Origin of the sequence: Streptomyces sp. NPDC052016 (assembly GCF_044548445.1) — a bacterium.
In the GTDB taxonomy this organism is placed as follows: Bacteria; Actinomycetota; Actinomycetes; order Streptomycetales; family Streptomycetaceae; genus Streptomyces.
This window is the reverse complement of sequence record NZ_JBIUBX010000011.1, coordinates 40,220-85,180: the sequence shown is the minus strand read 5'-3', so window position 1 is coordinate 85,180 and position 44,961 is coordinate 40,220. Positions and strand designations below refer to the sequence as shown.

55 protein-coding genes are annotated in these 44,961 nt (G+C 69.1%); 9 read left to right on the top strand and 46 right to left on the bottom strand.

The window, feature by feature from the left end; translation table 11 throughout:
• Nucleotides 1–213 precede the first annotated feature (213 nt).
• The 3 genes from ACIHAR_RS15760 to glmS form a co-directional block, all read right to left on the bottom strand.
• Nucleotides 214–1,650: an NAD(P)H-hydrate dehydratase gene (locus ACIHAR_RS15760; protein ID WP_365469953.1), complete on the bottom strand. Its 1,437-nt coding sequence runs from the start codon at nucleotides 1,648–1,650 to the stop codon at nucleotides 214–216.
• Between the two features lie 22 nt (nucleotides 1,651–1,672).
• Complete coding sequence (locus ACIHAR_RS15755; protein WP_365469956.1) at nucleotides 1,673–2,044, bottom strand: holo-ACP synthase; 372 nt, start codon at nucleotides 2,042–2,044, stop codon at nucleotides 1,673–1,675.
• A gap of 202 nt (nucleotides 2,045–2,246) precedes the next feature.
• A complete protein-coding gene (gene glmS, locus ACIHAR_RS15750; protein ID WP_388756555.1) occupies nucleotides 2,247–4,094 on the bottom strand; it encodes a glutamine--fructose-6-phosphate transaminase (isomerizing) in 1,848 nt (615 codons plus the stop codon).
• A 579-nt stretch (nucleotides 4,095–4,673) separates the two neighbouring features.
• Here glmS and coaA point away from each other — a divergent pair.
• Nucleotides 4,674–5,642, top strand: coding sequence for a type I pantothenate kinase (gene coaA, locus ACIHAR_RS15745; protein ID WP_365469994.1), 969 nt, complete (start codon nucleotides 4,674–4,676; stop codon nucleotides 5,640–5,642).
• A gap of 20 nt (nucleotides 5,643–5,662) precedes the next feature.
• On the top strand, nucleotides 5,663–6,601 hold the full coding sequence (locus ACIHAR_RS15740) for a DUF389 domain-containing protein (RefSeq protein ID WP_400019757.1): 939 nt from the start codon (nucleotides 5,663–5,665) through the stop codon (nucleotides 6,599–6,601).
• A 108-nt stretch (nucleotides 6,602–6,709) separates the two neighbouring features.
• Here the strand turns inward: ACIHAR_RS15740 and glmM are convergent, their stop codons facing one another.
• The 3 genes from glmM to rplM all read right to left on the bottom strand — a co-directional run bounded on the left by glmM (nucleotide 6,710) and on the right by rplM (nucleotide 9,318).
• A complete protein-coding gene (gene glmM / locus ACIHAR_RS15735; protein WP_365469965.1) occupies nucleotides 6,710–8,068 on the bottom strand; it encodes a phosphoglucosamine mutase in 1,359 nt (452 codons plus the stop codon).
• Between the two features lie 251 nt (nucleotides 8,069–8,319).
• Nucleotides 8,320–8,832 (bottom strand): 30S ribosomal protein S9, encoded by a 513-nt coding sequence (rpsI, locus tag ACIHAR_RS15730; RefSeq protein ID WP_146463584.1) that lies wholly within the window; start codon nucleotides 8,830–8,832, stop codon nucleotides 8,320–8,322.
• Nucleotides 8,833–8,874: 42 nt separating this feature from the next.
• Nucleotides 8,875–9,318: a 50S ribosomal protein L13 gene (gene rplM / locus ACIHAR_RS15725; RefSeq protein ID WP_019329618.1), complete on the bottom strand. Its 444-nt coding sequence runs from the start codon at nucleotides 9,316–9,318 to the stop codon at nucleotides 8,875–8,877.
• Nucleotides 9,319–9,917: 599 nt separating this feature from the next.
• On the opposite strand from rplM, the gene ACIHAR_RS15720 reads away from it, so the two are divergent.
• Nucleotides 9,918–10,793, top strand: a complete 876-nt coding sequence (locus tag ACIHAR_RS15720; protein WP_365469969.1) for a hypothetical protein — start codon at nucleotides 9,918–9,920, stop codon at nucleotides 10,791–10,793.
• A gap of 316 nt (nucleotides 10,794–11,109) precedes the next feature.
• Here the strand turns inward: ACIHAR_RS15720 and truA are convergent, their stop codons facing one another.
• From truA to rpsJ, 31 genes are all read right to left on the bottom strand, one after another.
• Nucleotides 11,110–11,964 carry a tRNA pseudouridine(38-40) synthase TruA gene (gene truA / locus ACIHAR_RS15715; RefSeq protein ID WP_365469972.1) on the bottom strand — a complete coding sequence of 285 codons (855 nt, stop codon included), beginning with the start codon at nucleotides 11,962–11,964 and terminating at the stop codon, nucleotides 11,110–11,112.
• A 72-nt stretch (nucleotides 11,965–12,036) separates the two neighbouring features.
• Nucleotides 12,037–12,567, bottom strand: a complete 531-nt coding sequence (rplQ, locus tag ACIHAR_RS15710; RefSeq protein WP_365469975.1) for a 50S ribosomal protein L17 — start codon at nucleotides 12,565–12,567, stop codon at nucleotides 12,037–12,039.
• A 179-nt stretch (nucleotides 12,568–12,746) separates the two neighbouring features.
• Nucleotides 12,747–13,769 carry a DNA-directed RNA polymerase subunit alpha gene (locus ACIHAR_RS15705; RefSeq protein ID WP_003966937.1) on the bottom strand — a complete coding sequence of 341 codons (1,023 nt, stop codon included), beginning with the start codon at nucleotides 13,767–13,769 and terminating at the stop codon, nucleotides 12,747–12,749.
• A gap of 267 nt (nucleotides 13,770–14,036) precedes the next feature.
• Nucleotides 14,037–14,441, bottom strand: coding sequence for a 30S ribosomal protein S11 (rpsK, locus tag ACIHAR_RS15700; RefSeq protein ID WP_010354218.1), 405 nt, complete (start codon nucleotides 14,439–14,441; stop codon nucleotides 14,037–14,039).
• Between the two features lie 65 nt (nucleotides 14,442–14,506).
• A complete protein-coding gene (rpsM, locus tag ACIHAR_RS15695; protein ID WP_006130767.1) occupies nucleotides 14,507–14,887 on the bottom strand; it encodes a 30S ribosomal protein S13 in 381 nt (126 codons plus the stop codon).
• A gap of 203 nt (nucleotides 14,888–15,090) precedes the next feature.
• A complete protein-coding gene (gene rpmJ / locus ACIHAR_RS15690) occupies nucleotides 15,091–15,204 on the bottom strand; it encodes a 50S ribosomal protein L36 (protein WP_004984509.1) in 114 nt (37 codons plus the stop codon).
• 71 nt (nucleotides 15,205–15,275) lie between these two features.
• Complete coding sequence (gene infA, locus ACIHAR_RS15685; RefSeq protein WP_003948620.1) at nucleotides 15,276–15,497, bottom strand: translation initiation factor IF-1; 222 nt, start codon at nucleotides 15,495–15,497, stop codon at nucleotides 15,276–15,278.
• Nucleotides 15,498–15,850: 353 nt separating this feature from the next.
• Nucleotides 15,851–16,687 carry a type I methionyl aminopeptidase gene (map, locus tag ACIHAR_RS15680; protein WP_365469980.1) on the bottom strand — a complete coding sequence of 279 codons (837 nt, stop codon included), beginning with the start codon at nucleotides 16,685–16,687 and terminating at the stop codon, nucleotides 15,851–15,853.
• Between the two features lie 130 nt (nucleotides 16,688–16,817).
• Nucleotides 16,818–17,480, bottom strand: a complete 663-nt coding sequence (locus ACIHAR_RS15675; protein ID WP_365469982.1) for an adenylate kinase — start codon at nucleotides 17,478–17,480, stop codon at nucleotides 16,818–16,820.
• Nucleotides 17,480–18,793: a preprotein translocase subunit SecY gene (gene secY / locus ACIHAR_RS15670; RefSeq protein ID WP_365469985.1), complete on the bottom strand. Its 1,314-nt coding sequence runs from the start codon at nucleotides 18,791–18,793 to the stop codon at nucleotides 17,480–17,482. The genes ACIHAR_RS15675 and secY overlap by 1 nt, the downstream gene beginning before the upstream one ends.
• A gap of 241 nt (nucleotides 18,794–19,034) precedes the next feature.
• A complete protein-coding gene (gene rplO / locus ACIHAR_RS15665; protein WP_067018996.1) occupies nucleotides 19,035–19,490 on the bottom strand; it encodes a 50S ribosomal protein L15 in 456 nt (151 codons plus the stop codon).
• Between the two features lie 2 nt (nucleotides 19,491–19,492).
• Nucleotides 19,493–19,675 carry a 50S ribosomal protein L30 gene (rpmD, locus tag ACIHAR_RS15660; protein WP_009190145.1) on the bottom strand — a complete coding sequence of 61 codons (183 nt, stop codon included), beginning with the start codon at nucleotides 19,673–19,675 and terminating at the stop codon, nucleotides 19,493–19,495.
• Nucleotides 19,676–19,677: 2 nt separating this feature from the next.
• Entirely contained in the window at nucleotides 19,678–20,283 is a 606-nt protein-coding gene (gene rpsE / locus ACIHAR_RS15655; protein WP_014674381.1) for a 30S ribosomal protein S5, read from the bottom strand.
• Nucleotides 20,284–20,319: 36 nt separating this feature from the next.
• Nucleotides 20,320–20,703: a 50S ribosomal protein L18 gene (gene rplR, locus ACIHAR_RS15650; RefSeq protein WP_031118787.1), complete on the bottom strand. Its 384-nt coding sequence runs from the start codon at nucleotides 20,701–20,703 to the stop codon at nucleotides 20,320–20,322.
• Nucleotides 20,704–20,706: 3 nt separating this feature from the next.
• On the bottom strand, nucleotides 20,707–21,246 hold the full coding sequence (gene rplF, locus ACIHAR_RS15645) for a 50S ribosomal protein L6 (RefSeq protein ID WP_365467804.1): 540 nt from the start codon (nucleotides 21,244–21,246) through the stop codon (nucleotides 20,707–20,709).
• Nucleotides 21,247–21,270: 24 nt separating this feature from the next.
• Nucleotides 21,271–21,669, bottom strand: coding sequence for a 30S ribosomal protein S8 (rpsH, locus tag ACIHAR_RS15640; RefSeq protein WP_055706474.1), 399 nt, complete (start codon nucleotides 21,667–21,669; stop codon nucleotides 21,271–21,273).
• 209 nt (nucleotides 21,670–21,878) lie between these two features.
• The gene (locus ACIHAR_RS15635) at nucleotides 21,879–22,064 is read right to left on the bottom strand and encodes a type Z 30S ribosomal protein S14 (RefSeq protein WP_003956452.1); all 186 of its coding nucleotides are present in this window, start codon (nucleotides 22,062–22,064) and stop codon (nucleotides 21,879–21,881) included.
• Between the two features lie 5 nt (nucleotides 22,065–22,069).
• Nucleotides 22,070–22,627, bottom strand: coding sequence for a 50S ribosomal protein L5 (rplE, locus tag ACIHAR_RS15630; RefSeq protein ID WP_016434630.1), 558 nt, complete (start codon nucleotides 22,625–22,627; stop codon nucleotides 22,070–22,072).
• On the bottom strand, nucleotides 22,627–22,950 hold the full coding sequence (gene rplX / locus ACIHAR_RS15625; protein ID WP_010036713.1) for a 50S ribosomal protein L24: 324 nt from the start codon (nucleotides 22,948–22,950) through the stop codon (nucleotides 22,627–22,629). The genes rplE and rplX overlap by 1 nt, the downstream gene beginning before the upstream one ends.
• A 2-nt stretch (nucleotides 22,951–22,952) precedes the next feature.
• Nucleotides 22,953–23,321, bottom strand: a complete 369-nt coding sequence (gene rplN, locus ACIHAR_RS15620) for a 50S ribosomal protein L14 (RefSeq protein WP_003998823.1) — start codon at nucleotides 23,319–23,321, stop codon at nucleotides 22,953–22,955.
• 130 nt (nucleotides 23,322–23,451) lie between these two features.
• A complete protein-coding gene (gene rpsQ / locus ACIHAR_RS15615) occupies nucleotides 23,452–23,739 on the bottom strand; it encodes a 30S ribosomal protein S17 (RefSeq protein ID WP_365467799.1) in 288 nt (95 codons plus the stop codon).
• Entirely contained in the window at nucleotides 23,739–23,963 is a 225-nt protein-coding gene (gene rpmC / locus ACIHAR_RS15610; RefSeq protein ID WP_007494763.1) for a 50S ribosomal protein L29, read from the bottom strand. The genes rpsQ and rpmC overlap by 1 nt, the downstream gene beginning before the upstream one ends.
• A complete protein-coding gene (gene rplP / locus ACIHAR_RS15605; protein WP_258779471.1) occupies nucleotides 23,963–24,382 on the bottom strand; it encodes a 50S ribosomal protein L16 in 420 nt (139 codons plus the stop codon). Before rplP ends, rpmC begins: the two co-directional genes overlap by 1 nt.
• Before the next feature lie 5 nt (nucleotides 24,383–24,387).
• Nucleotides 24,388–25,212 (bottom strand): 30S ribosomal protein S3, encoded by an 825-nt coding sequence (rpsC, locus tag ACIHAR_RS15600; RefSeq protein WP_365467796.1) that lies wholly within the window; start codon nucleotides 25,210–25,212, stop codon nucleotides 24,388–24,390.
• On the bottom strand, nucleotides 25,212–25,559 hold the full coding sequence (rplV, locus tag ACIHAR_RS15595; RefSeq protein WP_037858419.1) for a 50S ribosomal protein L22: 348 nt from the start codon (nucleotides 25,557–25,559) through the stop codon (nucleotides 25,212–25,214). The genes rpsC and rplV overlap by 1 nt, the downstream gene beginning before the upstream one ends.
• A 43-nt stretch (nucleotides 25,560–25,602) precedes the next feature.
• Nucleotides 25,603–25,884, bottom strand: a complete 282-nt coding sequence (gene rpsS / locus ACIHAR_RS15590) for a 30S ribosomal protein S19 (RefSeq protein WP_365467793.1) — start codon at nucleotides 25,882–25,884, stop codon at nucleotides 25,603–25,605.
• Nucleotides 25,885–25,896: 12 nt separating this feature from the next.
• Complete coding sequence (rplB, locus tag ACIHAR_RS15585; protein WP_365467790.1) at nucleotides 25,897–26,733, bottom strand: 50S ribosomal protein L2; 837 nt, start codon at nucleotides 26,731–26,733, stop codon at nucleotides 25,897–25,899.
• A gap of 40 nt (nucleotides 26,734–26,773) precedes the next feature.
• Nucleotides 26,774–27,193: a 50S ribosomal protein L23 gene (gene rplW, locus ACIHAR_RS15580; protein ID WP_264924822.1), complete on the bottom strand. Its 420-nt coding sequence runs from the start codon at nucleotides 27,191–27,193 to the stop codon at nucleotides 26,774–26,776.
• Nucleotides 27,193–27,849 carry a 50S ribosomal protein L4 gene (rplD, locus tag ACIHAR_RS15575; protein WP_365467787.1) on the bottom strand — a complete coding sequence of 219 codons (657 nt, stop codon included), beginning with the start codon at nucleotides 27,847–27,849 and terminating at the stop codon, nucleotides 27,193–27,195. Before rplD ends, rplW begins: the two co-directional genes overlap by 1 nt.
• 8 nt (nucleotides 27,850–27,857) lie before the next feature.
• Complete coding sequence (rplC, locus tag ACIHAR_RS15570) at nucleotides 27,858–28,502, bottom strand: 50S ribosomal protein L3 (RefSeq protein ID WP_365467784.1); 645 nt, start codon at nucleotides 28,500–28,502, stop codon at nucleotides 27,858–27,860.
• Nucleotides 28,503–28,520: 18 nt separating this feature from the next.
• Nucleotides 28,521–28,829, bottom strand: a complete 309-nt coding sequence (gene rpsJ, locus ACIHAR_RS15565) for a 30S ribosomal protein S10 (RefSeq protein WP_003948644.1) — start codon at nucleotides 28,827–28,829, stop codon at nucleotides 28,521–28,523.
• Between the two features lie 569 nt (nucleotides 28,830–29,398).
• Between rpsJ and ACIHAR_RS15560 the strand changes: the two genes are divergently transcribed.
• The 5 genes from ACIHAR_RS15560 to ACIHAR_RS15540 are packed head-to-tail and all read left to right on the top strand — an operon-like array spanning nucleotide 29,399 to nucleotide 34,005.
• Nucleotides 29,399–29,959, top strand: coding sequence for a hypothetical protein (locus ACIHAR_RS15560; protein ID WP_365467781.1), 561 nt, complete (start codon nucleotides 29,399–29,401; stop codon nucleotides 29,957–29,959).
• Nucleotides 29,956–30,687 carry a hypothetical protein gene (locus ACIHAR_RS15555; RefSeq protein WP_365467778.1) on the top strand — a complete coding sequence of 244 codons (732 nt, stop codon included), beginning with the start codon at nucleotides 29,956–29,958 and terminating at the stop codon, nucleotides 30,685–30,687. Before ACIHAR_RS15560 ends, ACIHAR_RS15555 begins: the two co-directional genes overlap by 4 nt.
• The gene (locus tag ACIHAR_RS15550; RefSeq protein WP_365467775.1) at nucleotides 30,687–32,396 is read left to right on the top strand and encodes a putative T7SS-secreted protein; all 1,710 of its coding nucleotides are present in this window, start codon (nucleotides 30,687–30,689) and stop codon (nucleotides 32,394–32,396) included. The genes ACIHAR_RS15555 and ACIHAR_RS15550 overlap by 1 nt, the downstream gene beginning before the upstream one ends.
• Nucleotides 32,397–32,699, top strand: a complete 303-nt coding sequence (locus ACIHAR_RS15545; RefSeq protein WP_365467772.1) for a YrhB domain-containing protein — start codon at nucleotides 32,397–32,399, stop codon at nucleotides 32,697–32,699. It abuts the gene before it with no gap.
• A gap of 4 nt (nucleotides 32,700–32,703) precedes the next feature.
• Nucleotides 32,704–34,005, top strand: a complete 1,302-nt coding sequence (locus ACIHAR_RS15540; protein WP_365467769.1) for a YrhB domain-containing protein — start codon at nucleotides 32,704–32,706, stop codon at nucleotides 34,003–34,005.
• Nucleotides 34,006–34,079: 74 nt separating this feature from the next.
• Here ACIHAR_RS15540 and ACIHAR_RS15535 read toward each other — a convergent pair whose 3' ends face one another.
• From ACIHAR_RS15535 to ACIHAR_RS15495, 9 genes are all read right to left on the bottom strand, one after another.
• On the bottom strand, nucleotides 34,080–34,619 hold the full coding sequence (locus ACIHAR_RS15535) for a hypothetical protein (RefSeq protein ID WP_365467766.1): 540 nt from the start codon (nucleotides 34,617–34,619) through the stop codon (nucleotides 34,080–34,082).
• Between the two features lie 2 nt (nucleotides 34,620–34,621).
• Nucleotides 34,622–35,137, bottom strand: coding sequence for a hypothetical protein (locus ACIHAR_RS15530; RefSeq protein ID WP_365467763.1), 516 nt, complete (start codon nucleotides 35,135–35,137; stop codon nucleotides 34,622–34,624).
• 26 nt (nucleotides 35,138–35,163) lie between these two features.
• Nucleotides 35,164–36,483: a hypothetical protein gene (locus ACIHAR_RS15525; protein WP_400019739.1), complete on the bottom strand. Its 1,320-nt coding sequence runs from the start codon at nucleotides 36,481–36,483 to the stop codon at nucleotides 35,164–35,166.
• A gap of 115 nt (nucleotides 36,484–36,598) precedes the next feature.
• Entirely contained in the window at nucleotides 36,599–37,045 is a 447-nt protein-coding gene (locus ACIHAR_RS15520; RefSeq protein WP_400019736.1) for a hypothetical protein, read from the bottom strand.
• A gap of 258 nt (nucleotides 37,046–37,303) precedes the next feature.
• Nucleotides 37,304–38,497 (bottom strand): elongation factor Tu, encoded by a 1,194-nt coding sequence (gene tuf, locus ACIHAR_RS15515; RefSeq protein ID WP_365467754.1) that lies wholly within the window; start codon nucleotides 38,495–38,497, stop codon nucleotides 37,304–37,306.
• Between the two features lie 156 nt (nucleotides 38,498–38,653).
• Nucleotides 38,654–40,780: an elongation factor G gene (gene fusA / locus ACIHAR_RS15510; protein ID WP_365467751.1), complete on the bottom strand. Its 2,127-nt coding sequence runs from the start codon at nucleotides 40,778–40,780 to the stop codon at nucleotides 38,654–38,656.
• Nucleotides 40,781–40,819: 39 nt separating this feature from the next.
• Complete coding sequence (gene rpsG / locus ACIHAR_RS15505; protein ID WP_168371942.1) at nucleotides 40,820–41,290, bottom strand: 30S ribosomal protein S7; 471 nt, start codon at nucleotides 41,288–41,290, stop codon at nucleotides 40,820–40,822.
• A gap of 2 nt (nucleotides 41,291–41,292) precedes the next feature.
• On the bottom strand, nucleotides 41,293–41,664 hold the full coding sequence (gene rpsL / locus ACIHAR_RS15500; protein ID WP_003948652.1) for a 30S ribosomal protein S12: 372 nt from the start codon (nucleotides 41,662–41,664) through the stop codon (nucleotides 41,293–41,295).
• 385 nt (nucleotides 41,665–42,049) lie between these two features.
• Complete coding sequence (locus ACIHAR_RS15495; protein WP_365467748.1) at nucleotides 42,050–43,042, bottom strand: glycosyltransferase family 2 protein; 993 nt, start codon at nucleotides 43,040–43,042, stop codon at nucleotides 42,050–42,052.
• A 139-nt stretch (nucleotides 43,043–43,181) separates the two neighbouring features.
• Between ACIHAR_RS15495 and ACIHAR_RS15490 the strand changes: the two genes are divergently transcribed.
• On the top strand, nucleotides 43,182–44,459 hold the full coding sequence (locus ACIHAR_RS15490) for a hypothetical protein (protein WP_400019732.1): 1,278 nt from the start codon (nucleotides 43,182–43,184) through the stop codon (nucleotides 44,457–44,459).
• The last annotated feature ends 502 nt before the right edge of the window (nucleotides 44,460–44,961 follow it).

The following is a 44,961-nucleotide window of genomic DNA, read 5'->3' as shown; positions in this document are numbered from 1 at the left end:
CCCGGCGCGGCGGGGGCGGGGGGGGGGGGGGGCGGGGGGGCGGGGCGCGGCGGCCCCGCCCCCCCCCCCCCCCCCCCCCCCCCCCCCCCCCCCCGGGACGGGACGGGAAAGGGCGGCGGGGGCGAAACCCCTCAAGGGCAACCCCGTCCGACCCCAGCCCGGAGGCTCCCTCACCCAACCCCGAGGACACCTCGCCCCGCCCGGAGGGCCCCCTCACCCCCGTACGACGTCCCGCCACGCCCCCGCCACAGCCGCGGCCACGTCGTGCGCCCCCACCGGCGCCCCGTCCGCCGCGAACCGCCCCGCCAGCCCGTGCAGATACGCCCCCACGCTCCCCGCGTCCACCGCCGAGAGCCCCGCCGCCAGCAACGACCCCGCCAGCCCCGACAGCACGTCCCCGCTTCCGGCCGTGGCCAGCCACGACGTCCCCGTCGGGTTCACCCGCACCGGGCCACCGCCCGCGTCCGCGACCAGCGTCGTCGACCCCTTCAGCAACACCGTCGCCCGGTACCGCGTCGCCAGCTCCCGCACCGCCGCCAACCGCCCCGCCTCGACCTCCTCCCGCGACACCCCCAGCAACGCGGCCGCCTCCCCCGCGTGCGGGGTCATCAACGTCGGCGCCGTACGCCCCCGTACGGCCCCGGCCTCCGCCAGCCGCAACGCGTCCGCGTCGATCAGCACGGGCACGTCCGCGGCCACCACCTCCGCAACGGTCCCGGCGTCGTCCCCGACCCCGGGCCCGACGACCCAGGACTGAACCCTCCCCGCGTGCCGGGGCCCCTGATCGGACACGAGCGTCTCGGGGAACCGGGCGATGACCGCCTCCCCGGCGGGCCCGACGTACCGCACGGCCCCCGCTCCGCCCCGCAACGCACCCGCGACGGCCAGCACGGCCGCTCCCGGGTAACGGGCGGACCCGGCGGCCACGCCGACGACGCCCCGCCGGTACTTGTCGCTCTCCGCCGCCGGCACCGGCAGCAACGCCGCCACCTCGGTGTGCTGCAGGGCTTCCAGCTCGGCCTGGTCGGCCGGCAACTCCAGCCCGATGTCGACGAGTCGGACCGACCCGGCGTACTCCCGCGCCGGGTCGATCAGCAGCCCCGGCTTGTGCGTGCCGAAGGTGACGGTGAGGTCGGCCCGGACCGCGTCGCCGTGCACCTCGCCGGTGTCGGCGTCGACCCCGCTGGGCAGGTCGACGGCGACGACGAGCGCCCTCGACTCGGCGGCGAGCGCCGCGAGCGGAGCGGCGTCCTCCCGCAGTCCGCCCCGGCCGCCGATCCCCACGATGCCGTCGAGCACGAGATCGGCCCGCCGCAGCACCTCCCCGGCGGCCGCCGGGACGACCGTCCGGCCCCCCGCCCGCCGCAAGGCCGCCAGCCCTCCGGCATGGGCCCGCTCGGCCGAGAGCAGCACGGCGGTGACCCCGGCCCCGCGGCGGGCCAGCCGAGCCCCGGCGTACAGGGCGTCACCGCCGTTGTCCCCACTGCCGACCAGCAGCACCACCCGGCGCCCGTACACCCGCCCCAGCAACTCCGCACAGGCGGCGGCGAGCCCGGCGGCGGCCCGCTGCATGAGCGTCCCTTCCGGGAGCCGCGCCATCAGCTCCCGCTCGGCGGCCCTGACCGTGTCCACGCAGTAGGCAGTACGCATGGCTCTACCCCTACCCCCACACCTACCCCTCCGCCACCACCACCGCCGAAGCCACGCCCGCGTCATGACTCAGCGACACGTGCCAGGCCTGCACCCCCAGTTCCGCGGCCCGCGCGGCGACACTCCCCCGCACCCGCAACCGAGGCTGCCCGCTGTCCTCCACGTACACCTCCGCATCGGTCCACAGCAGCCCCGCCGGCGCCCCCAACGCCTTGGCCACCGCCTCCTTCGCCGCGAACCGCGCCGCCAGCGAGGCGACCCCCCTGCGCTCGCCGCTCGGCAGCAGCAACTCGCTCTCGACGAACAACCGTCGCGCCAGCCCAGGCGTCCGCTCCAGCGACGCCGCGAACCGCTCGATCTCGGCCACGTCGATGCCGACCCCGATGATGCTCATGCGAACACCTTACGGAGCGGGGCCACCACGGACGCCGGCGTGCCGTCGCGCCCCCGATCACCGCAGACGACCAGGGACGCGGGGAACTGCCCGACCAGCCCCACCACACGGGAAACCGCCCGAACCAGCCCCACCACGCCCGCACCCCGCGAGCGCCCAGGCACTGCGCCCCCTCAGGCGCCCCGCCCACTCCTCTCTCCGCCTACTCCACCGTCACCGACTTCGCCAAGTTACGAGGCTGGTCCACCTCGTTGCCCCGTGCCGTGGCCAGCTCACAGGCGAACACCTGCAACGGCACCGTCGCCACCAGCGGCTGGAGCAGGGTCGGCGTCGCCGGAATCCGCACCAGGTGGTCGGCGTACGGCACGACCGCCTCGTCCCCCTCCTCCGCGATCACGATCGTCCGCGCACCCCGCGCCCGGATCTCCTGGATGTTGGACACGATCTTGTCGTGCAGGACGGACCGCCCCCGCGGGGACGGCACGACCACGACCACCGGCAGGTCCTCCTCGATGAGCGCGATCGGCCCGTGCTTCAGCTCGCCCGCCGCGAAGCCCTCGGCGTGCATGTACGCCAGCTCCTTCAGCTTCAGCGCGCCCTCCAGCGCCACGGGGTACCCCACGTGCCGCCCGAGGAACAGCACCGTGTTCTTCCCGGCGAGCGACCGCGCCAGCTCCCGCACCGGCTCCATGGTCTCCAGCACCCGCTCGACCTCACCCGAGATCTGGGCGAGGTCCCGGATGACGGCCCGGATCTCGTCCCCCCACTTGGTGCCCCGTACCTGGCCGAGGTACAGCGCCACGAGGTAGCAGGCCACCAGCTGGGTCAGGAACGCCTTCGTCGAGGCGACCGCGACCTCCGGCCCGGCGTGCGTGTACAGCACCGCGTCCGACTCACGGGGAATCGTCGACCCGTTGGTGTTGCAGATGGCGAGCACCTTGGAGCCCTGCTCCCGCGCGTGCCGCAGGGCCATCAGCGTGTCCATCGTCTCGCCGGACTGCGAGATGGCGATGACCAGTGACCGCGAGTCGAGGATCGGGTCCCGGTACCGGAACTCGCTGGCCAGCTCGACCTCGCACGGGATGCGCGTCCAGTGCTCGATGGCGTACTTGGCGATGAGGCCCGCGTGGAAGGCCGTACCGCACGCGACGATGACGACCTTGTCGACCTCCCGCAGCTCGGAGGGCGGGATCCGCACCTCGTCAAGAGTCAGCGCCCCGGAGACGTCGATGCGGCCCAGCAGGGTATCGGCGACAGCCTTCGGCTGCTCGGCGATCTCCTTGAGCATGAAGTAGTCGTAACCCCCCTTTTCCGCGGCCGACGCGTCCCAGTCGACGTGGTACGACCGCACGTCGGCCGGCCGCCCGTCGAAGCCGGTGACCGTGACCCCGTCCCGGCGCAGCTCCACCACCTGGTCCTGCCCCAGCTCGATCGCCGACCGCGTGTGGGCGATGAACGCGGCGACGTCCGAGGCGAGGAAGACCTCACCCTCCCCAACGCCCACCACGAGCGGCGAGTTCCGCCGCGCCCCGACCACCACGTCCGGCTCGTCGGCGTGCACCGCGACCAGCGTGAACGCGCCCTCCAGCCGCCGGCACACCAGCCGCATGGCCTCGGCGAGGTCGGCCGTCACCGAGAACTCCTCGGCGAGCAGGTGGGCGACGACCTCGGTGTCGGTCTCGGAGGACAACTCGTGCCCGCGCTCGGCCAGTTCGGCGCGCAGCACCGCGAAGTTCTCGATGATCCCGTTGTGCACGACGGCGACGCGCCCGGCGTTGTCGAGGTGAGGATGCGCGTTGGCGTCCGTCGGCCCGCCGTGCGTGGCCCACCGCGTGTGCCCGATACCCGTCGTCCCGGTCGGCAGCGGCCGCTCGTCGAGCTCCTTCTCCAGGTTGACGAGTTTGCCCGCCCTCTTCGCGGCGGCGAGTCCCCCGTCCGCCAGGACGGCGACACCCGCCGAGTCGTATCCCCGGTACTCCAGTCGCTTCAGCCCGGCCATCACGACCTCGAGCGCCGACTGCGACCCCACGTATCCCACGATTCCGCACATGAGCGGCAGCGTACGGCGAAAACGCGGCCCGAAAGGGCCTCCACGTGCCCGAATTCGGAAATTCCCACCGGGGTACGCACGCGTGACGCGCCCACATGAGGCACTCAACCGTCCTCCGTCAGCCACCTGGCGGTCACATGACAGCCACTCAGACACCCCCTGTTCGCATCGAACACGCGTGCATAGACCGGCGCCCCCTTCGAGCCCGCCGCTGTAGCACGGTGACGTAAGCCGAAGCCCGCGTCCCTGCGATCGAGGGCGCGGGCATCGGCACCGCCACGTCACGGAACAGACGGCCCAGGGCAAACAGACGACCCAGGGGAACAGACGGCGCAGACCGGGCCAGGACCGTCCGCCGGCGCGCCGCCCCGCGCCCACTCCCCGGCCCGCCGCCCCCGCGTCCGCCTCCCGGCCCGCCGCCCGGCGTCCGCCTCCCGCCCTCCCCGGCAACCACGGACAGTGACGCACAACACACCCACCCGCCCTCCGGCGACCACGGAGAGTGATGCGTGACGGACCCCACCCGCCATCCCCGTCAAACTCCGTTAACAATGGACTGTGATCTCTCCGGTCTCCTCGATGCCCCGGAGCGCCCACCGGCCCAAGCCGGAGGCGACTCCCTACGTCGACCTCACCCGCACCGAGTGGAGCGCGCTGCGTGACAAGACGCCGCTGCCCCTCACCGCCGAGGAGGTCGAGAAGCTGCGCGGCCTCGGCGACGTCATCGACCTCGACGAGGTGCGGGACATCTACCTCCCGCTGTCCCGGCTCCTCAACCTCTACGTCGGCGCCACGGACGGCCTGCGCGGCGCGCTGAACACCTTCCTCGGCGAGCAGGGCTCCCAGTCCGGCACCCCGTTCGTCATAGGCGTCGCAGGTTCCGTCGCCGTCGGCAAGTCGACCGTCGCCCGTCTCCTGCAGGCCCTGCTCTCCCGCTGGCCCGAGCACCCACGCGTGGAACTGGTGACCACCGACGGCTTCCTGCTCCCCACCAAGGAGCTGGAAGCCCGCGGCCTGATGTCGCGGAAAGGTTTCCCCGAGTCCTACGACCGCCGCGCCCTCACCCGCTTCGTGGCCGACATCAAGGCCGGCAAGGACGAGGTCACGGCCCCGGTCTACTCGCACCTCATCTACGACATCGTCCCCGACCGGCGGCTCACGGTCCGCCGCCCGGACATCCTGATCGTCGAGGGCCTGAACGTCCTCCAGCCCGCCCTCCCCGGCAAGGACGGCCGCACCCGAGTCGGCCTCGCCGACTACTTCGACTTCAGCGTCTACGTCGACGCGAGCGCCGAGGACATCGAGCGCTGGTACCTCAACCGGTTCAAGAAGCTGCGCCAGACCGCCTTCCAGAACCCGGACTCGTACTTCCGCAAGTACACCCAGGTGTCCGAGGAGGAGGCCCTCGACTACGCCCGCACCCTCTGGCGCACCATCAACAAGCCGAATCTGGTGGAGAACATCGCCCCCACCCGGGGCCGCGCCACCCTCGTCGTCCGCAAGGGCCCGGACCACAAGGTGCGGCGACTCAGCCTCCGCAAGTTGTAGGGGCCTGTTAGAAAGGCGTCATGCTGCACCTGCGCCTGATCACGCCGGCCGGGCAGACCGACGACGTGGTCCGCCTGATCGAGAACACCGTCGGCACCGCCCACCTGGTGGTGGTGCCGGGTGCCGCCCGCGATCCGGCCGGCGATGTCGTCCTGTGTGACGTCGCGCGCGAGGCCGGCGACGAACTCCTCAGCGCCCTGCAGGAGTTGGGGCTGGACAAGAGCGGTTCGATCGCCGTCGAGAACGTCGACCTGTCGCTGTCCCTGCGCGCCGACGAGGCCCAGGAAGAGGCACCGGGCGAGGGTGCCGACGCGGTCCTGTGGGAGCACCTGACGGACGCGTCGCACGAGGAGTCGACGCTCTCCGTCACCTACCTCGCGTTCATCACGCTGGCGACGATGATCGCGGCCTGTGGTGTGGTGCTCGACAACGCGATCCTGATCGTGGGCGCGATGGCGGTCGGCCCGGAGTTCGGCCCGCTGACCGGCGTCTGCACGTCGATCGTTCGCCGCGCCCCCCGGCTGGCCCTGCGCTCCCTGATCGCGCTGCTCACCGGCTTCGCGGTGGCCATGGCGGTGACCGTGGGCTTCAGCCTCTTCATGGACGCGATCGGCCTGTTCAGCGAGGAGCAACTGGAGGGCGACCGGCCGCAGACGGGTTTCGTCTACGCCCCCGACGCGTTCTCCTTCATCGTGGCCGTCCTGGCCGGCGTGGCGGGCACCCTCTCCCTGACCTCCGCCAAGTCGGGCGCCATGGTGGGGGTGGCCATCTCGGTGACCACGGTTCCCGCCGCCGCCAATGCCGCCGTGGCCCTCAGCTACGGCGACACCCGGCAGACCTGGGGCTCAACGGAACAACTCCTGCTGAACCTCCTGGGCATCATGCTGGCCGGCACCCTGACCCTGCTGGCCCAGAAGTGGTTCTGGGCGAGGCAGCGCCGGTCGGTGCCACGTGCCTGAAGCCCCGGAGTGGGGCGGGGCCCTGTCGCCTCGCGGCTCCGCCGCGGGCGTCACCGGCCACGGCGTACCCGCGGCCCGGACAGCACGGAATCCCCCGCCCCGAACCCGCTAACCCAGCGCGGACTTCACAGCGTCGGCGAGCCGCCCGGCGACCGTGCGCGCCTGGTCGATGTCGGCCGCCTCGACCATGACCCGCACCAACGGCTCCGTGCCGGAAGGCCGCAGCAGAACACGCCCCGTGGCTCCGAGCTCCCGCTCCGCCTCACCCACGGCGGCAGCGAGCTCGGCCGACTCGCCGACACGGGACTTGTCCACGTCCGGCACGTTGATCAGCACCTGCGGCAGCCGCTCCATCACGGACGCCAGCTCGCGCAGCGACTTCCCGCTCTCCGCGACCCGGGCCGCCAGCATGAGCCCGGTCAGCGTGCCGTCCCCCGTGGTCGCGTGATCGAGGATGATCACGTGGCCGGACTGCTCACCGCCGAGGGCGTAGCCGTGCTGCTTCATCTCCTCCAGCACGTACCGGTCGCCGACGGCGGCCTGGACGAGCTGGATCCCCTCGCGCTCCATGGCCAGCTTGAAGCCGAGGTTGGACATGACGGTGGCGACAACGGTGTCCGAGCGCAGCACTCCCCGCTCCCGCATCGCCAGCGCGAGCACGCAGAGGATCTGGTCCCCGTCCACTTCCTCGCCGGTGTGGTCCACCGCGAGGCATCGGTCGGCGTCGCCGTCGTGCGCGATGCCGAAGTCGGCGCCGTGCTCGACGACGGCCGCCTTCAGCTTCTCCAGGTGCGTGGAGCCGCAGCCGTCGTTGATGTTGAGCCCGTCCGGCGACGCGCCGATCGTGATGATCTCCGCACCGGCTCGGGTGAACGCCTCCGGCGAGACCCGCGCCGCCGCGCCGTGCGCCTCGTCGAGGACGATCTTCAGTCCGTCGAGCCGGTTCGGCAGGACGGCGATGAGGTGGGCGACGTACCGGTCGAACCCTTCGTCGTACGACCGCACCCGGCCGACGGCCGCGCCGGTCGGCCGCTCCCAGGGCTCACCGTGCCTGTGCTCGTCGTAGACGGTCTCGATCTTGTCCTCGAGTTCGTCGGCGAGCTTGTGGCCGCCGCGGGCGAAGAACTTGATGCCGTTGTCCGGCATGGCGTTGTGGCTCGCGGACAGCATCACACCGAGGTCGGCGCCGAGCGCGCCGGTCAGGTAGGCGACGGCCGGCGTCGGCAGCACACCGACCCGCAGCACGTCGACGCCGGCGCTGGCCAGGCCCGCGACGACCGCGGCCTCCAGGAACTCCCCGGACGCGCGCGGGTCCCGTCCGACCACCGCCACCGGCCGATGGCCCTCGAAGGTGCCCGCCTCGGCCAGCACATGTGCCGCCGCGACGGACAGACCGAGCGCCATCTCGGCCGTGAGATCCGCGTTGGCGACACCGCGCACGCCGTCCGTGCCGAAGAGTCGTCCCACTTGTCCTCCTGAGGAAGCATCATTTTCGGTAGCCGTGCGGGCGTCCCGGATGGTCGGCGCGGCTCCCGCATCCAGGCATTTCATGCCTCGAACATCCGATCACACAAGCCTTTGAGCACCTTGTGCCGTTATACGCCCACGGCTGCGAGAAAACGAACGCCCCGACGGCACAGTGGCGTGCCGCCGGGGCGTTCGAGGTACGTAGGAGCGGGCCGATCCGGCCCGTGATACGTACGAGCAGGCAGCGAAGCTTAGCGCTTGCTGTACTGCGGAGCCTTGCGGGCCTTCTTGAGACCGGCCTTCTTCCGCTCGACCGCACGGTCGTCGCGGCGGAGGAAGCCGGCCTTCTTCAGCGGGCCGCGGTTGTTGTCGACGTCCGCCTCGTTCAGCGCGCGGGCGACACCGAGACGGAGCGCACCGGCCTGACCGGAGACACCGCCACCGGCGATGCGGGCGACGACGTCGTAACGACCCTCGAGCTCGAGGACCTTGAACGGCTCGTTGACTTCCTGCTGGTGCACCTTGTTCGGGAAGTAGTCCTCGAGGGTGCGACCGTTGATCTTCCACTTGCCGGTGCCCGGGACGATCCGGACGCGGGCGATGGCGTTCTTGCGGCGGCCCAGGCCGGCGGCCGGCTGGGGCTCGCCGAAGCGGGAGGCCAGGGACTCCGAGGTGTACTCGCCCTCGACGGGGACCTCGGACTCGGTGGTGTAGCTGTCGATGTCAAGCTCTTCGAGCGGCTGCTCGGCAGTGGTCTCGGCCACGGTTCTCCTCAGATTCTCTTGGCTTGGGGTGGGTGGCCGGACTTACTGCGCGACCTGGGTGATCTCGAACGGCTGCGGCTGCTGCGCGCCGTGCGGGTGCTGGTCACCCTTGTAGACCTTCAGCTTCGAGAGCATCTGACGGCCCAGCGAGTTCTTCGGGAGCATGCCCTTGACGGCCTTCTCGATGGCCTTCTCGGGGTTCTTGTCCAGCAGCTCGTCGTAGCGGACGGAGCGCAGACCACCCGGGTAGCCGGAGTGGCGGTACGCCATCTTCTGGGTCCGCTTGTTGCCGGAGAGGTGCACCTTGTCGGCGTTGATGATGATGACGAAGTCACCAGCGTCGACGTGCGGCGCGTAGATCGGCTTGTGCTTGCCACGGAGCAGGGTGGCGGCAGTGGTGGCGAGACGGCCCAGGACAACGTCCTGAGCGTCGATGACGTGCCACTGGCGCGTCACATCGCCGGGCTTGGGGCTGTACGTACGCACGGTTCGTAGCCTTCGCTTCTTCAGTGAATGGTCCTGACAGGTCACCGAAGACGATCACGACAGCCCTGACCGCACTGCGGTGACGCAAACCGCGTGCTGGTCGCTGGTCATCGGCCCGGTGGACCGGTGTAAGGGCCCGTCCCGTGAGAATGAGCAAGCCAATACACAACGAAGATGCAGGATACCTGTGGCGCCTCAGCCGGGTCAAAACGAGGCCGGCCGACACCGGGGTTTCCTGCTCTTCTCACCCAGTGTAGGCGGTGCCGCCACCGGAGGCCGCACCCCGGACCTCGCTCCGGTCCCGCACGGACTCAGGCCTCGCACGGACTCCGACCCCGCACGGACCCGGTCCGCCGGCCAGGCCCGCTCCGCCCGCACGGCGATCGCGACGCCCGTCCCGCCGTCCGGGGTGTCCCGCGCCACATGCCCGGCCGTCCCTCCGACCACCGCGACGAGCCCTCACCACGGCGGCCAGGGAGAACGCCGTACCAACCACCCGGAGATGTCGCGTTTGCCCTCACTCGTTCCTGGAACGCCAGGTGCTGCGGAGCCTGTTGAGGCGGAACAGCACACCCCGCGCCACGTCTAAGATGCGGCCCATGAGCTATGGGCAGGGGGGACCTCAGTCCCAGTGGGATCCGTGGAAACCGAACTCCCAGCAGCCGTGGAGCAGCGGCGCCACGGACCAGAGCCCGGACTGGGCCGCGCTGGCCGAGGCGTCCGAGACGCGCAACAAGCGCCGTCGGCTGCTGTTCATAGGCGGGGGCGCGCTCGCGACGATCGGGATCGGCGCCGCCGTGGCCATGGCCATGGTGTCGGCGAACGGTGAGGACGAGTCGAACCGCCCGGCCTCCTCGCTGCCCGCGACCGCCGACCTGCCGAGTGCGTCCGCCACCCCGTCCTTCGCGCCGACCAGCGCTCCGCCGCCGCTGGACCCGAAGGAGTTCGTCTCCAGCAAGGCCAAGGACACGGCCCCCAACGGCCCGGACCTCATGTTCCCGGGCAGGCAGCTGACGATGGGTTCGGCCGTCTACCAGAAGGCCGCCAAGGCCGACAGCACCAACTGCTCCACCGGCGTCCAGGGTTCTCTGCCCAAGGTCCTGACCGCCAACGACTGCACCCGCCTGATGCGCGTCACGTACGTCAAGGACGGCATCGCGGTCACGGTCGGCGTGGCCGTCTTCGACACCGAGGCGCAGGCCCTCAAGGCCAAGCAGCAGGCCGACAAGAGCAGCTTCGTGAAGGCCCTCGCCGGCACCGGCGTCAAGACCTTCTGCAACGGCGCCGTCTGCCGCTCGACGACCAACTCCTACGGCCGCTACGCCTACTTCACGATCACCGGCTTCACCGACGGCAAGGACGTGACGACCAAGGACACGCAGGTCTTCACCACCGGTGACGACCTCGCGGAGTTCACGTTCCAGCAGATCCGCCGCCGCGGCGAGGCCCAGGCGTCCCAGGCGGCGAACGGGTAGCGGGCGGCCAGGCGCCCGAGGACCCGCGCTCGCCACGACCGTCGCCGCCGCGGGCGAGGCCGCGGACACCGGCGTCGGCCGGCTGTACGTGCGGGGCGCCGCCTACGGCGCCCTCGGCGACGATCCGCGGTGACGGTACCGACCACGGCGGTCACCGCGACGAGCCGCGTCCCGCTGACGGCCCAGACCCCGGCGGCCACCCGTCCGGCGTGGCCCACGTCTCGGCCCGCACCCGCGCTCGTCGTTCGGCGTGAAGGGCATGGCCGGGGGCACCCGGCAGTGGCCCGGCTGATCGTCGAACCCGCGTCGCCGCAGGTCAGCAGCATCCGGCTGACGGCAGCGTCCGCTTGTTCCGCGCCTCCAGGCTGCGGGCGGCGAGCAGCTCGTCGGCCGGGTAGCCGACCTCCTCCAACGTCAGCCCGTGCGGCCGGACCACGTGCACGGCCGAGTCGCGCACGCCGGCGGCGAGCACCTTCCCCGGCCACTCCGGCCCCCGGTGGCCGTCCCCCACGAACAGCAGCGCCCCGATGAGCGAGCGCACCATGTTGTGGCAGAAGGCGTCGGCCCGGACCGTTGCGGTGACGATCCCGTCGTCCCCCCGCACGAGGCTCAGCTCCTGCAGGGTCCGGATGGTGGTCGCGCCCTCGCGCCGCTTGCAGTAGGCGGCGAAGTCGTGCTCGCCGAGCAGCCGCCGCGCCGCCTCGTTCATGGCGTCGACGTCCAGCGGCCAGTCGTGCCACAGGACGTGGTTGCGCAGCAGGGGATCCACGCCCCCGGGGTTGTCGGTGACCCGGTACGCGTACCGCCGCCAGATCGCCGAGAAACGGGCGTTGAAGCCACTGGGCGCCTCCCTCAGCGCCCACACCCGCACGTCTCGGGACAGCCGCCCGGCGAGCCGCTTCAGCAGCTTTCCGTGATGCTCGACCCACACCTCGCGCGGCAGGTCGACGTGTGCGACCTGTCCCCGGGCGTGCACACCGGCGTCGGTACGCCCGGCCACGGTCAGCTCGTACGTCTCCCTGGACCGCGTGACCGTCCGCAGAGCGTCCTCGATCTCCCCCTGCACGGTTCGGCGCCCGCCGGCCTGCTTCGCCCACCCGGAGAACTCGGTGCCGTCATAGGAAAGGTCCAGCCGCACCCGTACGAACCCGGGCTGTACTTCGTCACTCACCCCTAGATCCTCTCAGCAACGCCAGAGCGGGCCCGCCCCGAAGGGCGGACCCGCTCAACGCAAGGCAGAGCCTCAGGCGTTCTTGACGTCGCCCTCAGCCGCTTCCGCGGCGGGGGCCTCGTCGGCCTTGGCGTCCTCGGCCGGGGTCTCCTCGGCCTTGGTGTCCTCGGCCTTGGCCTCCTCGGCCTCCTTGACCGCACGCTTGGTGGCGGCCTCGGCCTCACCGGTCGCCTGCTGCGCCACCGTCAGCGCCTCGACCAGCTCGATGACGGCCATGGGCGCGTTGTCGCCACGGCGGTTACCGATCTTGGTGATGCGGGTGTAGCCACCCGGACGGTTCTCGTAGCGCGGGCCGATCTCGGTGAAGAGCGTGTGGACGACGCCCTTGTCCGTGATGACCTGGAGCACCTGGCGGCGGTTGTGAAGGTCGCCCTTCTTCGCCTTGGTGATCAGACGCTCGGCGTACGGCCGCAGACGGCGGGCCTTCGCCTCGGTGGTGGTGATCTTGCCGTGCTCGAACAGCGCCTTCGCGAGGTTCGCGAGGAGCAGCTTCTCGTGCGCGGCGCTGCCGCCCAGACGGGCACCCTTGGTGGGCTTCGGCATGGTTCTTCTCCTGTGTGTCTGCCCCGGCCGTATCAGGTACCGGGGTCAGTATCCGAGCGGGCGGTTGCCCGTCGGAGATCCGGGGCGTCCCCGAAGGGGCGCCCCGGAAGGTGTGCGGGGAGTTGCGCGGCCGGCCACAGCGGGCCCGCACTCGCGGTAGGGCCTCCCCGTCGGAGCACTCAGTACTGCTCGGTCTCCACGAACCCGGCGTCCGCGTCGTCGTCGGCGCCGAAGGCGTCCGCGGCGGCGGTCGGGTCGAATCCGGGCGGGCTGTCCTTCAGGGCCAGGCCCATGCCGGCCAGCTTCGCCTTGACCTCGTCGATCGACTTCGCACCGAAGTTGCGGATGTCGAGGAGGTCGGCCTCGGAGCGGGCGACGAGCTCACCCACGGAGTGGATGCCCTCGCGCTTGAGGCAGTTGTACGACCGAACGGTGAGCTCCAGCTCCTCGATCGGCAGCGCCAGGTCGGCGGCGAGCGCGGCGTCCGTCGGGGACGGACCCATGTCGATGCCCTCGGCGTCGATGTTCAGCTCGCGGGCGAGACCGAACAGCTCGACCAGCGTCTTACCGGCGGAGGCCATGGCGTCACGGGGACGCATCGCCTGCTTGGTCTCGACGTCGACGATCAGCTTGTCGAAGTCGGTGCGCTGCTCGACACGCGTGGCCTCAACCTTGTACGTGACCTTCAGAACCGGCGAGTAGATCGAGTCGACCGGGATGCGGCCGATCTCCTGACCGACCTGCTTGTTCTGCACGGCGGAGACGTAGCCGCGACCGCGCTCGACGGTCAGCTCCATCTCCAGCTTGCCCTTGCCGTTGAGCGTGGCGAGGACGAGGTCGGGGTTGTGCACCTCGACACCGGCCGGGGGCGCGATGTCGGCGGCGGTGACCAGACCCGGGCCCTGCTTGCGCAGGTACATCACGACCGGCTCGTCGTGCTCCGAGGAGACGACCAGCTGCTTGATGTTGAGGATCAGGTCGGTGACGTCCTCCTTGACGCCCGGCACGGTGGTGAACTCGTGCAGGACACCGTCGATGCGGATGGACGTGACCGCCGCACCCGGGATCGAGGAGAGGAGGGTCCGACGCAGGGAGTTGCCGAGGGTGTAGCCGAAGCCCGGCTCCAGCGGCTCGATGACGAACCGGGAGCGGAACTCGTCGACGACCTCTTCGGTCAACGAGGGACGCTGAGCGATCAGCATGTGTGGATCAGATCCTTCATTCGTGGACGCCCGCTATTTGACGCCCGACGGAAACCGCACCCTGAGAGGTACGGGTACTGCAAGGGTACGGGCGGCACGACTCGAAGGAGCCGTACCGCCCGGACCGAAAACCGGTCGAACCGAAGCCGGTCGAAGCGACCGAACGTCAGACGCGACGACGCTTCGGCGGACGGCAGCCGTACTGCGACCTGTGGGGGGTAACCCCCACACCCCCAGCCGGAAGCCGAGCCGCCGTGAGCCGGCGTGTCAGACGCGACGACGCTTCGGCGGACGGCAGCCGTTGTGCGGGGTCGGGGTGACGTCCTGGATGGAGCCGACCTCGAGGCCCGTGGCCTGCAGGGAACGGATGGCGGTCTCACGACCGGCGCCCGGGCCCTTGACGAAGACGTCGACCTTGCGCATGCCGTGCTCCTGGGCGCGGCGGGCAGCCGACTCGGCGGCCATCTGCGCGGCGAACGGCGTGGACTTACGGGAGCCCTTGAAGCCGACGTGGCCGGCGGAGGCCCAGGAGATCACGTTGCCGGCCGGGTCCGTGATGGACACGATCGTGTTGTTGAACGTGCTCTTGATGTGCGCCTGGCCGTGCGCGACGTTCTTCTTTTCCTTGCGGCGCACCTTCTTGGCAGCGCCCTGACGACCCTTGGGGGGCATCTATTACTCCTACGGGAGGTGGTCGGTCCTACAGCGAAGACCGCTGGCGGCGTGTCCGCTGAGGACTACTTCTTGCCCGGCTTCTTCTTGCCGGCGATGGCGCGACGCGGGCCCTTGCGGGTACGGGCGTTCGTGCTGGTGCGCTGACCGCGGACGGGCAGACCACGACGGTGACGGAGACCCTGGTAGGTGCCGATCTCGACCTTGCGGCGGATGTCGGCCTGGATCTCGCGACGGAGGTCACCCTCGGTCTTGATGTTGTTGTCGACGTACTCGCGGATCGCGACGAGCTGCTCTTCGGTGAGGTCGCGAACACGGGTGTTCGGGTCCACGCCGGTGGCAGCGAGCGTCTGCTGCGAGAGGGTCCGGCCGATGCCGAACACGTAGGTGAGGGCGATCTCCACGCGCTTTTCGCGCGGGATGTCAACACCGGAAACGCGTGCCATTCAATGGCTCCTGGTGATCTTCGGAGGTCTTCCACAGAACCGGCTCCCAGCCGCCGTACGAGGTACGAACTGGGTCCCCGGCCTCCGAACCGGGGGTGTCAGGCAAGAAAAAGCCCCCGCCTGGGTCCTGCGTATGAACATATTCAGCTCGCGTCGCGCGAAGTCTCTGCGATATCGATGCAGAGGGTGTGATCCGTGTGCGATCAGCCCTGGCGCTGCTTGTGGCGCGGGTTCTCGCAGATGATCATGACCCGACCGTGACGGCGGATCACCCTGCACTTGTCGCAGATCTTCTTGACGCTCGGCTTGACCTTCATGGGATGTGAGGTTCTCCGGGTCAGTTGCCGGCCACCCCGTGCACAGGGAGGGCACGGGGCATGGGCAAGATCTACTTGTACCGGTAGACGATCCGGCCACGCGTCAGGTCGTACGGAGACAGCTCCACCACGACCCGGTCGTCAGGGAGGATGCGGATGTAGTGCATACGCATCTTGCCGCTGATGTGTGCCAGGACCTGGTGGCCGTTCTGGAGCTCGACCTTGAACATGGCGTTCGGCAGAGACTCGACGACAGTGCCCTCGATCTCGATGGCACCTTGCTTCTTGGCCACGCTTCGCCCTTCGAATCGACTACCTTGATCGACTCCTGGGCTTTCCCTTACGGGCGCATGCAGACATGCGGGTGCACAAGAGCCGACGAGTCAGTCTACGTCAGCGCACCCGGGAAGGCGAATCGGGGAAGTCTGCCCCACGCCGGAGATTTTTAAGCGAGGAACTCGAAGCCCGGCCCGACGGCGCTCACAGCGCCCGCGCGGCTTGAAAGCGGCATGACAGCCCGTCCGGCGTTCGCGGACGAGGCCCGTCCGGGGCCGAAGCGGGGTCCGGGGGCGGCAGCCTCCGGGAGCGGGACGGAGGAGGCGGCGGGGCGACGACGACCGCCGGCCCGCACCCCCTGCGGGTCACCTCAGGCCAGCGGATCCGGCGCCGCGGTGATCCCGTGCTCCGCGAGCTTCGCCCGGCCCCCGTCAGGAGCCGTCAGCACCAGCGGGCCCTCCTCGGTCAGCGCCACGGAGTGCTCCCAGTGAGAGGACCAGGTGCCGTCCGTGGTGATGACCGTCCAGTCGTCCTCGAGCACCTCGGTCTTGGGGGTGCCGAGCGACACCATCGGCTCGATGGCGAGGCAGAAACCGGGAACCAGCTTCGGCCCCTTGCCCCTCCTGCGGTCGACGTAGTTCAGGAGGTGGGGGTCCATGTGCATCTCGGTGCCGATGCCGTGGCCGCCGTAGTCCTCGATGATGCCGTAGCGGCCGCCGCCGGGCTTCGGCTGGCGGCGAATGTACGTCTCGATGGCGCGGGAGACGTCCACGAGCCGGTTGCCCTGCTTCATGGCCGCGATACCGGCCCACATCGACTCCTCGGTCACCCGGGAGAGCTCGATCAGCTCCGGGGCGTGACCGGACCCCACGAAGGCCGTGTAGGCGGCGTCACCGTGCCAGCCGTCGACGATCGCGCCGCAGTCGATGGAGATGATGTCCCCGTCCTTGAGGACGACCTCGTCGGAGGGGATGCCGTGGACGACGACGTCGTTCACGGACGTGCAGATCGTCGCGGGGAAACCGCCGTAGCCCAGGAAGTTCGACTTGGCTCCGTGCTCGGCGAGCACCTTCCGCGCGACCTCGTCCAGGTCCTTCGTCGTCGCCCCCGGCACGGCCGCTTCCCGCGTGGCCGCGTGGATGGCGGCGACGACCAGCCCCGCCGCGCGCATCTTGGCGATCTGCTCGGGGCTCTTGATCTGCACCATGGGGACTACGGCCTTTCTTGGACCCGATGACACGACGGAAGGAACGCTTCAACGATACGGGGGAACCAACCGCCCCCACACAGCAGCCGCGGCCCCCCGAGAGGAACCGCGGCTACGGAGTCGTACCCGACTACTGGTCGTCGCCCTCGCGCTTCAGGGCAGCGAGCGCGCGGTGCGTGACCTCGTCCACCGGGCCCATGGCCTCGATGGTCACGACCAGGCCCTGCGCCTTGTAGTAGTCGATGATCGGCTCGGTCTGCGTGTGGTAGACCTCCAGCCGCGTGCGGACCGTGTCCTCGGTGTCGTCGTCGCGCTGGTACAGCTCACCGCCGCAGACGTCGCAGACGCCCTCCTTGGCCGGCGGCTTGTACGACACGTGGAAGACGTGCGCGGAGTCGTTCCGGCAGATGCGCCGACCGGCGATCCGCTTGACGACCTCCTCCTCGGGGGCCTCCAGGTCCAGTACCGCGTCCAGCTTGATGCCCTCGGTGGTGAGGAGCTCGTCCAGCGCCTGGGCCTGCGAGACGTTGCGCGGGAAACCGTCCAGCAGGAAGCCGCGCTCGGCGTCCGGCTGCTCCATGCGGTCCTTGGCCATGGCGATGGTGACCTCGTCCGGCACCAGTTCGCCCTTGTCCATGTAGGACTTCGCGAGTTTCCCGAGCTCCGTCTGCTGGCTGATGTTGGCGCGGAACAGGTCGCCCGTGGAGATGTGAGGCACGCGCAGTTTCTCGGCCAGGCGAGTGGCCTGCGTACCCTTTCCGGCACCCGGCGGCCCGACGAGGACGATTCGCATCAGCGGAGGAACCCTTCGTAATTGCGCTGCTGGAGCTGGCTCTCGATCTGCTTCACCGTCTCGAGACCCACACCCACGATGATCAGGATGCTGGTGCCTCCGAACGGGAAGTTCTGGTTTGCCCCGAAACCAGCCAACGCCATCGTCGGGACGAGAGCGATCAGGCCCAGATACAGCGAACCCGGCCAGGTGATCCGGTTGAGTACGTAGCTGAGGTACTCAGCGGTCGGTCGGCCAGCCCGGATGCCCGGGATGAAGCCACCATACTTCTTCATGTTGTCGGCCACTTCCTCGGGGTTGAAGGAGATGGCCACGTAGAAGAACGCGAAGAACACGATCAGGAAGAAGTAGAGCGTGATGTGCGCCGGAGCCGCCGTGTCGGCCAGGTTCTGCGTGATCCACGTCGCCCAGCCGGCCTGGGAGTTCGAGAACTGGACGATCAGCGCCGGGATGTAGAGCAGCGACGAAGCGAAGATGACGGGGATCACACCCGCCTGGTTCACCTTCAGCGGGATGTACGTGGACGTACCACCGTAGGAACGGCGGCCGATCATCCGCTTGGCGTACTGGACCGGGATGCGGCGCTGGGCCTGCTCGACGAAGACCACCAGGCCGACCATCACCAGGCCGACGAGGATGACCGTGCCGAACTCGATCCAGCCGCCGGCCAGGGAGCCCTGCTTCTTGATGGCCCACAGGGCCGACGGGAAGGTGGCGGCGATCGAGATGAACATCAGGATCGACATGCCGTTGCCGATGCCGCGGTCGGTGATGAGCTCACCGAGCCACATGACGACGGCCGTACCGGCGGTCATGACGACGACCATGGTGATGGTCGTGAAGATCGCGCGGTCGGGCACGATGTTCGACGCGACGGTGCAGCCGGAAAAGAGGGCGCCGCTGCGGGCGGTGGCCACCAGGCCGGTGCCCTGCAGGATGGCGAGCGCCACCGTGAGATAACGCGTGTACTGCGTGATCTTCGCGGTGCCGGACTGGCCCTCCTTCTTCAGGGCTTCCAGGCGCGGGATGACCACGGTCAGCAGCTGAAGGATGATGCTCGCCGTGATGTACGGCATGATGCCCAGCGCGAAGACCGTGATCTGCAGCAGCGCGCCGCCGCTGAACATGTTGACCAGCCCGAAGAGGCCCTGGTTGCCGGACGCCTCGTCCACGCACTGCTGGACGGACTTGTAGTCGACACCCGGGATCGGGATGTGGGTGCCGACCCGGTAGACCACGATGATGCCGAGCGTGAAGAGCAGCTTCTTGCGCAGGTCGGGCGTCTTGAACGCCCGGGCGAACGCGGTGAGCACGGTGCCTCCTGCGACCCCCGCGCATCTGCGTCAAGGGTGACGGTCTTGAGGAATAAGAACAACGACATGTGTAACGGTCGACTGCCGCTCAAGGTGCCCCATGAGGAGCCCTTGTGAAAAGTGGGCAGTGCAGGCCACCTTACCGGCGACACCGCCGCCCTAGGAACGACCAACCGGGGATACCCCATTTGTGGGGTATCCCCGGTCGGGATCGCTCAAGTCATCGAGACGCCTGATGGGATCAGACGAGCTCGGTGACGGTACCGCCGGCGGCGGTGATCTTCTCCTTGGCGGAGCCGGAGACGGCGTCGACCGTCACCTGCAGCGCCACGGAGATCTCGCCCTGGCCGAGGACCTTGACGAGGCTGTTCTTGCGAACGGCGCCCTTGGCCACCAGACCCTCGACCGTGACCTCGCCACCCTCGGGGTAGAGCGCGGCCAGCTTGTCGAGGTTCACGACCTGGTACTCGGTCTTGAACGGGTTCTTGAAGCCCTTCAGCTTCGGGAGGCGCATGTGCAGCGGCATCTGGCCGCCCTCGAAGCGCTCCGGAACCTGGTAGCGGGCCTTCGTGCCCTTGGTACCACGACCGGCCGTCTTACCCTTCGACGCCTCACCACGACCGACACGGGTCTTGGCGGTCTTGGCGCCCGGGGCGGGACGGAGGTTGTGGATCTTGAGCGGGTTGTTCTCCGCCATGATCAGTCGACCTCCTCGACCGTCACGAGGTGGCGGACGGTGTGCACCATGCCGCGGAACTCGGGGCGGTCCTCCTTGACGACCACGTCACCCAGGCGCTTGAGGCCCAGGGAACGCAGGGTGTCGCGGTGGTTCTGCTTGCTGCCGATGTAGGACTTCGTCTGCGTGATCTTGAGCTGCGCCATGATTACGCACCCACCCCGGCACGCGCACGCAGCAGAGCCGCAGGGGCGACGTCCTCGAGCGGCAGACCACGGCGGGCCGCGATCTCCTCGGGACGCTGCAGGCCCTTCAGGGCCTCCACGGTCGCGTGCACGATGTTGATGGCGTTGTCGGAGCCGAGCGACTTCGACAGCACGTCGTGGATACCGGCGCACTCGAGCACGGCGCGCACCGGACCACCGGCGATCACACCGGTACCGGGGGACGCGGGCTTGAGCAGCACGACGCCGGCGGCCTTCTCACCCTGGATGGGGTGCGGGATGGTGCCCTGGATACGGGGGACCTTGAAGAAGTGCTTCTTGGCCTCCTCAACGCCCTTGGCGATGGCGGCCGGCACCTCCTTGGCCTTGCCGTAGCCGACACCCACGGTGCCGTCACCGTCGCCCACCACGACCAGCGCGGTGAAGCTGAAGCGACGACCACCCTTCACAACCTTGGCGACGCGGTTGATCGCGACAACGCGCTCAACGTACGCGGTCTTCTCGGCGGCAGCAGCGCCGCCGTCACGGCCCTTCCGGTCCCGCCGCTCGCCGCCACCGGCACCGCTTCCGCGGCGCTGGGGTCCAGCCATTGGATTACCTCTCTCTTTCCGCTAGCTACAAGCGGCTCAGAACTTGAGCCCGGCTTCGCGGGCGGCGTCCGCCAGGGCGGCGATGCGCCCGGCGTACTGGTTGCCACCACGGTCGAACACGACGGCCTCGACACCGGCGGCCTTGGCACGCTCGGCGACCAGGGCGCCGACCTGCTTGGCCTGCGCGGACTTGTCGCCCTCGCCACCGCGGATCGAAGCGTCCAGGGTGGACGCCGACGCCAGGGTGTGGCCCTTCAGGTCGTCGATCACCTGCGCCACGATGTGACGGTTGGAGCGGGTCACGACCAGACGGGGACGCTCCGCCGTACCGTTGATCCGCTTGCGGATCCGGATGTGACGGCGCTTGATCGCGGCGCGCTTGTAGGCGTCGCCCTTCAGGATCTTCTGCCCGTATGCCATGGCTTACTTACCCGCCTTTCCGACCTTGCGGCGGATGACTTCGCCCTCGTACTTGACGCCCTTGGCCTTGTACGGGTCGGGCTTGCGCAGCTTGCGGATGTTGGCCGCAACCTCGCCGACCTTCTGCTTGTCGATGCCCTCGACCTGGAAGCGGGTCGGGGTCTCCACCTTGAAGGTGATGCCCTCGGGGGCCTCGACCAGGATCGGGTGGCTGTAACCGAGCGCGAACTCGAGGTTCGAGCCCTTGGCGGTCACGCGGTAACCGACACCACTGATCTCGAGCTTCTTCACGTAACCCTGGGTCACGCCGGTGATCATGTTCGCCACCAGCGTGCGGGACAGGCCGTGCAGGGCCTTGCTCTGACGCTCGTCGTTGGGGCGGGTCACCTGCAGGGTGCCGTCCTCGCCCTTGGCGATGTCGATCGGAGCAGCAACGGTGTGGGTCAGCTCGCCCTTGGGGCCCTTGACCTTGACCGTGCGGCCGTCGATGGTGACGTCCACGCCGGCGGGAACCGCGATGGGGAGCTTGCCGATGCGCGACATAGCTGTTTCCTCCGTTCCCTTCTGCTACCAGACGTAGGCGAGGACTTCCCCACCCACGCCCTTCTTGCCGGCCTGCTTGTCGGTGAGGAGCCCGTGCGACGTGGAGATGATCGCCACGCCGAGGCCGCCCAGCACCTTCGGCAGGTTGGTGGACTTCGCGTACACCCGGAGACCGGGCTTGGAGATCCGCTTGATGCCCGCGATGGAGCGCTCACGGTTCGGGCCGAACTTCAGCTCGAGGACGAGGTTCTTGCCGACCTCGGCGTCCTCGACGCGCCAGCCCGTGATGAAGCCCTCCTGCTGGAGGATCTCCGCGATGTGAGACTTGATCTTGGAGTGCGGCATCGACACCGAGTCGTGGTACGCCGAGTTCGCGTTCCGCAGACGCGTCAGCATGTCTGCGATCGGATCAGTCATGGTCATGAATTGGCCTGTGGCCTCTCTCGCCGGGGTTTCCTGATGCGCCATCCCTCTCCCCGATCCGAGACGGGACGGGTGCGGCGCGGTGGACCTACGGCGTAGTAAGTCGTACGGGCGGCAGACGCCCAACCCCACAAGCCTAAGGCATGCGGAGGTGGGCCCCTGCCGACCCAGTTGCTTACCGAGAGCCTGAGCAGTCCCTAAATGCGGGACTACCAGGAGCTCTTGGTCACGCCCGGCAGCTCGCCACGGTGAGCCATCTCACGAAGGCACACGCGGCAGAGGCCGAACTTGCGGTACACGGAGTGCGGGCGGCCGCAGCGCTGGCAGCGGGTGTACGCGCGCACACCGAACTTGGGCTTGCGAGCAGCCTTGGCAATCAGAGCCTTCTTCGCCATCTCGCTCACGCCTCCTTGAACGGGAAGCCGAGGTGACGAAGGAGCGCGCGGCCCTCAGCGTCGTTGGTCGCCGTGGTCACCACGGTGATGTCCATACCCCGGACGCGGTCGATCTTGTCCTGGTCGATCTCGTGGAACATGACCTGCTCCGTGAGACCGAAGGTGTAGTTGCCACGGCCGTCGAACTGCTTGGGGGACAGGCCGCGGAAGTCGCGGATGCGCGGCAGCGCGAGCGACAGGGTGCGGTCCAGGAACTCCCACATGCGGTCGCCACGGAGCGTGACGTGGGCACCGATCGGCTGGCCCTCACGCAGCTTGAACTGCGCGATGGACTTGCGGGCCTTGGTGACGGCCGGCTTCTGACCGGTGATCGTGGTGAGGTCGCGGATGGCGCCCTCGATCAGCTTGGAGTCGCGGGCGGCGTCGCCCACACCCATGTTGACCACGATCTTGACGAGGCCGGGGATCTGCATGACGTTCTCGTACTTGAACTCGTCACGCAGCTTGCCCGCGATCTCCTCGCGGTACTTCTGCTTCAGACGCGGGGTCGTGGTGGTAGCCATCAGATGTCCTCACCCGTCCGCTTGGCAACGCGGATCTTGTTGCCCTCGTCGTCGAAGCGGTAACCGACACGCGTGACGACCTTCTTGCCGTCCTTCTCCACGACCAGCTGGACGTTGGAGACGTGGATCGGCGCCTCGGTGGTCACGATGCCGCCGGCCTGGGAACCGCGAGCGGTCGGGCCGGCCTTCGTGTGCTTCTTGACCCGGTTGACACCCTCGACCAGGACACGGTCCTCGCGGGGGAAGGCCGCGATGACCTTGCCCTGCTTGCCCTTGTCCTTACCGGTGATGACCTGGACCAGGTCGCCCTTCTTGATCTTCATGCTTACAGCACCTCCGGCGCGAGCGAGATGATCTTCATGAACTTCTTCTCGCGCAGCTCACGGCCGACCGGGCCGAAGATGCGGGTGCCGCGAGGGTCGCCGTCGTTCTTCAGAATGACGGCGGCGTTCTCGTCGAAGCGGATGTACGAGCCGTCCGGACGGCGGCGCTCCTTGACGGTGCGAACGATGACCGCCTTGACGACGTCACCCTTCTTCACGTTGCCACCGGGGATCGCGTCCTTGACGGTGGCGACGATGACGTCACCGATGCCCGCGTAGCGGCGACCGGAGCCACCGAGCACACGGATGCAAAGGATCTCCTTCGCACCAGTGTTGTCGGCGACACGCAGTCGCGACTCCTGCTGGATCACGTCTATCTCCTGTTTGTCTGCCGGTTCCCCGGGGGCCGTTCGTCGAACGGCCCCCGGAGCCTGGCGGAACTGTCCTGCGAGGGATGCCCCGCAGGAACGTACTTTTTGGGAATTCCCTTGCGGGAATTACCTACTTGGCCTTCTCGAGGATCTCGACGACGCGCCAGCGCTTCGTCGCGGACAGCGGCCGGGTCTCCGCGAGGAGGACACGGTCGCCGACGCCCGCGGCGTTCTGCTCGTCGTGCGCCTTGAGCTTGTTGGTACGGCGGATGACCTTGCCGTACAGCGCGTGCTTGACGCGGTCCTCGACGGCGACGACGACGGTCTTGTCCATCTTGTCGCTGACGACGAGGCCCTCACGGGTCTTGCGGAAACCGCGCGCCTCAGTGTTCTGCTCAGTCACGTTCTTCTCGCTCATCAGGCGTTCTCCACCGTCTCGATGCCGAGCTCACGCTCACGCATGAGGGTGTAGATCCGGGCGATGTCCTTGCGGACCGCCTTGAGACGGCCGTGGTTCTCGAGCTGACCGGTCGCCGCCTGGAAGCGGAGGTTGAACAGCTCTTCCTTGGCCTCGCGGAGCTTCGCCAGAAGCTCCTCGTTGCCCAGCTCGCGCAGCTCGGACGCCTTGGTACCGGCCGACATCACGCTTCACCTGCCTCGCGCTTGACGATCCGGCACTTCATCGGCAGCTTGTGGGCCGCACGGGTCAGCGCCTCACGGGCGATCTTCTCGTTGGGGTACGACAGCTCGAACATCACGCGTCCGGGCTTGACGTTGGCGATCCACCACTCCGGAGAACCCTTACCGGAACCCATGCGGGTCTCGGCGGGCTTCTTGGTGAGCGGACGGTCCGGGTAGATGTTGATCCAGACCTTGCCACCACGCTTGATGTGACGCGTCATGGCGATACGAGCGGCCTCGATCTGACGGTTCGTCACGTACGCCGGGGTGAGCGCCTGGATGCCGTACTCGCCGAACGCAACCTGCGTTCCACCCTTGGCCATACCGTTGCGCTTCGGGTGGTGCTGCTTGCGGTGCTTGACCCTACGGGGGATCAGCATGTCGGTCAGGCCTCCGTTCCGGTGCTCTCAGCCGGAGCGGCGGCTGCGGCCTCGGCCTGGGGGGCCTCGGCGGCGGGAGCCTGCTGCTGCGGCTTGCGACCGCGCCGCTCGCCACCACGGCCACCACGGGCCGGGCGGTCGGCACCGCCACGGGCCGGGCGGTTACCCGCACGGGCCGCAGCGTTCTCGGCGCGGACCTCGGCGATGTTCTTGACGTCGCCCTTGTAGATCCAGACCTTCACGCCGATGCGGCCGAAGGTCGTCTTGGCCTCGAAGAAGCCGTAGTCCACGTTCGCGCGGAGCGTGTGCAGGGGCACGCGGCCCTCGCGGTAGAACTCCGAGCGGGACATCTCGGCGCCGCCGAGGCGGCCACCGCACTGGATCTTGATGCCCTTGGCGCCGGCCTTCATCGCCGACTGCATGCTCTTGCGCATGGCACGGCGGAAGGAGACGCGGGAGGAGAGCTGCTCGGCAACGGCCTGGGCCACGAGCTGAGCGTCCGTCTCGGGGTTCTTGACCTCGAGGATGTTCAGCTGGACCTGCTTGCCCGTGAGCTTCTCGAGGTCGCCGCGGATGCGGTCGGCCTCGGCGCCACGGCGGCCGATGACGATGCCCGGACGAGCGGTGTGGATGTCCACACGCACGCGGTCACGGGTGCGCTCGATCTCGACCTTGGAGATGCCGGCGCGCTCCATGCCGGACGTCATCATCCGACGGATGGCGACGTCTTCCTTGACGTAGTCCTTGTACAGCTTGTCGGCGTACCAGCGCGACTTGAAGTCGGTGGTGATGCCGAGCCGGAACCCATGCGGGTTTACCTTCTGGCCCATTACCGGGTTCCTTCCTTGCTGCTGACGACCACGGTGATGTGGCTGGTCCGCTTGCGGATCCGGTAGGCGCGGCCCTGGGCACGCGGGCGGAACCGCTTCAGGGTCGGGCCCTCGTCGACGTAGGCCTCGGAGATGTAGAGGCTGTCGGCGTCGGTGTGGTCGTAGTTGTGCGCGGCGTTGGCGATGGCGCTGTCGAGCACCTTGCCGACCGGCACGGAAGCGGCCTGCGGAGCGAATCGCAGGACCGCCTGGGCCTCCGTGGCGTTCATGCCACGGATGAGGTCCACCACGCGGCGGGCCTTCATGGGCGTGACGCGGATGTACCGCGCCTGGGCCCTGGCTTCCATGGTTGTCCCTTCAGTTACTTACGTGTCTGAATGCGATCCGCTACTAGCGGCGCTTCGACTTCCGGTCTTCCTTGACGTGACCCCGGAAGGTGCGCGTCGGCGAGAACTCGCCGAGCTTGTGGCCGACCATCGACTCGGTGACGAACACCGGGATGTGGGTCTTGCCGTTGTGCACCGCGATCGTGTGACCGAGCATGCTCGGGACGATCATCGAGCGCCGGGACCAGGTCTTGATGACGTTCTTGGTGCCCGCTTCGTTCTGGGCGTCCACCTTCTTGATCAGGTGGTCGTCGACGAAGGGCCCCTTCTTCAAGCTACGAGGCATCTCAACCCGTCCTTAGCGCTTCTTGTTCGTCTTGCGGCGGCGGACGATGTACTTGTTGCTCGCCTTCTTGGGAGAACGAGTACGACCTTCCTTCTGACCCCAGGGGCTGACCGGGTGACGACCACCCGAGGTCTTGCCCTCACCACCACCGTGGGGGTGGTCAACCGGGTTCATCGCCACACCACGAACGGTCGGGCGGACGCCCAGCCAGCGCTTGCGGCCGGCCTTGCCCCAGTTGATGTTGCTCTGCTCGGCGTTGCCGACCTCGCCGACGGTGGCGCGGCAGCGCACGTCGACCAGGCGGATCTCACCGGAGGGCATGCGGAGGTGGGCCATCGAGCCCTCCTTCGCGAGCAGCTGCACGGAGGCACCGGCGGAACGGGCGAACTTGGCACCGCCACCGGGACGGAGCTCGATCGCGTGGATCGTGGTACCGACCGGGATGTTGCGGAGGGCCAGGTTGTTGCCCGGCTTGATGTCGGCCCCGGGACCGTTCTCGACGCGGTCGCCCTGCGACAGGCCGCGCGGCGCGATGATGTAGCGCTTCTCGCCGTCGGCGTAGTGCAGCAGCGCGATGCGCGCGGTGCGGTTGGGGTCGTACTCGATGTGCGCGACCTTCGCCGGCACGCCGTCCTTGTCGTGACGACGGAAGTCGATCACGCGGTAGGCGCGCTTGTGGCCACCGCCCTGGTGGCGGACGGTCACACGACCGGAGTTGTTACGGCCACCCTTGCTGTGCAGGGGGCGGACCAACGACTTCTCCGGCGTGGACCGCGTGACCTCGACGAAGTCGGCGACGCTGGAGCCACGACGGCCCGGAGTCGTCGGCTTGTACTTGCGGATACCCATTTCTCAGTCCTCGTCCGATATCGGACGATCCGGACCGCCGTCAGGCGGTCGGACCGCCGAAGATGTCGATACGGTCGCCCTCGGCGAGGGTCACGATCGCGCGCTTGGTGGCGGCACGCTGGCCGAAGCCCGTGCGGGTCCGCTTGCGCTTGCCCTGGCGGTTGATCGTGTTGACCCCGGTGACCTTGACCGAGAAGACCGCCTGGACGGCCTGCTTGATCTGGGTCTTGTTGGCGTTCGGGTCGACGATGAACGTGTACTTGTTCTCGTCGAGGAGCGCGTAGCTCTTCTCCGACACGACCGGCTTCAGCAGGACGTCACGGGGGTCCGTGTACGCCTTGCTGGGCGCGGTGACGACGGTGTTCTTGCCCTCGGCGGCGTGGCGGCGCGCCTTGGCGACGCGCGCGGCCTTGGCGGCCTTCGCAGCCTTGGAGGCGATGCTCGGGTGACGCGTAGCCATCAGGCGTCACTCCCTTCGGTGTCGTTGGCCTTCGGGCCGGCGACGAAGGACTCGAGAGCGGCCTGGGTGAAGACCACGTCGTCCGAGACGATCACGTCGTACGTGTTCAGCTGGCCCGGCTCCAGGATGTGGACCTGGGGCAGGTTGCGGGCGGACAGCCACGCGGCCTCGTCGGCGCGCTCGACGACCAGGAGCAGGTTCTTGCGCTCCGAGATCTTGCCGAACAGCGTCCGGGCGGCCTTCGTGGACGGGGTGTCGCCCTCGATCACGCCGGTGACGACGTGGATGCGGTTGTGGCGGGCCCGGTCGGTGAGGGCGTGACGCAGGGCGGCAGCCTTCATCTTCTTCGGGGTCCGCTGCGAGTAGTCGCGCGGCACGGGACCGTGCACGACGCCACCACCGGCGAACTGCGGCGCGCGGGTCGAACCCTGGCGGGCGCGGCCGGTGCCCTTCTGGCGGTACGGCTTCTTGCCGCCACCACGGACTTCACCGCGGGTCTTGGTCTTGTGCGTGCCCTGGCGGGCCGCGGCGTTCTGCGCGACGACGACCTGGTGGATCAGCGGGATGCTGACCTTCTCCACGCCGAAGATCTCCGCGGGGAGTTCGACGCTACCGGTCTTCTCGCCGGCAGGCGAAAGGATGTCAACAGTGCTCATCGGTTACCTCAGGCCCCCTTGGCCGCGGTGCGGACCAGGACGAGGCCGCCGTTCGGACCGGGAACCGCGCCCTTGATGAGCAGCAGACCCTTCTCCGCGTCAACGGCGTGGACGGTCAGGTTCTGGGTGGTGACCCGCTCGTTGCCCATGCGACCCGCCATGCGGAGGCCCTTGAACACGCGGCCCGGGGTGGCGCAGCCACCGATGGAACCGGGCGAGCGGTGCTTGCGCTGGGTGCCGTGACCGGCGCCGAGGCCACCGAAGTTGTGGCGCTTCATGACACCGGCGAAGCCCTTGCCCTTGCTCTTGCCGGTCACGTCGACCTTCACGCCGGCCTCGAACACCTCAGCGGTGATCTCCTGGCCCAGCGTGTACTCGGAGGCATCCGACGTGCGGATCTCGACGAGGTGGCGACGGGGGGTGACGTCGGCCTTGGCGAAGTGGCCCTTGAGGGGCTTGTTCACCTTGCGCGGGTCGATCTCGCCGAAGGCGATCTGGACCGACTCGTAGCCGTCGGCGTCGTTCGTACGGACCTGGGTGACGACGTTGGGGCCGGCCTTGACGACGGTGACCGGAACAACACGGTTGTTCTCGTCCCACACCTGCGTCATGCCGAGCTTCTCGCCCAGGATGCCCTTGATCTGCTTAGCCATCTCTCAGATCACCGCGCCTCAGAGCTTGATCTCGATGTCGACACCGGCCGGGAGGTCGAGTCGCATCAGAGAGTCAACGGTCTTGGGGGTCGGGTCGAGGATGTCGATCAGGCGCTTGTGCGTGCGCATCTCGAAGTGCTCGCGCGAGTCCTTGTACTTGTGCGGCGACTTGATGACGCAGTACACGTTCTTCTCAGTGGGCAGCGGCACCGGGCCCGCGACCGACGCACCAGTGCGGGTCACCGTCTCGACGATCTTCTTCGCCGAGGAGTCGATGACCTCGTGGTCGTAGGCCTTGAGCCGGATGCGGATCTTCTGTCCCGCCATGGCTACTCAGTAGTCCTGTCTCTTCTCACGCTCTGGAACCCGGCGGTCCCCTGTCCCGTTCCCCCGACCCACGCGGTCGGGCGTGTCGCGCTCCCGCTGACACAGATGTCCCTTGTTCGAACATCCCTGCGGGGAATGCACACGGCCCTGCCGGTACCGCAAGCCGGGGACGGAAGGCCCACCGGGTGCCTGGCCGGTGCCGCGCCCACGCTTCCCGGAAGATTCCCGTACGTCCGCCCCAGTGCTGCCCGCAGGCAGTTAGGGCGACGAGTACTGTGGGACTCGCTTCCGGTCCTCCCGGCGGGAGGCGCGCAGCATCAACACTCGACCGAGCAACTCGGACAGTCTGCCATATGGGGCGGGGCCTTCGCCAATCGAGCCGGAGAGAATACCCCGGGCGTGACGTAGGTCAAACACCGGCGGCCGGGCGCGGGGCCGCGCCCAGGGTCCGGGCCGACGGCGCCGCGGATGCGTCGTTTCTCTGAAGGTCGTGCATGGACCGTGTGCGTCCCGGGTGCGTGCCGGGGCTGCGCGGTCGCCCGGCGCCCGGGGCCGCCATAATCGTCGCCATGTCTGAGCACGGGGGCGGGTCCAGCGAGCCGCCGGAGAGCAGGGTTCCGAGGTCACGCCTCGAGGACTACGCGGAGATGACGGTCCCGCCGCGGGAGCCGGCCGACGAGCGGGTGGCGCCCCCGGAACCGGAGCCCGCGCCCGCACCGGAACCGGCGCCCGACGACCCCGAGGCGGAGGCCCGTCGGCAGCGGTTCATCGAGGTGCTGGAGGAGTTCCGGCGCACACCGGTGCTGGTGCCGCTGGGCGAGGGGCCCGGCCCGGACGGCGAGCGGGGCCTGCTCACCGCCGACTGGAACGGCGTCCGGTTCATCCTCGCCTTCTCCGACGGTCAGGCGCTGGCCCGCTACGCGCAGGCGCGGGGCGAGTACCACCGCGAGTGGGTCTACCAGACGATTCTCGGCGCGCGCCTGCTCGATGTGGCGGTGCCCGCGGCGGGAGTGCCGTGCGGGGTGGCGCTGGACTGCGCGGACGGCCCGGACGGCGTGGTGTTTCCGCCGGTGAGGGGTGTCGTGCCGGACGAGGCGGCTGTGGACCGTGAAGAGGGGGAGGGCATATGAGCGTCGACGGGGAGGCCGTGACCGGCGGAGGCGTGCCGGTGGCCAGCGACATCCTGCCGCTGTTGATGGGCGGCGGAGCTCCGGACCTGAAGACCGAGGGCATGGATCTCGTCGCCAAGGGGCTGACCGACGCCCTCGGCGAACTGAAGGAACTCGGCATGGTCGGCATGGCCGGGGCCGGGCGCGGCTTCGGCGACATCGCCCTCAACGGACTGGACCTGGGGCACGAGGGACTGACGGAGACGTTCGGGTCGTTCTGCGAGCGCTGGGAGTGGGGGGTGCGCGCGCTCATCAACGAGGGCAACGGGTTCGCGATCAAGACGGGCCTGGCCGCCGGCACCCTCTACGAGACCGAGCAGTACGTCGAGGGCTCGTTCAAGGTCGTCACGAATTCCGTCATCGGCAATCCGTACGCCACGGAGGACGAGGTCACCCAGATGGGCTGGGGGGACATCGCCGAGTCCGGCGTCTGGGGCGGCAACGTCGACTACAGCCAGGAGTCCTGGGACCGGGCGGGCGAGAACATCCGGCAGGGCTGGAAGGACGCCGGCCGCGACGTGATGACCTCGAACACGCTCGGCCCGATGGGACTCAACCCGCAGAACCTGCACGAGCAGTTCGGTGTGTCCGACGCCCAGTACAACCAGATGCTCGACGACACCTTCGGGCCCTCGCCCGAGGCGCGCGCGGAGGCCGCCGCACAGCAGCAGGCGGGGGGTGAGCGGTGATGGGCATCGTCGACGACATCAAGGGCGGCCTCAACAGCGGCCTGGAGTTCGGCGAGAACCTCATCGACGAGGGCAAGAAGAAGCTCGGCGAGGGCGTCGACTACGCCACCGACAAGGTCGGCGACGGGCTCGACTACGTCGGCCTGCACGACGCGGCCGACGCGGTGGAGGACTTCGGTGACGAAGTCGCCGCCGACCTCGGCGCCATGCCCGGCGAGCAGCAGCTCGGCCAGACCGAGGAGGCCAACGAGCTCATCCACGGCAACCCCGCCAGGATCCGGGAGAGCGCCAAGCACCTCAAGGACTTCCAGGCCGCCTTCGACAAGGTCGGCACGGGGATGAAGAAGGTCGACTCCGCCAACTGGAAGGGCGAGAGCGGCAACGCCTTCCGGGAGAAGTTCGGCGTGCACCCCACGAAGTGGCTGCACGCGGCGGACGCCTGTGAGCTGGCCGCGGGGGCCCTGGACGCCTACGCCGAGACCGTCAAGTGGGCGCAGAGCCAGGCCCAGGAGGCGATCACCCTCTACAAGCAGGGCAAGAAGGCCTCCGTGGAGGCAGTGGAGGCGTACAACAAGAAGGTCGACGCCTACAACGCCAAGATCAAGGCGAACGAGGACCCCGGCCCGCAGCCCCCGCCGTTCCACGACCCCGGCATCGCCGACATGAGGGCGGCCCGGGAGAAGCTCGCGCAGGCCCGCAAGCAGCGCAACTCCGTCGCCTCCGAGACGCAGGGCAAGATCAAGGCCGCCCTCGCCCACGCCCCCGCCGAACCCCCGCCCCTCGACCGGCTCGGCAACAACCTGATCGACGGCGCGCAGGCCTACTACACCGAGCTCACCCATGTCGTCGGCGGCGTCCTCAAGGGAACGGCGGGCCTGCTCAACTTCGTCCGCGGCCTGAACCCCCTGGACCCGTACAACCTCACGCACCCGGCGGCGTACGTACAGAACGTCAACATGACGCTCGCCGGCCTCGTGTCCACCGCCGCGCACCCGGAGCGCGTCGTCCAGTCCGTCGTCGACGGCTTCAAGAAGGACCCCTCCGAGTTCGTCGGCCGGCTCCTCCCCGAGCTGATCGGCACGAAGGGGGCCGGCCTGGGGCGCACGGCACTGCGCACCGGCCTCAAGGAGGGGCTGGAGAGCGGTGCGACGAACGGCCTGAAGTACGGGGACGAACTCGCGGGGTCCGCACCGAAGGACTGGAGCGGGCTCGCAAAATCCACGGACCATGTTTCGGAAAAAGCGATTCACGCCGACTCCGTGGACCCGAAGGCGGCCCAGGAGTTTCTGGACAGCGAATATCCCTGGCTGAAGGATGTCAACAACACCGGCATGCCGGGTTACACGGACAACTGCAGTCACAACGTCGTGGCGGTGGACCGCAGGATGGACGGTCAGGAGGTCAGTGCCGCACCCAAGCAGGCGGGCGACCACATTCCACCGGAGCAGCTCGGCCTGACGAACAGGGCCAAGGGCCACTACGACATGGTCAACAGCTACGATGACATCATCAAGGATCTCCAGGCCCGAGGCGAAGGCTCCCGCAGTGCCGTGTACATCAGCCGCCCGAACGGAACGGCACACGTCTTCAACGCCGTGAACACCCCGCACGGTGTCGTGTTCCTCGACGGCCAGAGCGGGACGCTCGGAATGCTGGAGAAAAATGTCTCCTCCATCGGGCACATCCCTTATCGCGACGGAGTCAAATAAATGCTGACCAAAGAAGAGGCCGTCTCGGCAGGAGCCCATTTCCTGAAGACTGCGGGCTACCCGGACCGGGCGGATTCCATCGTCATGCTTCCGGACACCGCCATCGAATTCCCTTACGGGTGGACCGTGCGCTTCGACTTCAAGGAGCACATCGAAACGGGGGACTTCACCAAGGCCCCCTTCAGCTCGGTCGTGGTCGTCCCCCATGACGGAACGGCGGCACACTTCGCTCCGACGTTCCCTCCCACGGAGCAGTACATGGAAATGCGCGCCACGGGCAACTGGCCCCCCAGGAAGGGATAGCGAGGTGCCCGTCCCCCACGACCGCGCCGCCGCCTGGCTGAACGCCACCTACGGCGGCCTCGTCGCCCCCGCGGCCCCGCACCCCGTGCACGAGACCCCCGGCGCCTGGCTGATGGCCTGCCAGGCGGTGCCCCAGCCCGGCTACCCGCAGACGCCCATGCTGGCGGCCTCGTTGGTGGTGCCCAAGGACGGCGGCTCCCCGTTCCACCCCGCGCCGAGCGACCCGCTCGCGGACCTGGCCCCCGCCGCCTCGCCGCAGGAAGCGGCGGCGCGGGTGGAGGGTCAGCCCCGCCGGATCAACTCGCGGGGGTGCACGGTGGCCCTGCACAGCGCGATCAGCGGTGCCCCCTCGGTACCGCTGCCCTGGCGCCCGTCCGACGAGGCGCCGGGCTGGGTGGCGCGGCTGAAGCGCCGCTATTTCCCCCAGTTCACGCGGACCCCCGTCGACAGCTGGGACGACGTGGTCAAGGCCGTCACCGAGCCGGGCCCGGACACCCGGGGCGTGGTGTGGGTACGGCGGGAGATCGGCGGCCACGAGGCGACCGGCAACCTGCTGTACGCGCACAACAACAAGGGCCAGGTCGTCCTGCTGGACGGGCTGACGTCGTCGCTCGCCCGGCTCGACACGTCCCTGGTGCGCGAGCTGGTCCTGCTCCGCGCCCTGCCGGCGGCGCACGCACCCGCGCGGCTGCCGTGGGAGCGGCCGGCGGCGGACTTCGCCTCGGCGGTCGACAAGGCCCGGCTCTGGCTCGACGACACCTACCAGGGCCAGGTCGTCCTGGACGCGCCGACCCCTCAGGACGAGACCGGGCGCGGCTGGGTCTTCTCCTGCAACACCGTCCGTTTCCTGCGCGACGGCCACTGGCAGGACGCCCTCCTCGACGCCACCCTCGTCGTCCCCAAGGACGAAGGCGCGCCGTTCGGCCTGCCCAACTCGGATCCCTGGGCCTGGCTGGCCCGTTGGGACGCGGGCGAGGACCCCGGATCGGCGGACTTCCCCGCTCCGCCCCAGCCCGGCCGCGCCGCCTGGTTCGAGCCGACGCTCTCGGAGCTGGGCCCGGTCCTCTCCGCTTCCGACCACGAGGACTGGCCGGGCGCGCTCGAAGCCCTGGCGGCCCTGCCCGACGAAGCGCGGGCGATCGTCTGGGTGCGCCGTACGGACGGCCGGTCGCGGGAAGCCGTGGGGTGGCTGGTGAACGCCCGCAGGATCGCGGGCGGTGTGATGCTGATCGACGGTGCGACCGGTTCCCCCGCGTCGCCGGACCCGACGGGCGTGCACCGGCTTCACGTGATCCGTTACCGCTGAGGCGAGGTGGTGCGGGCCCTCGGTCCTTGGGAACCGTGAGCGCAAGGGCCGGCCCGCACCCGGGGGTCGGCCCGTCACACCTTGGACAGCACCCCGCGCCAGGTCCACCCCGAGCCGAGGACGATCTTCTGCAGCGGGTTCCGCATGTCCCAGGAGTCGAAGCGGAACGTCTCGACCTTGTGCTTGTGGCCGTCCGGGCCCCGCTCGTAGTGCCCCCTCCAGGAGACCTTGTGGATGCGGGGCCCGCGGCCGCGCCGGCGGGACACGACGCGCCCGGGCGGGTTCCCGGCCCGCGTCACCTCCCGCAGTTCGTCGCAGACCCGCACCTCGTGCTTCGCCGGGTCCAGGCGCATCCGGGTCCTGAAGGTCAGCTCGACCTGCCGGCGGGACAGGCCGGAGCCCCACGCGGGCTCCAGCACCTGCCATTCCGCCACCAGGTCCGCCTTCTCGGCGGGGAGGGCGTTGCGCACCCGGAACGGCGTGTCCGGGCCGTTGATCGCGAGCAGCGCCGCCCTGACCTCCGTGGCGGACAGCGGCGCGACGTCACTCGCGGGGTAGCGGGTGCCGGTCAGCCGGTCCTTGAAGCGGGCCCACTTCTGCTGAAGACCGCCCATCGCTATGCCCCCGCCCCGGTGTCCGGCCGCACAGAGGTGTCCGGCCGAACCGAACGGACGAAGTCCTGGAAGTCCTCCAGCACGGCGTCGTGCTGGGCTGCCGTGGCGGTCAGGGCCAGCCGGATCACCGCACGTTTGCGGGCGTCCCGGACGTCCACGACGGACAGGTACACCTGGGACTGGACGAGGTCGTGGCGCGTTTCCCCGACGACGGCCGAGAAGGTCAGCCGCTGTGTCAGGGCGGGCGCTTCCGCCGAGCCGACCTCTCGACGGTCGGCCACCACCACCGACCCGGCGCGTTCACGCAGTCGCTCCACGGACCGGTCGGCGAGCTCGGCCAGCGTCACGTCCTCCGGCGGGAACTCACCGTCGACGGTGATGTTGGCGGCGAACCCCGCGTCGGTCGGGGCGTGCACAGCGGCGAAGGCCACTCCCTGGCTGTCCAGCCCCTCGGGGCGGGCCGGGAGCCACTTCTCGGGCAGCCGGAACTCGATCGGCACCGGCAGTGTCGTGGGCATGCGGTCCTCCTTACAGATGAAGTAGATCAGAACCAGTTGCCGACGGTGTCCCTGACGGAGCCGGCCGCGTCCCCGACGACGTCGACGGCCCCGCCCACCGCGTCAGCCGCGCCGTCGACGGCCGCGCCGAACTTGTCCGGATCGAAGGTGATCTCGACTCCCGCTCCCGCGCCGATCGCGGCGGAGACGAACGCGTCGCCGCCGAGCGCCCACTTGCCGTCCTCCTTCTTCAGGCCCCACCAGGCCTCCGCACCGACACCGGTCCCACCCTCGGCCGACGCGCCGATGCCGATACCGGCGACCTCGAAACCCCCGGCGATGCTGTGCTTCTCCCCCGCGAACGCCTTCGCGGAGACGGTGAGCTCATCCCTGGCCACCTTTCCCTGGACCGCGGCCTCGGCACCGGCGAACCCCTCGACCCGCCCGTAGACACCGGCGTACGGCCCGTATTCGGCCCTGCCTTCGGCGAGTGCCCGTACGCCCACGGACGCTTCGGCCTTGCCGACGACGCCCTTCTCGTTGAAACCGAAGTTCGCGGTGGCCCTGGCTCCCCCGTAGACGTCGGCGATCCCGGACAGCTTCCACTGCCCGTTGGTCAGCGTGCCTTCCGCGGTCGCGTGGAAGAGGTCGGCGTACGCCTTGAAGGAGGCCTCCTTGCCGTACTTGGGCCCGGTGACGGTGTAGCCGACGTCCGGTCCGGTCACCGTGAACTTGCCCTCGGAGACCCACCCGGAGATCTTCAGGCCCTCCTTGGCCGCCGCCGCCTCGGCCTCGTACCGCTCGATGTCGCCGTACGCCTTGCCGTTGAAGCCGTTGAGGGTGCCGTCGCTCGGATCGGAGTCGATCACCACGGCCGCGAGGGCGATCTCGACGCCCTTGTCGGCCTCCCCGACGTCCTTCACCAGCTGGTCGATGCGCTGCTGCCAGGAGGCGACGGCCTTGCGGACGCTCTCCTGGTAGTCGGGGTCGTGGACGTAGGCGGTGCGTTCTCCCTGGGTCAGCTTCTCGGTGTCGAAGGCGACCACGCCCTGGTCCGACACCTTCATGCCGGCGTCGACGGCGTCCTGCCGGGCCGACCTGAGCCTGCCGCGCAGGTCGACGAACTGCGTGTGCGCGTCCCGCAGCAGCGAGGCGATCGCCTTGGCCTCGGCCTGGGCGTTCTGGAACTCCTTGAGCGTGGTGTCGAAGCGCCTGTTGGCCGCGTACGCGCTCAGCCCCACCCAGGAGTCGCCCATCGTGATGCCGTGCACATCCCGCTTGTAGGCCTTCTCCTGCTTGCTGAACTCCGCGGCCATGCCGTCCCAGCGGTCGGCGGCCGTGGTGAGCGCGGACAGGTCGGTCGTCATGATCTCGTGGTACGTCGGCACGGGGCCCCCGTCGTGTTCGGACTCGGTCGGACTCGACGCGCGCACCCGGTGCGCGACGTCGTACGCGGACTCGGTATGTGACTCGGTGCGCGACTCAGTACGCGTCGAGATGCGACGACTGGCGGATGCCGGACCCGACGCCGAGGTCCGTGCCCTGCAGCACGTTGGTGGTGCTGCGCAGCGCCGCCTTCTCCGAGGCGAGCCGGTTCATCAGGTTCGTCACCTGTTCACCCCACGTCTTGTGGGCCTTCTTCAGGGCCCCGGACGTGAGCCACCCGTCGCCGTCCTTCGGCCGGAACGCCTTGACGGCCGTGTCCGTCTCGGTGTCCGCCCAGTCCCCGGCCTTCTTCGTGTCGGGCTCGATGTGGTCCTCGATGGCCTTGGCCGCGGCCCGCTTCTGGGCGGGCGACGAGGCCAGGTCCTTCCGGCCGGCCCCGGCGGGGGTGCCTCCCGGGTCGGACGGAATCTGGTTCAGCCGCATGCCGAGGGGCCCCTCGGCCCCGGTGGCGGCTATGTGCTGGTCTCCTGTCGGCTGTGTCATCGGCTGCCTTCCCCCGTGCGCTCATTCGGCGTACGGCGGGCAGACTAGCAAGCGTTTCCGACAGTGCGTCAGGAAGCCCCGGGCTGTGACACGGGTGCCGCACGAGCCGTGCACCGTCCCCACCGCTCACCCCTGCGGCGGTCCGACTCCGGCGCCCGCGCACGCGAAAGGGGCCCGTACGACCGAAGTCGCACGGGCCCCTTCGAGCCTCTTCAGGTCAACTGACCCGGGTCAGGCCGAGCGTCGAGCAAGCGGTACTTACTTGACGATCTTGGTGACCTGGCCGGCGCCCACGGTGCGACCACCCTCGCGGATGGCGAACTTCAGGCCCTCTTCCATGGCGACGGGCTGGATGAGCTCCACCTTCATCTCGGTGTTGTCACCCGGCATGACCATCTCGGTGCCCTCGGGGAGGTGCACGACACCGGTCACGTCCGTCGTACGGAAGTAGAACTGCGGACGGTAGTTGTTGAAGAACGGCGTGTGGCGGCCACCCTCGTCCTTGGACAGGATGTAGGCCTGCGCCTCGAACTCGGTGTGCGGGGTGACCGAGCCCGGCTTGATGATGACCTGGCCGCGCTCGACGTCCTCGCGCTTGATGCCGCGGAGCAGCAGACCGACGTTCTCACCGGCCTGGCCCTCGTCGAGCAGCTTGCGGAACATCTCGATACCGGTGACCGTGGTGGTGGTCTTCTCGGTCTTGATGCCGATGATGTCGACGGTCTCGTTGACCTTGAGGACACCACGCTCGATACGGCCGGTGACGACCGTACCGCGACCGGTGATGGTGAAGACGTCCTCGATCGGCATCAGGAACGGCTTGTCGACGTCACGCTCGGGCTCCGGGATGGAGGTGTCGACGGCGTTCATGAGGTCCAGGACCGACTGGGTCCACTGGGCGTCGCCCTCGAGCGCCTTCAGCGCCGAGACGCGGACGACCGGCAGGTCGTCGCCCGGGAACTCGTACTCGGAGAGGAGCTCACGGACCTCGAGCTCGACGAGCTCCATGATCTCCTCGTCGTCCACCATGTCGGCCTTGTTCAGGGCGACGACGATGTACGGAACGCCGACCTGGCGGGCCAGGAGCACGTGCTCCTTGGTCTGCGGCATCGGGCCGTCGGTGGCGGCGACCACCAGGATCGCGCCGTCCATCTGCGCGGCACCGGTGATCATGTTCTTGATGTAGTCCGCGTGACCCGGGCAGTCGACGTGGGCGTAGTGACGCGCCTCGGTCTGGTACTCGACGTGCGCGATGGAGATGGTGATACCGCGCTGGCGCTCCTCGGGCGCCTTGTCGATGTTGTCGAACGGGGTGGCCTCGTTCAGGTCCGGGTACGCGTCGTGCAGCACCTTGGTAATGGCGGCCGTGAGGGTCGTCTTACCGTGGTCGATGTGACCGATGGTGCCGATGTTGACGTGCGGCTTAGTCCGCTCGAACTTCGCCTTCGCCACTGGGGTCCTCCTGTGGAGTGGTTCTGTACGCCTTACTTCATCGGCGCCAGGTGATCTTTGCTGTTAGGTCCCGGGCCTCGGGCCATTCCGCCACGAATGCGGAGGAATGGCCCGGGAGGCTCCGGAGTCAAGCCTACGGCGTGAGAACGCGGTGCGTTACTCGCCCTTGGCCTTCGCGATGATCTCCTCGGCGACGTTCCGCGGAACCTCGGCGTAGGAGTCGAACTGCATCGAGTAGCTTGCGCGACCCGACGTCTTGCTGCGGAGGTCGCCGACGTAGCCGAACATCTCCGACAGGGGCACGAGGCCCTTCACGACGCGGGCACCGGCCCGCTCCTCCATGGCCTGGATCTGGCCACGGCGGGAGTTGATGTCGCCGATGACCTCGCCCATGTAGTCCTCGGGCGTGGTGACCTCGACGGCCATCATCGGCTCGAGCAGCACGGGGCTGGCCTTGCGCGCGGCCTCCTTGAAGGCCTGCGAACCGGCGATCTTGAACGCGAGCTCGGAGGAGTCGACCTCGTGGTAGGCACCGTCGAGCAGCGTGACGCGCACACCGGTCATCTCGTAACCGGCGAGGATGCCGAACTGCATGGCCTCCTGCGCACCGGCGTCCACCGAGGGGATGTACTCCTTCGGCACACGGCCACCGGTCACCTGGTTGACGAACTCGTACGACGTGTCGCCGCCCTCGATGGGCTCGATCGCGATGATGACGCGAGCGAACTGGCCGGTACCACCCGTCTGCTTCTTGTGGGTGTACTCGACCTTCTCGACGGCCTTGCGGATCGTCTCGCGGTACGCGACCTGCGGCTTGCCGACGTTGGCCTCGACCTTGAACTCACGGCGCATGCGGTCGACCAGCACCTCGAGGTGCAGCTCGCCCATACCGCCGATGATGGTCTGGCCGGTCTCCTCGTCCGAGTGGACCTGGAAGGACGGGTCCTCCTCGGCCAGGCGCTGGATCGCGACGCCGAGCTTCTCCTGGTCGCCCTTCGACTTGGGCTCGATGGCGACCTGGATGACCGGGGCCGGGAAGTCCATGGACTCCAGGATCACCGGCTGCTTCTCGTCGGACAGCGTCTCACCGGTGGTGGTCTGCTTCAGGCCCATGACGGCGACGATGTCGCCGGCGCCCACCGAGTCGATCTCCTCACGCTTGTTGGCGTGCATGCGGTAGATCTTGCCGATGCGCTCCTTGCGGCCCTTGACCGAGTTGAGCACGGCGGAGCCGGACTCGAGGCGGCCGGAGTAGACGCGCACGAAGGTGAGCTTGCCGAGGTGCGGGTCGCTCATGATCTTGAACGCCAGCGCCGACAGCGGCTCCTCGTCGGAGGGCTTGCGCTTCACGACGACCTCGGGGTCCTTGACGTCGTGGCCCTCGATGGCCTCGATGTCGACCGGGGACGGCAGGTAGCGCACGACCGCGTCGAGCAGGGGCTGGACGCCCTTGTTCTTGAACGCGGTACCGCAGAACACGGGGGTGACGGTGGTGCCGCCGCCCTTGCCGGACGCGATGGTGATGCGACGGATCGCGGCGTAGAGCTGCTCCTCGGAAGGCTCCTGGCCCTCGAGGTAGAGCTCCATCAGCTCCTCGTCGTTCTCGGCGACGGCCTCGAGCAGCTTGCCGCGCCACTCCTCGGCCGCCTCGACGTGGGTGTCCGGGATGTCGACGACGTCGTACATCTCGCCCTTGGTCGCCTCGGCGGACCAGACCAGGGCCTTCATGCGGACCAGGTCCACGACGCCCTTGAAGTCGGCCTCGGCACCGATCGGGAGCTGCATGACGAGCGGCTGGGCACCCAGACGGTCGACGATCATGTCGACGCAGCGGTGGAACTCGGCACCGGTGCGGTCGAGCTTGTTGACGAAGCAGATGCGCGGAACGCCGTAGCGGTCCGCCTGACGCCACACCGTCTCGGACTGGGGCTCGACGCCGGCGACGCCGTCGAACACCGTCACGGCACCGTCGAGCACGCGCAGGGAGCGCTCCACCTCGACGGTGAAGTCGACGTGACCCGGGGTGTCGATGATGTTGATGGTGTGGTCGACGTTCTCCAGCGGCCAGTGGCAGGTGGTGGCAGCAGAGGTGATCGTGATGCCACGCTCCTGCTCCTGCTCCATCCAGTCCATGGTGGCAGCGCCGTCGTGGACCTCACCGATCTTGTACGAAACGCCGGTGTAGAACAGGATCCGCTCGGTGGTGGTCGTCTTGCCCGCGTCGATGTGGGCCATGATGCCGATGTTGCGCACCTTGGCCAGGTCAAGCGAAGTGGTAGCCATAAGGCTTCAGTCTTCTCTCGGTCTCGATGTGGACTGCGACTACCAGCGGTAGTGCGCGAAGGCCTTGTTGGACTCGGCCATCTTGTGCGTGTCCTCGCGCTTCTTCACGGCCGCACCGAGGCCGTTGGAGGCGTCGAGCAGCTCGTTGAGCAGACGCTCGGTCATGGTCTTCTCGCGACGGGCGCGGGAGTAACCGACCAGCCAGCGCAGCGCCAGGGTGTTGGCACGGCCGGGCTTGACCTCGACCGGGACCTGGTAGGTGGCGCCACCGACACGGCGGGACTTGACCTCGATGGTCGGCTTGATGTTCTCGAGAGCGCGCTTCAGCGTGATGACCGGGTCGTTGCCGGTCTTGTCGCGCAGACCCTCCATGGCACCGTAGACGATGCGCTCGGCGGTGGAGCGCTTGCCGTTCAGCAGCACCTTGTTGATCAGGGAGGTCACCAGAGGAGAGCCGTAGACCGGGTCGATGATGACCGGACGCTTCGGGGCGGGGCCCTTACGAGGCATTCTTACTTCTCCTTCTTGGCGCCGTAACGGCTGCGGGCCTGCTTGCGGTTCTTGACACCCTGGGTGTCGAGGGAGCCGCGGATGATCTTGTAGCGAACACCCGGCAGGTCCTTCACACGGCCGCCGCGCACGAGCACGATGGAGTGCTCCTGCAGGTTGTGTCCCTCACCCGGAATGTAGGCCGTGACCTCGATCCCGCTGGTCAGACGCACACGCGCGACCTTACGCAGGGCCGAGTTCGGCTTCTTCGGGGTGGTCGTGAACACACGCGTGCAGACGCCGCGACGCTGAGGGGAACCCTCGAGTGCGGGCGTCTTGTTCTTCTCGACCTTGTCCTGCCGGCCCTTGCGGACCAGCTGCTGGATCGTAGGCACTACTTCTCCGGTTTCTGTGTGCCGATGGGTACAGCTAACCTGGAACTTCGCCGACCCACGCGGTCGGGTGTGTCGAATCCCGCGGACTCCCGCCGCCAGGCAGAAAGAGGCGCAGATTACGGTGGCCGCTCTCGGCCCCGGTGCGGTCGAAGGCACGCACGAGGGCCAGGGCACACCCCAGGCACAAGGTCTGAGCGTACCCAGCGCGCTGACTTCGGTCAAAACAAAAGCAACGCCACCGATCCGCCGGGGTCCACGGGCCGCCCGACCTGCGTTTCCGTGAGGGCGCACACTTACCACGGACCCGACGGGTCCGCAACCGGAACGCGCACCCCCGTGGGAAGTGCCTGTTTTCCCCTGGCGTGCGTGTGTTGTGCAGGGCTGGTTACCCACGCAGCGTGCTTTCATGCGCCGCCGGGGCGTCCGAGGACGGCGACATCGCCGTGTCGTGCCCCACGAAGTACGTCGGCCGGTTCTGTACGGCCGTGTAAATGCGGCCGACGTACTCGCCGAGCAGCCCCACGCAGATCAGCTGGACCGCGCCGATGAACAGGACGCCGGTGAAGAGCGAGGTCCAGCCGGGCACCGTGTGGTCGAAGGCGTGCGCGCACAGCGTGTAGACCATCAGCCCCAGGCAGACCAGGAAGGCGAAGGCGCCGAGCCAGGTGGCGATGCGCAGCGGGGCCGCGGAGAAGCCGGTGACGCTGTCGACCGCGAGGCGGATCATCCGCCCGAGCGGGTACTTGCTCTGGCCGGCCGGGCGCGGGGCGCGTTCGTAGGCGACCCGCCCGCTGGGGAAGCCGAGCCAGGGCACGAGCAGGCGGTAGACGCGCTGCTGGTCCGGCAGGGACTTGAGCGCGTCGACGGCGGCCCGGCTGAGCAGCCGGAAGTCGCCGGCCTGGGCGGGGACCGAGGGTCCGGCCAGGCGGCGGACCAGGCGGTAGTACAGGCCCGCCGTCCACCGCTTGAACCCGGTGTCGCTGGCCCGGTCGGCCCGGATGCCGTACACGATGTCGAGGCCCTCGTCGCGGGCCAGCGCGAGCATCTCGGGGATCTTCTCGGGCGGGTCCTGGAGGTCGGCGTCGAGACTCACCACGTACGCGCCGACCGCCCGGTCCAGGCCGGCGGTGAGGGCGGCCTGGTGGCCGGAGTTGCGGCGCAGGCCGATCACGCGCAGCTGCGGCCAGCCGAGCCGGAAGGCCGCGAGCAGCTCGGCGGTGCGGTCGGTGCTGCCGTCGTCGACGGCGACCACCTCGTAGCCGACCCCGAGGTCGGCGAGGACCGGACGCAGCCGGCTGACGAGCGCCGGAAGGACCTCTTCCTCGTTGTACATCGGTATGACGACCGAGAGAACGGTCGGAGGATTTGTTGTATCCATGGCCTCAGTCACCCGCCCCACCCCCAACCGCTGGTGCGCATATGCGACTCTGTTGTGATCTTATGACAGACACTTCACGATCATCCGGACAGTTGCTCCTCCCCGGGTTCCGGTGATCGGGGCCGAGGGGGACCCAGGCATGAGCACGGCTTCCAGCGACGCGGCGACGGATTCCGCCGTGCCCGGCGGGCAGGAGGCGCGGCCACGAGGTGTCCGCCGCCTGACCCTGCCGGCCGGTGTACGACCGTACCTTGCCCCACTGGCCCTGTACGGCGTCACCAAGCTCGTCGGCCTCACCGTCTTCGCGTTCCTGCTGGAGGCCGCCGGGGACTACCAGAAGAAGAACCCGCGCTTCGGCGGCGGCGCCCACTGGTGGGACGTCCTCGCCACCTGGGACGGCTGGTGGTACCTGCAGGTCGCCGAGAAGGGCTACGACCCGCGCCCGCTGGAGCGGCTCGACTCCGGGGGCCTGTTCACGGTCAAGCAGAACTCCGTCGCCTTCTTCCCGCTGTACCCCGGCCTGATCCGGGCGGTGTCGGAGGCGACCGGGCTCGGCCTGTTCGGAGCCGGCATCCTGATCTCGGTGCTCGCCTCCTTCGTCGCGGCCGCCGGGATCTACGCCGTGATCTCGCTGCTGGCGGGCGCCCGGGCGGGCACCATCGCCGCCGGGCTGTGGGCCGTGGCGCCGGGCGCGGGCGTCGAGTGGGCCGTGTACTCCGAGTCCCTGTTCGTGGCGATAGCGGCCTGGTGCTGCTACTGCGTGATGAAGCGCCGCTGGGTGGCGGCCGGCCTGCTCGCCTTCGTCGCCGGTCTGAACCGGCCGACCTCCGCCGCGCTCATCGGCGCGGTCGGGCTCGCCGCGCTGGTGACGCTGGCCCGGCGGGAGAGCAGACGCGAGCACGGGGTGGCGGGACCGGTGTACGCCATGGTGGCCGCGCCGCTCGGCCTGCTCACCTACGTCGCCTGGGTCGGGCTCAGCATGGGCGACCTGACGGCGTACTTCACCCTCCAGCGTGAGGGGTGGGCGCACTACTTCGACTTCGGCGCCTACACCCTGGACGTGCTGGGCAACACGGCCGTCGGCCACCACGACTACCTGTTCGCCTTCTCCGTCCCCGACCTGCTCGCCGTCCAGCTGGTGCTGGCGCTGCCCTTCCTGATCGCGCTGATGCTGCGCAGGAAGCCGCCGCTGGTGCTGGTCGCGTACACGCTGGCGAGCATCGTCACCGTGCTGGGCACCCAGCAGATGTTCGGCAACACCCCGCGCTACCTGCTGCCCTGCTTCCCGCTGCTGCTCGCCCCGGCGGCGGCGATGAGCCGGCTGAAGTGGCCCAGCCTGCTGGTCTTCTTCTCGACGGCGGCACTGGCGTCGGGGTGGTACGCGCACTACGTGATGTTCGAGTTGGGGATCCCGTAGGCGGGGGGACGGCGGGGCGCGCTCGGGCTGGGCGGGCTGAGAGTCCGGGCGGGGCTGTGGGAGGCCACGCCGGGCGCGCCGAGAGTTCCGGCGGTTCGAGGGAGGCCGCGCCAGGCGTGCTGGCGGTCCCGGCGGGTTCATGGGAGGCCACGCCAGGCGTGCTGGCGGTCCCGGCTGGATCGGGGGGAGGCCACGCCGGGCGCGCTGACAGTCCCGGCCGGATCGGGGGAGGCCACACCAGGCGCGCTGACAGTCCCGGCCGGATCGGGGGAGGCCACACCAGGCGCGCTGGCAGCCGCCTGCCCTGCCGTGAGAGGCGGCCACGGCCCGGCGCGGGGCGGCGGGGCGCGCTCGGGCCAGGCGGCTGACAGTCCCGGCCGGATCGGGGGAGGCCACGCCCGGCGTGCTGGCAGCCGCCTGCCCTGCCGTGAGAGGCGGCCACGGCCCGGCGCGGGGCGGCGGGGCGCGCTCGGGCCAGGCGGCTGACAGTCCCGGCCGGATC

Bases quoted from the DNA above. Each gene is read 5' to 3' on its own strand.
- rpmC (WP_007494763.1), bottom strand. From the start codon at position 23,963: ATGTCGGCCGGTACCAAGGCGTCCGAGCTGCGCGAGCTGGGCAACGAG.
- ACIHAR_RS15705 (WP_003966937.1), bottom strand. From the start codon at position 13,769: ATGCTGATCGCTCAGCGTCCCTCGTTGACCGAAGAGGTCGTCGACGAG.
- rpsJ (WP_003948644.1), bottom strand. From the start codon at position 28,829: ATGGCGGGACAGAAGATCCGCATCCGGCTCAAGGCCTACGACCACGAG.
- rpsE (WP_014674381.1), bottom strand. From the start codon at position 20,283: ATGGCTGGACCCCAGCGCCGCGGAAGCGGTGCCGGTGGCGGCGAGCGG.
- ACIHAR_RS15555 (WP_365467778.1), top strand. From the start codon at position 29,956: ATGAGCGTCGACGGGGAGGCCGTGACCGGCGGAGGCGTGCCGGTGGCC.
- rplO (WP_067018996.1), bottom strand. From the start codon at position 19,490: ATGGCGGAGAACAACCCGCTCAAGATCCACAACCTCCGTCCCGCCCCG.
- ACIHAR_RS15760 (WP_365469953.1), bottom strand. From the start codon at position 1,650: ATGCGTACTGCCTACTGCGTGGACACGGTCAGGGCCGCCGAGCGGGAG.
- rpsS (WP_365467793.1), bottom strand. From the start codon at position 25,884: ATGCCTCGTAGCTTGAAGAAGGGGCCCTTCGTCGACGACCACCTGATC.
- rplR (WP_031118787.1), bottom strand. From the start codon at position 20,703: ATGGCATACGGGCAGAAGATCCTGAAGGGCGACGCCTACAAGCGCGCC.
- rplF (WP_365467804.1), bottom strand. From the start codon at position 21,246: ATGTCGCGCATCGGCAAGCTCCCCATCGCGGTTCCCGCCGGCGTGGAC.
- rplV (WP_037858419.1), bottom strand. From the start codon at position 25,559: ATGGAAGCCAGGGCCCAGGCGCGGTACATCCGCGTCACGCCCATGAAG.
- ACIHAR_RS15755 (WP_365469956.1), bottom strand. From the start codon at position 2,044: ATGAGCATCATCGGGGTCGGCATCGACGTGGCCGAGATCGAGCGGTTC.
- rpsH (WP_055706474.1), bottom strand. From the start codon at position 21,669: ATGACCATGACTGATCCGATCGCAGACATGCTGACGCGTCTGCGGAAC.
- ACIHAR_RS15530 (WP_365467763.1), bottom strand. From the start codon at position 35,137: ATGCCCACGACACTGCCGGTGCCGATCGAGTTCCGGCTGCCCGAGAAG.
- ACIHAR_RS15535 (WP_365467766.1), bottom strand. From the start codon at position 34,619: ATGGGCGGTCTTCAGCAGAAGTGGGCCCGCTTCAAGGACCGGCTGACC.
- rplX (WP_010036713.1), bottom strand. From the start codon at position 22,950: ATGAAGATCAAGAAGGGCGACCTGGTCCAGGTCATCACCGGTAAGGAC.
- rpmJ (WP_004984509.1), bottom strand. From the start codon at position 15,204: ATGAAGGTCAAGCCGAGCGTCAAGAAGATCTGCGACAAGTGCAGGGTG.
- rpsG (WP_168371942.1), bottom strand. From the start codon at position 41,290: ATGCCTCGTAAGGGCCCCGCCCCGAAGCGTCCGGTCATCATCGACCCG.
- fusA (WP_365467751.1), bottom strand. From the start codon at position 40,780: ATGGCTACCACTTCGCTTGACCTGGCCAAGGTGCGCAACATCGGCATC.
- ACIHAR_RS15675 (WP_365469982.1), bottom strand. From the start codon at position 17,480: ATGCGAATCGTCCTCGTCGGGCCGCCGGGTGCCGGAAAGGGTACGCAG.
- ACIHAR_RS15560 (WP_365467781.1), top strand. From the start codon at position 29,399: ATGTCTGAGCACGGGGGCGGGTCCAGCGAGCCGCCGGAGAGCAGGGTT.
- rplW (WP_264924822.1), bottom strand. From the start codon at position 27,193: ATGGCTACGCGTCACCCGAGCATCGCCTCCAAGGCTGCGAAGGCCGCC.
- ACIHAR_RS15490 (WP_400019732.1), top strand. From the start codon at position 43,182: ATGAGCACGGCTTCCAGCGACGCGGCGACGGATTCCGCCGTGCCCGGC.
- coaA (WP_365469994.1), top strand. From the start codon at position 4,674: ATGCCCCGGAGCGCCCACCGGCCCAAGCCGGAGGCGACTCCCTACGTC.
- rplP (WP_258779471.1), bottom strand. From the start codon at position 24,382: ATGCTGATCCCCCGTAGGGTCAAGCACCGCAAGCAGCACCACCCGAAG.
- rplD (WP_365467787.1), bottom strand. From the start codon at position 27,849: ATGAGCACTGTTGACATCCTTTCGCCTGCCGGCGAGAAGACCGGTAGC.
- ACIHAR_RS15525 (WP_400019739.1), bottom strand. From the start codon at position 36,483: ATGACGACCGACCTGTCCGCGCTCACCACGGCCGCCGACCGCTGGGAC.
- map (WP_365469980.1), bottom strand. From the start codon at position 16,687: ATGGTGCAGATCAAGAGCCCCGAGCAGATCGCCAAGATGCGCGCGGCG.
- rpsQ (WP_365467799.1), bottom strand. From the start codon at position 23,739: ATGAGCGAGAAGAACGTGACTGAGCAGAACACTGAGGCGCGCGGTTTC.
- rplE (WP_016434630.1), bottom strand. From the start codon at position 22,627: ATGGCTACCACCACGACCCCGCGTCTGAAGCAGAAGTACCGCGAGGAG.
- ACIHAR_RS15635 (WP_003956452.1), bottom strand. From the start codon at position 22,064: ATGGCGAAGAAGGCTCTGATTGCCAAGGCTGCTCGCAAGCCCAAGTTC.
- ACIHAR_RS15520 (WP_400019736.1), bottom strand. From the start codon at position 37,045: ATGACACAGCCGACAGGAGACCAGCACATAGCCGCCACCGGGGCCGAG.
- glmS (WP_388756555.1), bottom strand. From the start codon at position 4,094: ATGTGCGGAATCGTGGGATACGTGGGGTCGCAGTCGGCGCTCGAGGTC.
- rpmD (WP_009190145.1), bottom strand. From the start codon at position 19,675: ATGGCGCAGCTCAAGATCACGCAGACGAAGTCCTACATCGGCAGCAAG.
- rplB (WP_365467790.1), bottom strand. From the start codon at position 26,733: ATGGGTATCCGCAAGTACAAGCCGACGACTCCGGGCCGTCGTGGCTCC.
- ACIHAR_RS15550 (WP_365467775.1), top strand. From the start codon at position 30,687: ATGGGCATCGTCGACGACATCAAGGGCGGCCTCAACAGCGGCCTGGAG.
- rpsK (WP_010354218.1), bottom strand. From the start codon at position 14,441: ATGCCCCCCAAGGGTCGTCAGGGCGCTGCCAAGAAGGTGCGCCGCAAG.
- rpsC (WP_365467796.1), bottom strand. From the start codon at position 25,212: ATGGGCCAGAAGGTAAACCCGCATGGGTTCCGGCTCGGCATCACCACC.
- rplQ (WP_365469975.1), bottom strand. From the start codon at position 12,567: ATGCCGAAGCCCACCAAGGGTGCCCGTCTGGGCGGCAGCGCCGCGCAC.
- ACIHAR_RS15545 (WP_365467772.1), top strand. From the start codon at position 32,397: ATGCTGACCAAAGAAGAGGCCGTCTCGGCAGGAGCCCATTTCCTGAAG.
- ACIHAR_RS15740 (WP_400019757.1), top strand. From the start codon at position 5,663: ATGCTGCACCTGCGCCTGATCACGCCGGCCGGGCAGACCGACGACGTG.
- ACIHAR_RS15495 (WP_365467748.1), bottom strand. From the start codon at position 43,042: ATGGATACAACAAATCCTCCGACCGTTCTCTCGGTCGTCATACCGATG.
- rpsM (WP_006130767.1), bottom strand. From the start codon at position 14,887: ATGGCACGCGTTTCCGGTGTTGACATCCCGCGCGAAAAGCGCGTGGAG.
- rplC (WP_365467784.1), bottom strand. From the start codon at position 28,502: ATGGCTAAGCAGATCAAGGGCATCCTGGGCGAGAAGCTCGGCATGACG.
- ACIHAR_RS15720 (WP_365469969.1), top strand. From the start codon at position 9,918: ATGAGCTATGGGCAGGGGGGACCTCAGTCCCAGTGGGATCCGTGGAAA.